Raw genomic sequence first — 57,671 nt, 5'->3', positions numbered from 1 at the left:
GGTTGCGCTCCAGGGCGGCCAGCTTGCGCAGCTGCATGTCGAGGATGGCGCGGGCCTGGACGTCGTCGATGTCCAGCAGGCCCATGAGGCCGGTGCGGGCGTCGTCGGCGGAGGCGCTGGACCGGATGAGGGCGATGACCTCGTCGATGCGGTCCATGGCCTTGAGCAGCGCGCGCAGGATGTGGGCGCGCTCCTCGGCCTTGCGGAGCAGGTACCGGGTGCGCCGGACGATGACCTCGACCTGGTGCTTGACCCAGTGCCGGATCATCTGGTCCAGGCGCAGGGTGCGCGGCACCCCGTCGACCAGCGCCAGCATGTTGGCGCCGAAGGTCTCCTGCAGCTGGGTGTGCTTGTACAGGTTGTTGAGCACGACCTTGGCGACGGCGTCGCGCTTGAGCACGATGACCAGGCGCTGGCCGGTGCGGCCGCTGCTCTCGTCGCGCACGTCGGCGATGCCGCTGATCTTGCCGTCCTTGACCAGGTCGGCGATCTTCAGCGCGAGGTTGTCCGGGTTGACCTGGTAGGGCAGCTCGGTGATGACGAGGGTCTGGCGGCCCCGCTTGTCCTCCTCGACCTCGACCACGGCGCGCATGGTGATGGAGCCGCGCCCGGTCCGGTACGCCTCCTCGATGCCGCGCTTGCCGACGATGAGGCCGCGGGTCGGGAAGTCGGGGCCCTTGATGCGCGCGATGAGCGCGTCGAGCAGGTCGTCGTCGGAGGCCTCGGGGTGGTCGAGGTACCAGTAGACGCCCTCGGCGACCTCGCGCAGGTTGTGCGGCGGGATGTTGGTGGCCATGCCCACCGCGATGCCCGAGGAGCCGTTGACCAGCAGGTTCGGGAAACGGGCGGGCAGTACGACGGGCTCGGAGGAGCGGCCGTCGTAGTTGGGCCGGAAGTCGACGGTCTCCTTGTCGATGTCCCGGAGCATCTCCATGGCCAGCGGGGCGAGCTTGCACTCGGTGTACCGCATGGCGGCCGCCGGGTCGTTGCCCGGGGAGCCGAAGTTGCCGTTGGGGTCGACCAGCGGCATGCGCATGGACCACCACTGGGCCAGCCGGACCAGGGTGTCGTAGATGGCGCTGTCGCCGTGGGGGTGGTAGTTGCCCATCACGTCGCCGACGACGCGGGCGCACTTGAAGAACCCGCGGTCGGGGCGGTAGCCGCCATCGTACATCGCGTACAGCACGCGCTGGTGGACGGGCTTGAGGCCGTCGCGGACGTCGGGCAGGGCACGGCCGACGATGACCGACATCGCGTAGTCGAGGTAGCTGCGCTGCATCTCGACCTGGATGTCGACCGGCTCGATGCGGTCGGTGACGCGTTCGGGCGTCTCCAGAGCGGAGTCCGCTCCCTCAGGGGCGTCCGGGTTGTTCGCATCCGTCACGGATGTCGATCCCTTCTACGAAGCTTCGTTGAGCTCGGTTCGCTGCCCGGGGCACGGCCCCGGGCCTGGTCCCTAGATGTCCAGGAAGCGGACGTCCTTGGCGTTGCGCTGGATGAAGGCGCGTCGGGACTCGACGTCCTCGCCCATGAGCACGCTGAACATCTCGTCGGCCTGGGCGGCGTCCTCCAGGCTGACCTGGAGGAGAACCCGCCGGTCGGGGTCCATGGTGGTGTCCCACAGCTCGTTGGCGTTCATCTCGCCCAGGCCCTTGAAGCGCTGGACCATGTCGCGCGGGCGCGGGTCCTTCTTGCCCGCGGCGACGCCCGCCTCGATGACGCGGTCGCGCTCGGCGTCCGAGAAGGCGTAGCTCGCGTCGGTGCCGCGCTGGTCCCACTTGATCTTGTACAGCGGCGGCTGGGCCAGGTAGACGTGGCCGAGCTCCACCAGCGGCTTCATGAAGCGGAACAGCAGGGTGAGCAGCAGGGTGCGGATGTGCTGGCCGTCGACGTCGGCGTCGGCCATCAGGATGATCTTGTGGTACCGCAGCTTCTCGACATCGAACTCCTCGTGGATGCCGGTGCCCAGGGCGGTGATGATCGCCTGGACCTCGTTGTTCTTGAGGATGCGGTCGATGCGGGACTTCTCGACGTTCAGGATCTTGCCGCGGATGGGCAGGATGGCCTGGTTGTTCGGGTTGCGGCCGCCCTTGGCGGAACCGCCCGCGGAGTCGCCCTCCACGATGTAGACCTCGCACTCCTCCGGGTTCGTCGACTGGCAGTCGGACAGCTTGCCGGGGAGGGAGGTGGACTCCAGGAGGGTCTTGCGGCGGGTGAGGTCGCGGGCCTGGCGGGCGGCGATGCGGGCGCGGGCCGCCTGGCTGGCCTTGGACACGATGTCCTTGGCCTCGCCGGGGTTGCGCTCGAACCAGTCGCGCAGGTGCTCGTTGGTGACCTTCTGGACGAAGGACTTGGCCTCGGTGTTGCCGAGCTTGGTCTTGGTCTGGCCCTCGAACTGCGGTTCGGCGAGCTTGACCGAGATGATGGCGGTGAGGCCCTCGCGGATGTCGTCGCCGGTGAGGTTGTCGTCCTTCTCCCGCAGCAGCTTCTGGTCGCGGGCGTACCGGTTGACGATGGTGGTGAGCGCCGAGCGGAAGCCCTCCTCGTGGGTGCCGCCCTCCGTCGTGTTGATGACGTTGGCGAAGGTGTGCACCGAGGAGGTGTACGAGTGGTTCCACTGCATGGCGATCTCCGCCGACATCCCCTCGCCCTCTTCCTCGAAGGAGATGATCGACGCGTGCGCCGGCTCCTTCTTGGCGTTGATGTAGCTGACGAAGTCGGAGAGACCGTTCTCGTAGTGGAACGTGTTGACCGTCGGGCCGCCGTCGGTGTGGTCGGGGCGCTCGTCGCGGATGGTGATGGCGAGCCCCTTGTTGAGGAACGCCGTCTCCTGGAGGCGACGGGACAGGGTCTCGTAGGAGAACGTGGTGGTCTCGAAGATCGAGCCGTCGGCCCAGAAGGTGATCTGGGTGCCGGTCTCCTCGGTGGCCTCGCCCTTGACGAGCTCGCCCGTGGGGGCGGTCATCTCGTAGTGCTGCCGCCAGACGTGCCCGTCCCGGCGGATCTCGACGTCCAGTGCGGTGGACAGGGCGTTGACGACGGAGACGCCGACGCCGTGCAGACCGCCGGAGACGGCGTAGGACTTGCCGTCGAACTTGCCGCCCGCGTGCAGCGTGGTGAGGACGACCTCGACCGCCGGACGCTTCTCCACCGGGTGGAGGTCGACGGGGATGCCGCGGCCGTTGTCGGCCACCCGCACGCCGCCGTCGGCCAGCAGGGTCACCTCGATGGCGTCGGCGTGGCCCGCCATCGCCTCGTCGACGGAGTTGTCGACCACCTCGTAGACGAGGTGGTGAAGGCCGCGCTCCCCGGTGGAACCGATGTACATTCCGGGGCGCTTGCGGACCGCCTCAAGCCCCTCCAGAACCGTGATTGATCGAGCGTCGTAGGCCAAGTGGGTACACCCTCCTGCTGGGGACGCCTGCCGACCGCGGCCGAGCGGACGGCGGAGGACCGGCGGCATGGCGATCGCAGGGTCGGAATGCCGCGACACCTGGGGGATCACCGTTCGCCGCACGGCCCGTCCGCCCACCCTCTCTTGGGGGCGTGATACCGGCTACAGGCGTCTGAAGAACCGCTTCCATGATACCCCGCGCGGTACGACAAAGTGGCATTGGCGGCCCTGTGCCGCATCACAACGACCGTTCGGGGAGGGAGACGACTCCCCACACACGGGATGGGCTTCTCGGAGTTCCGCGGGCGCTTCAGATGCCTTGGGGGGTGGTGCGGTCCGGGAACCCGTCCGTCCACCCCGTCCCACCGGGGGACACCTACCCCGCCCGCCCCGCGGGAACCGCTCCCACCTGGGGATATCCACAGCCTGTGGACGGCCGGTCCCGCTGCGCCGCGCTCCGCAGGACTCAGCGTCGGCGGGAACCGGGGCCCTTGATCCTGATGGAGACGACGGTGCCCTCGCCCAGTTCCTCGTTGACCCGCCTCATCAGGTCCCGCACCATCGAGCGCGCGTGGGCCGCCATCGTCGGCGAATCGGCCACCAGGACCAGCTCGCCCTCCGAATAGCTCTCCGGGCGCAGACGGCGGGCATTGAACTCGCCCACGATCTCCGACCAGCGCCCGAAAACGCCGCCGATGGCCACCTGCTCCTGCCATCCGTGCTCGATCAGCCAGGTCCTCACGGCCTCCCCGAACATCTGCGGCTCGTTGCGTGACCGCAACCGGCCACGGCGGCGCGGGCCGGTGCCGCGCGGGACGGCCCCGCGCTCGCGGGCCTCGGCGCGGGCGCGCGCCAGCGCCTGGCGGGCGAGGTCCGCCCCGGAGGCGGCGGGCGGAGCGGCGGGGGCCGCGGACGCGGAGTCCGCGCGGCCGTCCACAGGCTGTGGACGGCGGGCGGCCGAGCCCGGACCGGAGGGGGCCGGACCGCGGCGGGGATCCACAGGCTGTGGATACTGCTCACTCACCGCGGACCTCCCCCCCGCCCACGCCGAACCGGGCACCGTCCAGCTCCACCGGGATGTCGTCCTCGACCGCCGCCGTCACCAGCACCTGCTCGGCGTCGCGGACCCGCTCGGCCAGCCTGCGCCGCCGCTCGGAGTCCAGCTCCGCGAAGACGTCGTCGAGGATGAGGACCGGGTCGTCGCCGTCCTCCCGCAGCAGGTCGAACGCCGCCAGCTTCAGCGAGAGCGCGTACGACCACGACTCGCCCTGGCTGGCGTATCCCCTGGCGGGCATCCCGCCCAGCTCCAGGAAGAGGTCGTCGCGGTGCGGGCCCACCAGGCTCACCCCGCGCTGGAGCTCGCGGTCGCGCTGGGCGGCCATCGCCCCGACCAGGGCCTGCGCCAGGGCCGCGCGCTCGCGCGGAGGCTCTCCGCCCTCCTCCGCCAGGGAGGTCCGGTAGGCGGGCACGGCCGGGCCCCCGGAGTCGGTGAGCCCCGCGTAGGAGGCCCCCACCAGCGGGCGCAGCGCCTCCACCAGGTCCAGCCGGGCGGCCAGCAGCTCCGCCCCGGCCTCCGCCAGGTGGGCGTCCCAGACCTCCAGCGTGCTCAGGTCGGGGGCCGAGCGCTGCCGGAACATCCGCCCCGACGCGGTCTTGAGCAGGGCGTTGCGCTGCTTGAGGACCCGGTCGTAGTCCGCTCGGACCCCCGCCATGCGCGGGGAGCGGGCCACCAGCAGGTCGTCGAGGAAGCGGCGCCGCTCACCGGGGTCGCCCTTGACCAGGGACAGGTCCTCGGGGGCGAAGAGCACCGTGCGCAGGATCCCCAGAACGTCGCGCGGGCGACCGGCGGCGGCCCGGTTGATCCGGGCGCGGTTGGCGCGGCCCGGATTGATCTCCAGGTCGACCAGCATGTCCCGCTCGTCGCGCACCACCCGGGCGCGCACGATGGCGCGGGCCGCGCCCTGGCGGACCAGGGGGTTGTCCGAGGAGACGCGGTGGCTGCCGAGGGTGGCGACGTAGCCGATCGCCTCGACCAGGTTGGTCTTGCCCTGGCCGTTGGATCCGACGAACACGCTCACGCCCGGGCCCAGTTCGACGAGGGCCTCGGCGTAGGAACGGAAGTCGGCCAGTTGCAGGTGGGAAACGTACATCCGGCCTTCCTCCTGGTCAGGGGAGCGGACGGGCTGCGGGAAGGGAAAGGGAAGGGCGAAGGCGGAGGAAAGGGGCGCCCGGCGCCCGGAGCGGCGCCGCGGGGCGCGTCCCGGACCCCGACGGGTCCGGGACGGGTCGGCCGGTGTCAGTCCCTGGCCGCGGTGGCTCCGTCGGCCCTGGTGACCGCGTGGCCGCCGAACTGGTTGCGCAGCGCCGCGACGACCTTCATCGCCGGGCTGTCGTCCTGGCGGGAGGCGAAGCGGGCGAAGAGCGAGGCGGTGATGGCCGGGGCCGGGACCGCCAGGTCCACGGCGGCCTGGACCGTCCAGCGGCCCTCGCCGGAGTCCTGGGCGTAACCGCGCAGGCCGGAGAGGTCGGGGTCCTCCTCCAGCGCCCGGGACAGCAGGTCGAGCAGCCAGGAGCGCACCACGGTGCCCTCGCGCCAGCTCTCGAAGGTGCCCGGGACGTCGTCGACGATGCCGGAGGCGGCCATGAGCTCGAAGCCCTCGCCGAAGGCCTGCATCATGCCGTACTCGATGCCGTTGTGGACCATCTTGACGAAGTGGCCCGCGCCGACGCGGCCGGCGTGCACGAAACCGCCGCCCTCGTCGGGGGTGAGGGAGTCGAAGACCGGCCGGGCCAGCTCGATGTCGGCGGCCTCGCCGCCGACCATGATCCCGTAGCCGTTCCGGCGGCCCCAGACGCCGCCGCTGACCCCGGCGTCGATGTAGCGCACACCCCTGGCGGCCAGGCGGTCGGCGCGGGGGCGGTCGTCCACGTAGTGGGTGTTGCCGCCCTCGATGATCAGGTCGCCCTCCTCCAGGAGGTCGCCCAGCGCCGTGATGGTCGACTCGGTGGGCTCCCCGGCGGGGACCATCACCCAGACGACGCGGGGGGCGTCCAGGCGGGCCACCAGGGTCTCGAGGTCGTCGACGTCGCGGTCGGGGGAGGCGACGTCGAACCCGACCACCTCGTGCCCCTTCTCGCGGAGCCGGGCGGCCATGTTGCCGCCCATCTTCCCCAGGCCGACCATTCCGAGCTGCATGCTCTCGCTCCCCCTTGTACGCCGTCTGCGGGCGGGTTCTTCTGACAGTGGATCGTGACCGCGGGACGGCCCGACCGGGCGCCGCGGGGGCGCCGTGGGCCGGGCCTCGGCGCCCGGGTCAGTTCGGCTGTCGTACCGGCATGATCAGGTAGCGGTACTCGGGCTCGGCGCCCTCGGCCGCGGGCTTGCCGGTGAGGATCGACGGCCGGGTCGAGGTGGTGAAGTTCAGACGGGCCACGTCGGTGCCGATGGCGCCGAGGCCGTCGAGCAGGTAGCCGGAGTTGAAGGCGATCTGGATGTCCTCGCCCTCGAGCTCGGCCTCCAGGACCTCGACCGCCTGGGCCTCCTCGCCGGTCCCGGCCTCCAGGACCAGCTGCCCGGGGGTGAACGACAGGCGCAGCGGCGTGTTGCGCTCGGCGACCAGGGAGACGCGCTTGACGGCCTCGACGAACTCGGAGCGGGACACCTCGGCCACGGAGTTGAACGTGTCCGGCAGCAGTGCGCGGTACTTGGGGAACTCGCCGTCGAGCAGGCGGGTCGTGGTGCGGCGGCCGCCGCCCTCGAAGCCGATCATGCCCTCTCCGGTGTCGCTCCCGGAGAGCGCGATGGAGACCTCGGCACCGGAGGTGAGCGACTTGGCGGTGTCGTGCAGCGTCTTGGCCGGGACCAGCGCGACCGCGGACAGGCCCGGGTCCTCGGGCTTCCAGGTGAGCTCGCGGACCGCGAGGCGGTAGCGGTCGGTGGAGGCCAGCGTGATGGTCTCGCCCTCGATCTCGACGCGCACACCGGTGAGCATCGGCAGGGTGTCGTCGCGGCCGGCGGCCACCGCCACCTGGCCGACCGCGGCGGCGAAGGCGTCGCTGCCGACGGTCCCGCTCACACCGGGCATCTCCGGGAGCGTGGGGTAGTCCTCCACCGGCATGGTGGTGAGCGTGAACTTGGCGCTGCCTCCGGTCACCACGACCTTCGCACCGTCGGTGGAGATCTCCACAGGCTGTGCGGGGAGGTTGCGGGTGATCTCGGCCAGGAGCTTGCCGGTGACCAGGACCGTGCCCGGCTCCTCGACGTCCACGTCGACGACGGCCTGCGTGGAGACCTCGTAGTCGAAGCCGGACAGTCGCAGCTGCTGACGGCCGTCGAACTCGCCGGCCTCCAGCAGGACTCCGACGAGGACGGGGACCGAGGGGCGCGTCGGGAGTGTGCGCGCGGTCCAGGCGACCGCTTCGGCCAGTACGTCGCGTTCGACCCGGAACTTCACTTTCCGACTCACTTTCCGCCCTGGCCGGGTGGCACCCGGCCGAAGGCCTCAACGTTGCAGCTGACGGATGTCTGTGGGGATCGGGGCCGGATCCGGTCGTCGACAGGCTGTGGACGAACGCTGGCCGTGCACCGTGCGGGCGCGTGACCTGGTGCGTCGTCGGATCCGTCGAGGCCGGTCGGGCCGCGGTCTCCTGCTAGGGGGCACCGCTCGGAGCCGGGCGGCGGAGGACAGGGGCGAGACCACACGTTACCCGGATTCACCCGCTGCCGCTGACGGCTCGTGGGTCTCGGCGGTCTCGGCGAGTTGTCCACAGATTTTCCGCGTTGCCGTTTCGAAGCCACACTTGGGTTGATCTAGGTGCGCAGTAGTAGTAGGGCCTGTGGATACTGTGGATAACCCTCGTTTTACCAGGTCAGTACGGGAATTTTTATCCACAGGTCCTGTGGAGAACCCTGTGCACAACTTCGGGGGGCTGTGGATGAATCGGGTTGTCCCCAAGTTTTCCACAGCTCGTCCACAGGCTCGTCCACAGGTTTTCCCCAGGTTCTCCACAGCAGCCTGTGGTCTGGTGATCCCATGACCCCCCGCACCGTCCACAGGGAGACCCCGGGTTACCCACAGCCCGAGCGCAGTTGTCCACAGGTTATCCACATGGTTGTCCACAGATTTGGGCCCCCTCCTGTGGATAACTCGGCCGAACTCTCCGGAAAAAATTTTTCGACCCCCTGCGCATTACCGGCGAACCTGCGCAAAAAGGCGGGGGGTCGAGTTGTCCACAGGGAAGAAGACAATGTCCGTTGGCGCGATCCGCTCCGGCGGCCGGTGTGGGCAGGGCAACAGCCTCTCCGACGCCCGGAAACCAGGACGGAGCAGCGGTTCCGGGCAGTGGCGGTGACGTTCGGCGACACACCTCGCCGAGCTCCCGAACCGGGGTGAGGTTGGGCATAAACCTGTGGATAACCGCCTGTGGACAGCCCCAGCCTGTGGATAACCCCCTGTGGACAACGCCTCCGGGTCCGTTCCGCGTGGTTGTGCACAGGCGGGGGAGGAGATGCGGGGAAGCGCCGGATCCGCGCCCGGGGACACGTGGCCGGGCGGGGGAGGGCGTGTCGCGTCCCGACGGCCCCCGGCGCGGTCCTCCGGCCCCGCTCTCCCGTGTGCGCGCCGACGGCGCCCGCCGCCGCGCCGTCTCCGGTAGAGCCGCCCCGACCGCACCGGCCGACGTGAGCGGGCCCGGGGGCCGACCGGCGGCCGCCGTCGGACGACCGGTGAGGACGCGGCCGCGCGGGGGGCGGCACCGCACCGGAGGAGGCGGCCCCCCACCCTCGGCGCGGCTTCCGCACAGGCCTGTGGACGCGGGAGAGCAGAACGGGGGCGATATGTCGCCAGGTGTCCTTGCGGACGTGTCGACACATCGCCCCCGGGGGCCGTGCGGCCGGGGTCAGGTCAGGGACGGCTGGTCCTTGATCCGGCTCGTGAGCTCGTGGACCTGGTTGTAGATGGAGCGGCGCTCGGCCATCAGCGCCCGCACCTTGCGGTCGGCGTGCATGACCGTGGTGTGGTCGCGGCCGAACTGCTGCCCGATCTTGGGCAGGGACAGGTCCGTCAGCTCCCGGCACAGGTACATCGCGATCTGCCGGGCGGTCACCAGGACCCGGGAGCGGGAGGTCCCGCACAGGTCCTCCACCGTCAGCCCGAAGTACGCCGCCGTCTGGGACATGATCGCGCCCGCCGTCACCTCGGGGATGTCGGCGCCGGGCACCAGGTCGCGCAGCACCTGGCTGGTGAGGTCCAGGTCCACCGACTGCCGGTTCAGGCTGGCGAACGCGGTCACCCGGATCAGCGCGCCCTCCAGCTCCCGGATGTTGGTGGAGATCTTGCTGGCGATGAACTCCAGCACCTCCGGCGGGGCGGCCAGGCCCTCCTGCACCGCCTTCTTGCGCAGGATCGCGATGCGCGTCTCCAGCTCCGGCGGCTGCACGTCGGTGAGCAGGCCCCACTCGAACCGGCTGCGCATCCGGTCCTCCAGCGTGGTCAGCTGCTTGGGCGGCCGGTCGCTGGAGATGACGATCTGCTTGTCGGAGTTGTGGAGCGTGTTGAAGGTGTGGAAGAACTCCTCCTGCGTCTGCTCCTTGTTCTCCAGGAACTGGATGTCGTCCACCAGGAGCACGTCGATGTCCCGGTACCGGCGCCGGAAGCCGTCGGCCTTGCCGTCGCGGATCGAGTTGATGAACTCGTTGGTGAACTCCTCGGAGCTGACGTACCGCACCCGGGAGCCCTCGTAGAGCCGGTGCGTGTAGTGCCCGATGGCGTGCAGCAGGTGGGTCTTGCCCAGACCGGAGCCGCCGTGGATGAACAGCGGGTTGTACGCCTTGGCGGGGGCCTCGGCCGCGGCCACCGACGCCGCGTGGGCGAAGCGGTTGCTGGAGCCGATGACGAAGGTGTCGAAGGTGTACTTGGGGTTGAGGCGCGCGTGCTCGCCCGGGGGCACCTCGGGCGAGCGGCCGGGAGGGGAGGCCGGTGCGGGCTTGGCCGCCACCGGGGCCGGGGCCTGATCGCGTACCGGGGGGTCCGGCGGCTCGGGGGCCGCGGCACCGCCGTCGGCGTCGCCCGCCGTGTCGGCCGCGGGGTCCGGCGCCTCGGCCGGCTCCGGCTCCTGCGCCGCGGGGGCCTCCGGAGGCGCCTGGTGCCCGGCGGGGGCCGACCGCTCGGGGGTCTCCCAGCGGTTGGGGCGCTCCCAGCCCGACTCCTCGGTGTCCCAGGCCGGGCGTCCCCACGCGGGGTCCTCGGGGGAGGAGTGGACGGGCTGCTCCCACAGCGGGGGAGTGGTGGACTGCCGCGGCTGCGGCCGGGCGGGCGCGGCCGCCCAGGACGAGGGCTCGCCGTACTGGAGCTCCTCCTGGGTGAAGGAGTCGTCCCGCCGGCGCCCGGAGCCGCCGGGGTGCGTGTAGGCGTCGGGGCCCGAACCGAGCAGGTCGGCCTCGGGCGGCAGCGCCGCGTGCCGCCCGTAGGTGCGCTCGGGGGCGGCGGAGGGGCGCGCGTGGTGGCCGCGCGGCTCCCGCGGGGCGGAGGGGGACCCGGGAGGGGCGCCCTGGTCGAACGGTCCGGGGCCGCCGCCGTGCGGTGCGGGCGGCGGCGCGTCGGACGGCCCGTCCGCATCGCGCGGGGAGTAGGAGGACGCCGAGACGGGCGGGGGCGGCGGAGTGGGCACCGCGGTGGGGTCGACCGTCACCGCGACCCGGATCTCCCGTCCCAGGTGGGCGGAGAGCGCCTTGCTGATGGTCGGGTAGAGGCGGCTCTCCAGGACCTTCTTGGTGAACTCGTTGGGCGCCGCGATCAGCGCGGTGTCCTCGATCAGCCCCAGGGGCCGGGTCTGGGGCAGCCAGGCGCGCTGGTGCGCCGGCAGGGTGTCGTTGTCGATCCCGTCCAGCACGCTGGACCAGACCGCTGCGAGGTTGACCTGCGCGTCAGCCAAGGCGACCTGCCATGTTGCTGTCCCTTCGGTGCGGATCTGTTCGTGCGGGTGGAAGAGGGGACGGGGGCGTGCGTGGGCGCCCGCGCCGGAACGGGGCGCCGGAGGGCGGCTCTCCATTGTCCTCCCCCGGTGGTACTGCCGGGGCAGGGTGGGCGGAATGTCCGGTGTGAAGGTCGGCACGGGCCTGTGGACGACTCCCGGGGAAGGCGGGCGGACAGGGGTTCGAACGCCCTGCGGTATCCACAGCCGGCGCCGGTTGTCCACAGGTTGTCCACAGGGTTATCCACAGGATGTCAGATCTGTGGGCTCCGCGCAGAGTTATCCACAATATGCAGGTCAGGCTGTGTGTAAGGCGGCTCAGTTCCGAGTTTCGGGGTGCCGGGGCGGGTCGGGGAGAGAGTTATCCACAGGCTGAGGTTATCCACAGGGGTAGGGGGTTGTGGAAGTCTCACACGCCTGTGGACGACGATCTGTCCACAGGTCTCCGAGTCGACTCGTCGACCCGCCGCCGGGCCCGCCCGGGAGCCGCCGCGCAGCCCGGCGATCCCGCCTGATTTGACCGCGCCCGGACCAGGTCGTATCTTCTTTATGCTTATGCCGACGATTCTGCCCGCGCCCGTCCCATGACGGCGCGTACGCGGCCATGGCACTCTGCGACCCCGCATATCCTGGGGGTCCTGTCGTAGTACTTTCCTGACACGCCCCTGGAGCCAGTAGTGAGCAAGCGTACGTACCAGCCGAACAACCGGCGTCGCGCGAAGGTCCACGGCTTCCGGCTGCGCATGCGTACGCGCGCCGGTCGCGCCATCATCGCCTCGCGCCGCCGCAAGGGACGCGCCGCGCTGACCGTGAGCCACTAGGCCACGCACAGCCCCACGTTCTTCGGGACCGGTCCGGCCTTCCGCCGGCCGGTCCCTTTGTCATGGGAGGCACCGATGCTGTCGCCGAAGAACCGGATGCGCCACAGCACCGAGTTCGGCTCCGCCATGCGCTCCGGACGCCGCGCGTCCCGCGACGACCTCGCCGTGGTCTACCTCCCACCACCCGCGGCCCGGGGAACCACCACCGGACCGGAAGCGTTCCCGGTAGGGGAGCCCCCACGCGTCGGATTCATCGTGAGCAAGGCGGTCGGCGGGGCCGTGGTGCGCAAGCGCGTCCAGCGACGGCTGCGGCACCTGATGCGGCCACGTCTGTCCGAACTTCCAAACGGTAGCCTGCTGGTAGTGCGTGCCAAACCCTCCTCCGCCGCCGCGCGGTACGAGGACCTGGGCGCGCAACTGGACGGCGCCATCGCCTCGGCGATGCGGCCCCGACCCAAGGGGTCGACGCGCCGTCGTCGAGGACGCGGTGGCCCCTCGGCGCCGGAACCGGCGAAGAGCGAGACGACAGGCGGCCGCCCCGCCACGGAGGGCGGAGAACGGTGGACGGACCGATGACCCGGCACGAACCGACGGTGTTCGCGCGCGCGCTGATCCTCCCCATCCGGGGATACCAGCGCTTCATCAGTCCGCTCCTACCCCCCGCCTGCCGTTTCTACCCTTCGTGCAGCGCATACGCTGTGGAGGCCCTGCGCGTGCACGGTGCCTTGTACGGGCTTTGGCTGGGCATCCGGCGCATCGCCCGCTGCCACCCCTTCACCAGGGGTGGCTACGACCCTGTCCCCCCACCGCGGGGACGGGTCCAGGAGTCCGAGGAGTCTGCGGGCGGCGCCGGGTCCACCGGCCACGCTTCCGGGGACCAGTAGCTGAACCGAAGCACATAGGAGTTGGCCGGTGCTGGACTGGCTTTACAACATCGTCGGCTGGATTCTGGTCCAGATCCATGCGGGTCTGGGCTTTATCGGCCTGAACCCCGACAGCGGGTGGGCGTGGGGCCTGTCCATCGTGCTGCTCACCATGCTGATGCGCCTGCTCATGGTGCCGCTGTTCGTCAAGCAGATGAACACGCAGCGCAAGATGCAGGAGATCCAGCCCAAGCTGCGCAAGCTCCAGGAGCGCTACAAGCACGACAAGGAGCGGCTCCAGCGGGAGTCCATGGAGCTGTACCGGGAGAGCGGCACCAACCCGCTCATGGGCTGCCTGCCGCTGCTGCTGCAGATGCCGGTCTTCTTCGCCCTGTTCAGCGTGCTCCGCAGCGTCGCCGAGGGCAACGTCCAGTACAACTTCACCGAGGAACTGGTCGAGAGCGCCCGCCAGGCGCTGATCTTCGGGACGCCCATCGCGGCCCACTTCAACAGCTCCTCGGAGGAGCTGCTGGCCCTGGGCGCGACCAACGCCATCATGGCGAAGGTCTTCATCGCCCTGTCCTGTGTCGTCATGGGCACCACGACGTTCCTCACCATGCGCCAGAGCATGAAGCGCAGCGTCGCGCAGATGCCCGACAACCCGATGATGCAGACCCAGAAGATCATGATGTACATGGCGCCCCTCTTCGGGCTCTTCGGACTCATGATGCCCGTGGGCGTGCTGATCTACTGGGTCACCTCCAACGTGTGGACGATGGTGCAGCAGCACTTCCTGTACCGGAACCAGCCCGCTCCGGGCGAGGTGGTCGAGAGCAAGGGCGCCGGCGTCAACGGTTCGGCCAAGGGGATGCTGGGGCGCAAGAAGAAGCAGGCCGAATCCGCGCCGACGCCCGTGGAACAGCCTAAGATCGAACGCAAGCAGCCGAAGAAGCAGTCTCGCTCCAAGCGCAGCGGTGGCGGGTCCCGCTAGCGGGCTGCGTACCGAACACGGGAACAGGAGACGGGAACGCCGTGACAGCGAGCCAGGAAGGAAGCGGTGGAGTAGCGGTGGCTGAGGCGCCTATCGACATCGAGGCCCTGGAGAACGAGGGCGACATCGCCGCGGACTACATCGAGGGGCTTCTCGACATCGCGGACTTCGACGGCGACATCGACATGGACGTCGAGGGCGACCGTGCGATGGTGTCCGTTGTCGGGGCCACCCTCGACGAGCTGATCGGTGAGGACGGCGAGGTCCTGGAGGCCCTCCAGGAGCTGACCCGGCTGGCGGTGCACCGCGCCACCGGTGAGCGCAGCCGACTGATGCTGGACATCGGCGGGTACCGGGAGGGGCGCCGCAAGGAGCTCTTCCGGGTCGGCGCCGAGGCGGCGCAGAAGGTCAAGGAGACGAGCGAGGCGTACGAGCTGGAGCCGATGACCCCGTTCGAGCGCAAGGTCGTGCACGACGCGGTCGCCGCCGCGGGCCTGCGCAGCGAGTCGGAGGGCGAGGAGCCCAACCGGTACGTGGTGGTGCACCCGGTGCCGTAGGGCGGGAGAACCGGGGGAGGGGCGATGTTTCACGTGAAACATCGCCCCTTTCGCGTGCGGGGGCGCCGGATGTTTCACGTGAAACATCGGGGCGCGGGGGCGGGGGGCGTGGGGGTGGGGGAGAGCGGAGGGGCTTTGTCGACACCTCGACGAGCTCTCTCCCGGGATCCGGGCTCGGGGCGGGGTCGGCTCGGGGTCGGGGGCGCTGTTCCCCTGGTTTCTCTCAACGCTGTTGTGGGTGGAGGTCTCCTGCCCGGGGTCCAGCGTCGTCGGGAGGGAGGACCACTTCATACGGCCCCGAGGGGTGGGGGTGGGCGTTTCCCAGGTCCCGGACACAGGAGGGGTGAGGGCCGCGGTCATCCTTCCCGCCCTGGCCCAGGGGGGTGAGGGCCGCGGGTGGGTTTCCCGGCTGGGCGCAGGGGGGGTGGGGGAGGGGAACCGGAACCTGTGCCGCAGGGGGTGAAGGCCGCAGGAGGGCTCCCCGCCCCAGGCACAGGGGGGTTGAGGAAGGGAGACCCGGGAGCTCCGCTCCAGGGGGTGAGGGGGAGGGAGAACCTCGGCCCCAGCGCCAGGGGGGTAGGCGGACTTGGAGGTTTCCAAGAGGGTCACCCGTTGGAAAGGGCGGTCTGTGGTCGCTCCCGGCAGCAAGCGTTGGTTTCCAAAAGCTCAGCCGCTTGGGAAGGTACAGACTGCGGGGGACTGTAAAGATAAGGGTGTAACTCCAAGGGGGTAGGAGTTCACCATGAGTGACAAGGCGCAGGTCAAGAAGGATACTGGCAGGTCGGACGAAGAGCTGGTCGCGGAACTGGTCGCCAAGGCCAAGGCCGAGGGCATCGACCTGGTCGGCGAGAACGGGCTGCTGTCCCGCCTGACCAAGACCACCCTGGAGAACGTCCTGCAAGCGGAGATGGACGCCCACCTGGGCTACGCCAAACACGAACGCTCCGCGCCCGGCAACGGCATCGTGCTCTCACTCTCGGCCCGCGGCCTGACCCACGGCGAGATCTGCGCCCACCTGGCCGAGGTCTACGGGGCGAACGTGTCCAAGCAGACCATCTCCACGATCACCGACGGTGCGATGGACCGGATGGCCGAGTGGCAGAACCGGCCCCTGGACCCCGTCTACCCGGTGCTGTTCGTGGACGCCATCAACGTCAAGATCCGCGACGGCCAGGTCACCAACCGGCCCGTCTACGTCGTGCTCGGGGTGACGGCCGAGGGCGAGCGCGACATCCTGGGTCTGTGGGCGGGCGAGGGCGGTGAGGGTGCCAAGTACTGGGCGCACGTGTTCACCGAGCTGCGCAACCGCGGGGTGGCCGATGTGCTCATGCTGGTGGCCGACGGGGTCAAGGGCATGGGCGAGGCGGTCGAGGCCGTGTGGCCGCGCACGGTGCTGCAGACCTGCATCGTGCACCTGCTGCGCAACAGCTTCCGCTACGCCTCGGTCGCCGATCGGCAGAAGGTCGCCGGCGCGCTGCGGCCGGTCTACTCCGCGGCGACCGAGGAGGCCGCCCGGGAGCGGTTCGCCGAGTTCTGTTCGGTGTGGGGTGAGCGGTATCCGGCGATCGTGCGGTTGTGGGAGCAGGCGTGGGCGGAGATGGTGCCGTTCCTGGCCTTCGATGTGGAGATCCGGCGGGTCATCTGCACCACGAACGCGGTCGAGTCGATCAACGCCCGGATCCGGCGTGCGGTCAAGGCCCGGGGACACTTCCCCAACGAGCAGGCCGCGCTCAAGTGCGTGTATCTGGCGTTGATGGCGTTGGATCCGACCGGGGCGGGTGCGGTGAAGTGGGCCGGCCGGTGGAAGCGAGCGCTGAACGCGTTCGATCTGGCCTTCGACGGGCGGTTGACCGCGACACGCCAGTGACCAAGAAAAACAGTTACACCCTTAACTTGACACACCCGACTGCGGAGCGTGGGCCCGTTCCGTCGCAGTCGGCGTGCGGCAGACCACCAGACCTGGGCGTTCGACGGGCGTGCGGGGTGGTGGGGGTTTACGGGGCGGGTGCGCGCGAGGCCTGCCCCGTCCGGCCACACAGGTCCACGGAGGAAGGGTCCGCCTGCAAACCCGCGGTCGCACCCGACCTCGCCTGTAACACCAACCACCGCTGGGGTAACCCCAGCCATGAGCGCCCTCCCGCACCACGGGGGGGTAAAGGAAGGAAGAGCCACTGGCCCTCGCCACCGGCCCGGGAGTGCCCAGCCAGGCCCGGTGCGGGTGTTCGGTGCCGGCCGTGCCCAAGCGGGAGAGGTCCTCTGCGGCCTTCACCCCGGGGTCCAGGGGTGGGAGGTTCTCCGCGGCTTTCACCCCCTGGGGCCGGGGCGGGAAGGTACCTGCAGCTTTCACTCCCTGTGGTGCCCGGGGCGGTTCGGGTGCGGGTCGCCCCGCCTATGGCTGGTGTTACAAGCGAGGTCGGACAGGCCCGTCCCTTTCCAGGCGGACCCTTCCTCCGTGGACCTGTGTGGCCGGGCGGGGCAGGCCTCGCGCGCACCCGCCCCGTAAGCCCCCACCACAGTCGATGTGAGCCCAACGCCCAGGCCCGGCGCTCTGCCGCACGCCGACTGCGACGGGACGGGCCCGCGCTCCGCGGTCTGTACCTTCCCAAACGGCCGGGCTTTTGGAAACCAACGCTTGCTGTCGGGAGCGACTACAGACCGCCCTTTCCAACGGGTGACCGTCCTGGAAACCTCCAAGTCCGCCTACCCCCCTGGGGCCGGGGCCGAGGTTCTCCCTCAACCCCCCTGTGTCCGGGGTGGGAGAGCCTCCTATGGTCTTCACCCCCTGGAGCGGAGGTCCGAGCGATGCCCTCCGGCTGTGGCCGGGGCTCAGGAAAAGACAACAATCCCCTGCGGCACAAGTCCCGGTCCTTCCTCCCCCGACCCCCTGTGCCCGGGGTGGGAAGGGTGGCCGCGGCCCTCATCCCTCCTGTGTCCGGGACCTGGGGAGCGCCCGCCCCCACCCCTCGGGGCCGTATGAAGTGGTTCTCCCTCCCGACGACGCTGGACCCCGGGCAGGAGGCCTCCACCCACAACAGCGTTACGAGATCTCGTCGCCGGGGACGCGCGGACAGGCTGACAGTCCTCGCCGATGGCGGTGTGAAGGGGGCCGGGGGAACGGGGCACCCGCCGGGAGGGGATTCGTCGAGCTGTCGACATGTCCCCTCCCTCTCCCACCCCTTCCTCCTCCCGACCTCGCGATGTTTCACGTGAAACATCGCCGCCGCCACGTTTCACGTGAAACATCACTGCGACCGCCCGCGTAGGATCGGTGGGGGTCATTCCCCCTCGGCGCGCATCCGTCGGGTGCGGCTACGAATCCTTGGAAGTGAAGATGGACGGTGGTGACCGATGACCGCGGGCGCTGAGGAGCCCGGTGCCGTGTTGTCCGAGCCTCCCGCCGGAGCGGCGGAGATCTTCGGCGACGCCCTGCCGAAGGCGCGGCGCTATGCCGAACTGCTGGCCGACGACGGTGTGCGGCGCGGCCTGATCGGCCCGCGCGAGGTCCCCCGCCTCTGGGAGCGGCACATCATCAACTGCGCGGTGGTCGAGGAGCTCCTCCCCGAAGGCGCGGAGGTCGTCGACATCGGTTCCGGGGCCGGCCTGCCCGGGCTGGTGCTGGGCCTGCTCCGCCCGGACATCCGGATGATCCTGCTGGAGCCGCTGCTGCGCCGGACGGTCTTCCTGGACGAGGCGGTGGAGATCCTGGACCTCCCCAACGTCGAGGTGCGGCGGGGAAGGGCCGAGGAGGCGCACGGTGAACTCCTCACCGACTTCGTCACCGCCCGGGCGGTCGCCCCTCTGCCGCGTCTGGCGGGGTGGGCACTGCCGCTGCTGCGCAAGGACGGCAGCCTGCTGGCGCTCAAGGGTGAGCAGGCGGAGGCCGAGCTGGCCGCCGCGGAGCAAGACGTTTCAAAACTGCGGCCCAACGTTAGCGATGTGATCCGGGTGGGCCGGGGTAAAGTCGATCCCGCTACCACGGTCGTTCGCGTCACGGTGACATCCGACGGTGGTTCGCCCCCGTCGAAGGCGCGGGGCGGCAAGAAGAAGCGCGGACGGAAGAGGTGAACTCATTCGTGCCCCACAATGACCCTGATGTTTCACGTGAAACATCCGTCTACGGAGACCTGCTCGATGTTTCACGTGAAACATCCGAGCCCTACGAAACCCCCCTCGCTCGTGCCGCCCAGGCCGCCATGGCCTCCCGGGGGGAGGCCGAGGTCTGGCCCCGCCCCGCGTCCTGCCGGGTGATCAGCGTTGCCAACCAGAAGGGCGGCGTCGGCAAGACCACCACCACGGTCAACATCGCCGCCGCTCTGGCGATGCACGGCCAGCGCGTCCTGGTCGTCGACCTCGACCCGCAGGGCAACGCCTCCACCGCTCTGAGCATGGAGCGCGACAACCAGACCCGCTCGATCTACCACTGCCTGGTCGAGGACGAGGAGATCCGCAAACTGGCCCAGCCGGTTCCGGACATCCCCAACCTGTGGTGCGCCCCGGCGACCATCGACCTGGCCGGCGCGGAGATCGAACTCGTCTCCCTGGTGGCCCGCGAGGCCCGCCTCAAGCGCGCGTTCGCGGCGTACGACACCTCGGACCTCGACTACATCCTCATCGACTGCCCGCCCTCGCTGGGACTGCTCACGGTCAACGCGATGGTGGCCTGCGACGAGGTCATGATCCCGATCCAGTGCGAGTACTACGCCCTGGAGGGCCTGGGCCAGCTGCTGCGGAACGTGGAGCTGGTGCAGTCCCACCTGAACCCCGGCCTGGCGGTCAGCACCATCCTGCTGACGATGTACGACGGCCGCACCCGGCTCTCCCAGCAGGTGGCCGACGAGGTGCGCTCGCACTTCAACGAGACCGTCCTGAACACCGTCATCCCGCGGAGCGTCCGCGTCTCCGAGGCCCCGAGCTACGGCCAGTCGGTGATGACGTACGACCCGTCCTCGACGGGGGCCGTCGCCTACCTGGACGCGGCCCGCGAGATCGCCCACCGGGCGAAGCGCTAGGCGCGATTGTGGTCCCGGCCCCCGCCGGGCTCGAACCGAGAAGTGTGGAGGGAAGTACCGGTGAGTCAGCGACCGCGCGGACTGGGCAAGGGATTGGGGGCGCTCATCCCGTCGGGGCCGTCGACGGCTCCCTCGGTGCCCGAGGGAGCACCCCCGGCGGTGAACGGGGTGAACGGGGTGTCCGAGCCCCCGGGACCGGTGGCCATTCCGGACGGTACGTACCTGAAGGAGATCGCGCTCACCGACATCCGCCCCAACCCCAAGCAGCCGCGCAAGCACTTCGACGACGTGGCCCTGGAGGAGCTGCGCGACTCCATCGTCGAGGTGGGCGTCCTCCAGCCGGTGGTGGTGCGCGAGCTGCCGCCGGGGGAGTCGCACCCCTATGAGCTCATCATGGGGGAGCGCCGCTTCCGGGCCAGCGGGTTGGCGGACCGGAAGGTCATCCCCGCCCTGATCCGCAGGACCAAGGACGAGGAACTGCTGCGCGAGGCGCTGCTGGAGAACCTCCAGCGGCAGCAGCTGAACCCCTTGGAGGAGGCGGCGGCCTACCAGCAGATGCTGGAGGACTTCGGCACCACCCAGGCCGAGCTGGCCCAGCGGGTGGGCAAGTCCAGGGCGCACGTCACCAACACGCTGCGCCTGCTGCAACTGCCCGCCTCGCTCCACAACCGGGTGGCGGCGGGGGTGATCAGCGCCGGGCACGCGCGCGCCCTGTTGAGCTTCAAGGAGCCGGAGGCCATGGAGCGGATGGCCGAGCGCGTCGTCCAGGAGGGGTTGTCGGTCCGTTCCCTGGAGGAGATCGCCGCGCTCCGCGAGAAGGGCCACGAGGTCGAGAAGGCGGAGAAGGCCCGGCAGGCCTCGCTGAAGGCGGTGACCCCGCCGCACGTCGAGGAGTGGGCCACCGCGCTGGCCGACCGGCTGGACACCACGGTCAAGGTGGACGTGGGCAAGCGCAAGGGCAAGATCGTGGTGGAGTTCGCCTCGGTCGAGGACCTGGAGCGCATCATCGAGCAGATGGGCACGACCCGCGCCTAGGTGTTTCACGTGAAACACCGCGGCGGCCCGGCGGATGTTCCACGTGAAACGCCCCGGGCCGCTCAGGTGCCCCTGAACGGCCCGGCGGGGAGTGGCCTCCCCCGTGGTCGCCCGAAGTGACGGAAGGCCCCCAGAGGTGATCTGGGGGCCTTCCGTGTGCGTCCCTACAGGTACTCGGCCAGGTCCTCTTCGAGCTTGCGCTTGGGGCGCGCGCCGATGATCTCCTTGACGACCTCGCCGCCCTTGAAGACCTTGAAGGTCGGCAGCGACATCACACCGTAGGCCCGCGGGGCCTCCGGGTTCTGGTCGGTGTTGAGCTTGACCACCTGGACCTTGTCGCCGTGCTCCTCGGCGAACTTGTCCAGGACCGGGGCCATCTGCTTGCAGGGCCCGCACCAGTCGGCCCAGAAGTCCACGAGGACGGGCTTGTCGCTCTTGAGGACCTCGGTGTCGAAGTCGGCGTCGGTGACGGTCTTGACCGCGGACATGGTTCTCCTTGTTCGGGTGGATACGGCGGGCCGGCCGTCTCGGGCGGACGGCCCCGGGAGCCGCTGCGGGCGGGCGGCTAGTTGCCGCGCTCGGCGAGGAAGCGCTCGGCGTCCAGGGCGGCGGAGCAGCCGGTTCCGGCGGCGGTGATGGCCTGGCGGTAGCTGTGGTCGACGACGTCGCCCGCGGCGAAAACGCCCTCGAGGTTGGTCCGGGTGGAGGGCGAGTCCACCCGCACGTAGCCCTCCTCGTCCAGCTCGACCTGGCCGCGGATCAGGTCCACCCGCGGGTCGTGGCCGATGGCGACGAACACGCCGGTGACGTCGAGGGTGCTCTCCTCGCCGGTCTTGTTGTTGCGGACCCTGAGGCCGCTCACCCGGTCGCTGCCCAGGACCTCGACCACCTCGGTGTCCCAGACGAACGAGATCTTCTCGTTGGCGAAGGCGCGCTCGGCCATGATGCGGCTGGCGCGCAGCTCGTCGCGGCGGTGGACCACGGTGACGGACTTGGCGAAGCGGGTGAGGAAGAGGGCCTCCTCCATGGCCGTGTCGCCGCCGCCGACGACCGCGATGTCCTGGTCGCGGAAGAAGAAGCCGTCGCAGGTGGCGCACCAGGAGGTGCCCCGGCCGGACAGCTCCTTCTCGCCGGGGACGCCGAGCTCCCGGTAGCCGGAGCCGGTCGCGAGGATGACCGTGTGCGCGAGGAAGGTCTCGCCGCCGGCGGTGACCTCCTTGACGGGCTTGGTCAGGTCCACGGCGGTGACGTCCTCGGGCACCAGCTCGGCGCCGAACCGCTCGGCCTGCTTGCGGAGGTTGTCCATGAGGTCCGGGCCCATGATCCCGTCGGGGAAACCGGGGAAGTTCTCGACGTCGGTCGTGTTCATGAGGGCGCCGCCCGCGGTGATGGAGCCCTCGAACACCAGGGGCTTCAGTTCGGCACGGGCCGCGTAGACGGCGGCGGTGTACCCCGCCGGTCCGGAACCGATGATGATGACATTGCGGACGTCACTCACGCTCGTAGGCCCTTCACACGATCAGATGCCCCGGCCACGGGATGGTGACCTCGGGGGAGAGTCGGTATAGCACAACCGATGGTAGGCGCCGCTGATTCCCAAGGGGACATCCGCCCTGCTTACCGGGGTGGGGTATGCCGTGGAAGGGCCGCGGAAGCCGCTCAGGGAGCGGTGACGGTCTCCTGGGCGAGGACGTTCCCGCAGTCGGCCGGGTCCACCACGTACACCTCGGCGGTGTCGTCCCCGAGGGGTGCGAACAGCACCATGGCGGGGTCGCCGTCGAACGTGGCCTCGTCGACCAGGGTGATCCGCACGCCCTGCCGCTCGGTGAACACCGTGGCGCACTCCTCGGCCGCCGGGGAGGACTCCTCCGGCGCGTGGTCGGGCGCCTCCGGGAACGCGGTGAGCACCCCGGCCGCCTGGTCGGCAAGGCCGTCGGCGGTGTACTCGGTCCCGGTGGCCACGACCTCCGGCCGGTACGGCTGGATGGCCTCCGGCTCCGCGTACCCGCCGCCCTCGTCCTGCATCATCGGGGCGGAGGCGCTGCCCGCCTCCTCCTGTCCGGGGGAGAGCACCGTGTTGAGCACGGCGCCGCCGCCGCCGAGCACGACGGCGCCCGCGGCGGCCACCATCATGAGCCGGGGCAGGTTCATGCCGTCGAACCCGCGCCGGGAACGGCGCGCACCCGTGATCGGGATCACGGCGGCGGTCCCGGGTCCGGACGCGCCGGCGGTGTGCGCGGTCCGCTCGCTCACCGCCTCGGCGATACGCCGGTCGAGGAGGTCCGCGACGTCCTGCGGCATGGGTGGGACCGGCGGGGCGTCGGCGAGCACACCGCTGACGGCGGTGAGTTCGTCCAGGGTCGCCGCGCAGGTCGCGCAGGTCTCTATGTGGTGGGCTACGGTGCGCTCCTCCTCGGGCTCCAAGAGCTCCTCGGCGAAGCACGCGAGTGCCTCCACGTCAGGGTGGGACGTCACGATGGGTCGGCACCTCCTCTCCCACTTGTGACGTCTCGGGGGGGACGAGGGTTCCTCAGGTGGACCAGAGACGGAAGAAGTTTGGCGCGACCTCGCGCACACCGGCTCTTGACGGTGCCGGTGGCGACGTCGAGGATCTGCGCGGCCTCCTCCACCCGGTAGCCGAGCATGTCGACGAGGGTGAGGGCCATGCGCTGGTCGAGGGGGAGGGTGTCCAGGGCGGCGTGGACGTCCAGCCGCGCCTCGGTCTGGGAAGCGTGGTCGGGGGCGCCCCCGCTGCGGCCCAGGCGCTCGTTGGAGAGCACGTCGAGGGTGTCGTCCTCGGTGGGGGTGGCCGGGCGGACCTTGCGGCGGCGCAGGCGGTCGTGGCAGGCGTTGACGACGATCCGGTGCAGCCAGGTGGTCACCTGGGACTCGCCGCGGAAGCGGTCGGCGGAGCGGAACGCGGACAGGAAGGCGTCCTGGAGCGCGTCGGAGGCCTCCTCGGGGTCGCCCATCATGCGCACGGCGACGGCCCAGAGCCGATCGCGGTGGCGGCGCACGAGCACCGCGAACGCCTGATCGTCCCCCTGGGTGTGCCTGGTGAGCAGTTCCCGGTCAGGAAGCTCTTGGACCGCGTCCATCAGTGCCGATCACATATCCCCGTCTACTCGACGCCCAGTACCTGTACCTCGTTGATGCTCCCACGGTACTTGCCGCCGTCGGTGGGCAGGTCGGTGAACCAGATGACGACGTAGCGGCCCTCGACGGCCTCGTCCAGACGGATCTCCGTCTCGCCGCTGACGGTCTCGGACTTCACCGCCGGGAGGACGCCGTCCACCTGGGAGAGGTCGTCCGCCGAGATGGGCGCCTCGTCGCCGATCCGGATGTCGATCCCGTACGAGAGCCCCGGGGTGACCAGGTCGACCCCGTGGATCTCCCGGCTGGATCCGAGGTCGATGACCAGACCCACGCCGGGCTTGTACGGAGGGTCGCCCAGCGGGTCGTTGTACCCCTCGGTGTTCCAGGGTTCGCCTGCGGGATCGCCGTCGGTGACCCGGTCGGCCTTGTCGTCGTGCTCCTGGCCGTCGCCCAGCGGGTCGTAGCCGGAGACGGAGTCGATGGGCAGGGGGACCGGTTCGACGGTCTCGCTGTCGCCGCCGGTCCCGCCGCCCCCGCCCGCGCCGGGGTCGGGCTCCTGGCCGTCGCGCATCTCCGCGCCGAAGAACCAGGCGCCGGTGACCACCGCGGCGAAGAGCAGCACCGCGAGCACGCCCACGAGGATGCGCTGGGGGGAGGTCCGGCGCTCGGCCTCGCGGCGGTCCATCCGCGAGGGCGGCCGCTCGCCGCGGGCGGAGGCGCGCGGCCCGGTGCCCGTGCCGCCGGCGCCGCCGTTCCCGTTGCGGGAGGAGCGGCGCGGTCCGGTGGACCCGAACTCGCCGGTGCGCCGGGAGGTCCCGGGCTCGGGCGGCGGGGTGGCCTCGGCGGGGGCGACGGGCAGCGGGATGAGCCGCGGCACGTCGGCCATGGCCGCGCAGAACTCGCCCGGCGAGGTGATCGCCGGCCCCGGCACGACCTGGCCCACCAGGTGGGGCAGGGCCGCGCGGGTGGTGATGGACGCCAGCGGCTCCCCGATGCCCTGGCGGACCTGGTTGGCCGGGTAGGGGCCGGAGTGGCCCTGGGGGGCCGGGGGCAGGCTGCTCTGCGGGCCGCCCGGCCAGGTGCCGGTGAGGGCCGCGTACAGCAGGTTGCCCAGGCCCTGGGCGTCGGTGGCACCGGGGTCGGCGACGTTGACGCCCATCAGGGCGGCGTCCACGCCGATGCCCGTGACCTTGACCGCTCCGCCGCTGCTCCACATGAGCTTGCTCGGCGTGAGGCACAGGTGGTAGAGGCCGCCGGCGTGCGCGGCGGCGATGGCCTCGCCCGCCTCGGCGACCAGGCCCGCGGCGCGCTCGGGCTCCAGCGGGCCCTGGGCCAGCAGGTCGGCCAGCGAGGAGCCGACCACCCACTCCTCGACCACGTAGGGGATGGGGGCGGTGTCGTCCGCGTCGAAGACCTGGGTGACGCGCGCGTCGGGGATACGGCTGGTGGCGCGGGCCGCTCGGACCACATCGGATGTGCGGGGGAAGCCCTCGGCGAAGGTCCACACGGCGACGGGCCGCGCGAGTGTCTCGTCGGTGGCCTTCCAGCGGGTCGCCCCGCCGGTCTCGCTCACCACCTGGTCAAGGCGGTACCGGTTGGCCAGCTTCGCCCCGGGCTCGATCAGGAAGGTGCTCATGATGGGAGTGACGGGTGCCAGGGCCCTCGTCCCGCACGGGCCGCCGCGGCACGGTCCTGGGCGGACCGGTGCGTCGCGTGGTGCGTGTGCGGGGGGTTCGGGCTCTGTGTGCTGTCCCCAGCCTCCCTTCGGGCAGCTCGGATGAACAATGCGGTGGCGGTCAAGCGATGCCTGTCCATGCTAGGACGCCTGAACAGCATCTTCGGAGGACAACGGGTGTCCGTTCACCTTCCGGTACGTAGCGGTCCGGGACCGCCCAACCCGTCCATTCACGGTGATCAGCGACGTCGCAGTCGGGTCTTCAACAATTCGAGGAAGGATGTGACTTCAGTCACATTGAGGAACTTGGCGCTGACCACGAACAGTACGCCACCCACGACACCTCCGAGGACCATCGACGCGAATCCGGGCCAGAACCCGCCGGGCAGCCCCTGGAACGCGTAGATCATCGCGATGCCGAACGCGGCCGAGGGCACCGTGGCCAGGTGCAGCTTGAACAGGGTGGCCGCGGTGCGCCGCCCGTCCAGGCCGTTCAGCCGCCCGTGCAGCATGTACCACATGATGATCGAGCCCACGATGTAGTACAGCCCGTAGGGGATCGGGAGCAGCACCACCACGTGCTGCGGCGGCACCACGAACAGCAGGGCGATCGCCGTGGTGGCGTGCGCGATCTCCGACGGGATCGACACCAGCGCCGGGGTGCGGGTGTCGCCGAGCGCGTAGAACACGCGCATCTGGAGCTGGAACAGCGTGAACGGGATCAGCATCACGCAGAACACCATCAGGATGCGGCCGATGGCGGCCGCGTCCTCGGCGCTCGTGCTGCCCTGCGCGTAGATCATCACGCAGAACGGGATCGCGAAGACGATCATCGCCACCGAGATCGGCACGATCAGCACCGACGAGAGCCGCAGGCCCCGCGAGAAGTCGCTGCGCACCTGGTCCCGGCGCCCGGCCGCCACGTGCTCGCTCATCCGCGGCAGCAGGGCGGTGATCACCGAGACCGCGATGATCGCGTACGGGAGCTGGAAGAGCATCGACGCGAACTTGTAGGCCGCGATGCCCGAACCCGACTCGAAGCCCAGCTCCGCCGCGCGCGTGCCGGCGCGGGACGCCACGTTGGTGGAGACGAGGGCGCCCAGCTGCGCCACCACGATGTAGAGCATCATCCACGAGGCCGCCTGGGCCGCCTCGCCGAGCCCCGCGCCCCGCAGGTCCAGCCGGGGCCGCCAGCGGAAGCCCGCCGCCGCCAGCGCCCACAGCAGCACCAGCGCCTGGACCACCTGCCCGGCCGCGGTGCCCAGGCCCAGCAGCATCAGCTCGCCGGAGGGCACCGTCTCCGGGGTGCGCCCGGGCCCGGCGATGTTCAGGAACCACAGGCCGACCCCGATGATCACCAGGTTGTTCAGCACCGGCGCCCACATCGGCGCCCCGAACCTCCCGCGCGCGTTGAGCATCGCGCTGGCCAGGCCGCTGGCGCCGATGAAGAAGATCTGGGTGACCAGGTAGCGCGCCATGACCACCGACACCTCGAACTGCGCGCCGGTGAACTCGCCCGCGTAGATGCGGATGAACCACTCCGACAGCAGCATCGAGACGAGGGTGATCACCAGCAGCGCCGACAGCATCAGCGTGACGAGCCGCTGCTCGGTCCTGTCGCCGCCGTCGGAGTCCAGCTTGCGGCGCTTGACCAGGAACGGCACGAACACGCTGGCCAGCAGACCGCCGATGAGCAGGTCGTAGACCATGTACGGGACCATGCCCGCCACCTGGTAGGCGTCGCCCAGCATCTGCGTGCCGATCGCCGCCGCCAGGATGATGGTGCGGACGAACCCGGTGACGCGGGAGAACACGGTGCCCAGCGCCATGATCGCGCTGGACCTGGCGAGGTTGCCGGGGGCGGTGTGGGTGCTGCCGCCGATCTCGTCGCCGTCCTCCATGCCGGCGCGGTCGGCGGTGCCCAGGTCACCGATGTCGCTCGGGTCGCGGCGCGTGGTCAGCCCGGTCTCGGGCTCGGTCGCCGGCTCCTCCCGCTCGTAGGCGTCCAGGACGTCGTCGGGCATCACCATGTGGCGGCGGGGCCGCTCCCGGGCGGCGGACCCGTGGGGCCCGCCGCCGGAGTCCTGCTCGCGGGGGTCTTCGCTGGACACCGTGTCCTCAGTCCTCGTCTCGTCGGGCGTGGTCGTTCTCCCGGTGGAGATCAGGGCCGGCAGCGTCGGTGCGGCGTCAACGACGCAGGCGGCCGCGGATGAGTTCCACCGCGGCACTCAACTCGGGGACCCGCAGCAGGCGTGCGGCCGCGAGGAAGAACAACGCGCCGAGAAGGCACCCGGCCGCGGGGGCGCCGAGGTAGGTGAGCAGACCGGGGCCGACGTAGGTGTCGAAGGCCCAGAGCACGCCGAAGCCCACCGCGACGCTCGGGACGACCGCCAGGTGCAGGCGCAACAATGTGCCAATGATGTGCTTTCCGTCAAGCCCCCCGATGCGGCGGCTGAGCACCAGGCCTGCGATGACCAGCCCGCTCAGGAACGAGAACATGAAGCCCGCGGCCACGCCCACGACGACCCGCTCCGGCGGCAGGAGCAGGTAGGACGTCAGCGCCAGTGCGCTGTGCACGGCCAGGTTGGCGATGGCGATGAGCGCCGGGGTGCGGGTGTCGCCCATGGCGAAGAACACGCGCAGCATCAGCTGGAACACGGTGAACGGCACCAGCCCGAGCGACATCACGGCGAGGATCTGGCCGATGTTGGCCGCGTCGGCCGCGGAGATCGACCCGCGGGCGAACGCCAGGATCGACAGCGGTTCGGCGAACAGGGCGATCGCGAACGCCATCGGCACGAGCACGAAGGCGGAGATCCTCAGGGTCCGGGAGAAGTCCGACCGGACCGCGTCCCAGTCGCGGTCGTCGGCGTGCGCGCTCATCCGGGGCAGCAGCACCGTGATGAGGGAGACCGCGATGATCGCGTACGGCAGCTGGAACAACTGGTAGGCGAGGTTGTAGGCGGTGATGCCCGCACCGACCGAGCGGCCCTCCTCGATGGCCGTGACGTTGGCGGCGTTGGCGATGTTGGTGGTGATCCACAGGCCCGCCTGGGTGAGCAGGGTGTACAGCATCATCCAGCCGGCCGTCTTGACGGCCTCGCCCAGCCCGGAGCCGCGCAGGTCCATGCGCGGGCGCCAGCGGTAGCCGGTGCGGAAGAGCGAGATGAACAGCACCAGGGCCTGGAGGGCCATGCCGGCGGCGGTTCCGGCGCCCAGCAGGGTCAGCTGCCCGTCGGTGATGGTGTCCGGGGTGCGCCCGGGCCCGGCGACCCACAGGAACAGGCCGGCCACGGTCATGATCACCAGGTTGTTGAGCACCGGCGCCCACACCCCGGCGCCGAAGTACCCGCGGGTGTTGAGCATGGCGGTGAGCAGACCGCTCAGCCCGACGAAGAAGATCTGGGACAGCAGGTAGCGGGCCAGGAACACCGAGGCCTCGAACTGCGCGTCGGTGAACCGGGAGCCGTACAGCCAGATCAGGAACTCGGCTGCCGCGATCGCCGCGGCGGTGAGCAGGAACAGCGCCACGAACGTCGTGGTGAACAGCCGGTCCTCGGTGGCCTTGCCGCCGTCGGCGTCGCGCTTGCGCCGCTTGACCAGGAACGGCACGACGACGCTGGCCATCAGGCCGCCGATGAGCAGGTCGTTGAGGATGAACGGGATCGTGTGCGCCGTGTGGTAGGCGTCGCCGAGCAGGTGGGTGCCGATGGCGGCGCCCAGGACGATGGTCCGGACGAAGCCGGTGATCCGGGAGGCCATGGTGCCGACCGCCATGATCGCGCTGGAGCGCATCATGCCGCCGCCCCGCGCGGGGGCGTCGTCGGCCCCGCCGGTTCCGGCGGGGCCGCCCGCCTCGGGGGAGGCGGGTGAGCCGGGGACGGCGGGCTCGGGCAGTTCGCCCTCCTCGAAGGAGGGGACGGGGCCGCCGGAGGGGCGGATCGGGCTCTCACCCGGGAGGGGGCCTTCGGGCCCGGGGGAGCGACGGCGGTGTTTTCCGCCTTCGTTCGGGGAGTCGGTGACCACCGTGGATCAGGCTTCCTTTCGTCCGACTGGGGAGGGCCCGGGCGGGCGTGCGCCCGCGCCGGGCCTGGCCGTGTCAGAACGCGCGGGGCGCGTCGGCACGGCGACGTGCGGATGTGTCGACAAGGCGCCCTGTCGGTGTGGCGCCCTGTCGACGGGGGAGCGGGTTCACGCCCCTTCGCCGCGCGGGGACGGGGCGTCCCCCGCGGCCGTCGTGGTGTCGGGTCCGGACCCCCCGCCGTTGTGGGAGGGCGCGTCGGGGCCTCCGGTTCCGGCGGCACCGGTGTCCGCGCCCCCGGGACCGCCGGGCCCCCCGGCCTCCGGGGAGGCGGCGTCCCGCTCGGCCTCCGAGACCTCCGCGGTCTCCGAGACCTCGGCGGTCTCCGGGGAGGACCCGGCCCGCTCGGCGTCCTCCCGCTCCGCCGCGGCCCTGGTGCGGCGTACCACCCACTTGCGCAGGGCGCGCGGGGCCAGGGCGGCGATGAGGATCAGCGCGCCCACGCCGCTGATCAGCAGTGCCTGGGTGCCCAGGCCGGTGGCGTTCACCGGCAGCTGCACGTCCTGGCTGTTGATCGGCTCCCCGGCCGAGTTGTGCAGGCTCGCGTGCACCACGGTGCGCCCGTTGATCCGGGCGGACAGCGGCACGTACACCGTGGTCTTGGCGCCGGGGTCGATCTCGAAGTGGGTGTTGTACTCGCCGATGCTCAGCCGCTCGGCGTTCTCCGAGTACACCGACAGGTGCACGTAGACGGCCTGGTCCTCCAGGTCGTTGGCGACGAGGATCCCCGTGATGCCGGTCCGGCTCGCCAGGGTGACGTCCTCGCCGGGGATGATGCGCACGTCGGCCAGGCCCTGGTCGACCTTCTCCATGACGAGGGCGCGGGTGGTGCCCGCCAGGGCCTCCTCCCCGCGCCAGTGCACGGACTCCAGGCGCACCAGCGCCGGGCGGAACGGGTCGGAGTCCTCCACCAGGATGCTGTTGAACATCCGCACGTCCCGGCTGACGTCCTCGACCAGGCCCAGGTAGGTGGATCCGAGCTCGTCCTCGGCGGCGCCGTCGGAGTAGGACAGCGGGGAGCGGACGTCCTCCCGCTCCCCGGCGGCGGGCAGCTCGATGTCCTCCAGGCGCTCCGGGGACAGCCAGGGCAGGTCCTCGCTGGCGGCCAGCACACCCTCGGCGAACTCCGCGGACGGATCCCAGCCGGCTTCGGGGGAGGCCACCACGACCCGGTCGCCCCCGGCGTTCTCGCCCGCGATCATCGCGGTCTCGGCGGCGAACCGCTGCAGCGCGAGCTCGGTCCCGCCCGGGGTGTCGGTCGGCATGGACAGCGCGTCGGTGAGGCCCCCGTCGGCCGCCAGCGCGACGGGCTCCTCGTCGGCGCCCTCCACCGCGGGCAGCGGCGCCTGGGCGGTGGGGGTGGTCTGCAGCCAGTTCACGGGGGGCAGCGCCTCCTCCGCGAGCAGGAAGCGGGTGGCGCCCTGGTCGGCGAGCATCCCGTACACGGAGTCGTCCATCAGGCCGTGCGCGGGCAGGGCGAAGCGCTCGTCGGCGGACATCCCCAGCGCCCGCTCCACCGCCTCCCGGCCGATACGGACCGACGCCTCGGCGTCGCCGTCCATCTCGTTGCGGAGCAGCGCGGCCAGGTCGGGGGAGGCGTAGGGGGTGGCCACGACGGTGTCCAGGGGCAGCACCCGGCGGGCCTCGCGCAGCCACACCTGCGCGGCCGTGTTCGCCTGTGCGGTCTCCCGGACCGGGTCGGACCCGGCGGGCACCGCCAGCGGGTCGGTGAGGACCTCGTGCTCCTCGGCGGCCAGGCGCAGGATGTCGTCGAGGGTGCCGGGGTCGACGGCCCAGGTGACGGGCACGCCGTCGGTGCGGGTAGGTTCCGGCTCCTCGTCCTCCCCCTGGCCCTCCGGTTCGTCCTCCCCGTCCCCGGCCCCGTCCTCCTCCTGCTCCGAGGGGGTGGCCTCGGGCAGGGTGTCGGCGGTCTCGGTGTCGGTGGCCTCGGCCGGGGACTCCGAGGGCTCGGCGTCCAGGCCGAGCAGCTCCACGAGGTCCTCGTCGCCGGCGTCGAAGGACACGGGGGCCTGCGCCCCCGCGGCCAGCAACCGGCCCAGGCGGCCGTGCTCGGTGACGGCCGAGGCCAGGCCGTCGCCCAGGAAGGTGTCGTCGTCCGCGCGCTGGGGCGGTGCCATCAGCGGCCACACCCAGGCGATGTCGACGGACGGGGTGTCCTCCCCGTCACCGACGTAGGGCAGGAAGGTGTACTGCGCGCCGATCACCGAGCCGTCGCCGTCGACCGCCTCGACCACCAGCGGATAGACGCCGTAGGAGCCCAGGTCCAGGTCCTCGGCGGGCACGCTCAGCGTGTACGGCTGGCTGGTGCCGGGCGGCAGCTCCGCGGTGATCTCGTCGTCCGGGCCGGGCGCGTCGGGCTGCCAGCCGTCGCCGGAGGCGAACTCGTCCATCGAGTCGCGGTCGGCGAAGGGGTGCCGCGAGTAGCGTATGCGGACGGTGACGTCGCGCAGGCTGTCCGACGTGGTGTTGACCACCTCGCCCGAGACGCGGAGGGTGGCGTCCTCGTCGAGGGCGTCCGGTGTGATGCGCTCGACGACGAGCGGCTCGGCGTCCTCGGCGGGCTCGGCGGGAGCCGAGGCCTGCGCGGACGTGGCCGGGAACGGGAGCAGTGCGGCGGCCAGGGCCATGACCGTCGGCACGGAGGTGAATCGACGCAACGCTTGACCGGTTTCCTGATTCGGGTCCAGGTGGCCGTCCCGCCGGGGATCAGCAAGGGGCGGGGACGGTCGGGGTGCCCGCACGGCGCACACGGCGTTCGCGGGTCGGGTGGACGCGGAGAAGACCGTGGCGTCCCACCACTGCACCCGAAGATACCGTCTTCCCCACACCCCGGTTCTGGCGAGGACCTCCGCGCGACGTGTCGCGGCGGGGCGGACGCCCGTCGAACGGACGCGGTCACCGCCTCCGGCGCCCGTCCCGCCCTCCCGACGGCACCCCGGGCGGCGCCCGCGAACGATTCGCCGTTTGCCCGCGGAGCCGCCTAACCTGCGTTGTGTGCCGAACACAGAGTCTTCGAGTGAGAACGACACCATGCCGACCGCGGCGGGCGCGCCGACCCCTGCGCAGCTGTCCGCGATAGACGAGCTGGTCGAATCGGCCCGCCCCGTCTCCGACGAGCTCGGCGGGCGGTTCGCCGAGAACGGCCGGGAGCTGGCCCTCGTCGGCGGCCCGGTCCGGGACGCGCTCCTCGGCAGGCCCTCCCACGACATCGACCTCACCACCGACGCGGTGCCCCAGCGGGTGCTGGAGCTGGTCGACGGGTGGGCCGACTCGGTGTGGACCGTCGGCATCGACTTCGGCACCGTCGGCGTGCGCAAGAAGAACCTCCAGCTGGAGATCACCACCTACCGCAGCGAGTCGTACTCCCCCAAGTCCCGCAAGCCCGAGGTGGCCTACGGCACGGACATCGAGGGCGACCTGCTGCGCCGCGACTTCACCGTCAACGCCATGGCGGTGCGCCTGCCCGCCGGGGAGTTCGTCGACCCCTTCGGGGGCCTCGCCGACCTGCGCGCCGGGGTGCTGCGCACCCCGGGCAAGCCGGAGGACTCCTTCAGCGACGACCCGCTGCGCATCATGCGCGCGGTGCGGTTCGCCGCCCAGCTCGGCTTCCGGCTCGCCCCTGAGGTCGCCGAGGCGGCCCGGGACATGGCCGAGCGGCTGGCCATCGTCTCCGCCGAGCGCGTCCGCGACGAGCTGACCAAGCTGATGCTCAGCCCGGACCCGCGGCGCGGACTCGAGCTGATGGTCGACCTGGGCATCGCCCCCCACGTGCTGCCGGAGCTGCCCAAGCTGCGGCTGGAGATCGACGAGCACCACCGGCACAAGGACGTCTACGAGCACTCGCTGACGGTCCTGGACCAGGCCGTCGAGCTGGAGCGCGCCCGCGGCCACGAGCCCGACCTGGTGCTGCGACTGGCGGCCCTGCTGCACGACATCGGCAAGCCCAAGACCCGCGCCTTCGAGGGCGGCGGCCGGGTGACCTTCCACCACCACGAGGTCGTGGGCGCGTCGATGACCCGCAAGCGCCTCACCGCGCTGCGCTTCCCCAAGGACGTGGTCTCCGACGTTTCGTCCCTGGTCGCGCTGCACCTGCGCTTCCACGGGTACGGGAAGGGGGAGTGGACCGACTCGGCGGTGCGGCGCTACGCCCGCGACGCCGGTCCGCTGCTGGAGCGGCTGCACATCCTCACCCGCGCCGACTGCACCACCCGCAACCGGCGCAAGGCCGCGGCACTGGCCCGCTCCTACGACGACATCGAGCGGCGCATCGCCGCCCTGGCCGAGCAGGAGGAGCTGGACCGCATCCGTCCCGACCTGGACGGCAACGAGATCCAGGAGATCCTCGGCCTCAAGCCCGGCCCGGAGGTCGGCAAGGCCTACCGCTACCTCCTGGAGCTGCGGCTGGAGAACGGCCCGATGGAGAAGGAGGCCGCGGCCGAGGCGCTGCGCGCCTGGGCCGCCGAGCACCTGTCCTCCTGAACCCCCGCTCCGCTCCCGTTCAGCGGCCGGGTTTGACGGCGGTGACCGCCACGGTCGCCCCGAACACGCGCAGCGGCGTTCCCTCCAGTCCGTCCGACAGGGACCGGAGGGGACGCGGACCGCGGTCGAGGGGCGGCATGAGGTAGTCGATCGCCCGTACCCGAAGGCCGGCGCTCCGCAGCAGCCGGCCCATCTCCTGGGTGGTGAACGCCCGCGCGTCCGACATCCGCTCGTGCAGGGGGCGCATCCACGGCAGGAACGGCGCGGTCAGCGGCGACCGGCGGCGCCCGCCCCACAGCACCCCGCGGGTCTCGAAGGGGGACCACCGGTTGGGGACGGTGAGCGAGAACGCCCCGCCGGGCTTGAGGACGCGGTGGACCTCCGCCAGCGCCACCTCCAGGTCCCCCATGTGCTCGACCGCGTCGAACGCGGTGACCCGGTCGAAGGTGTTGGGGTCGAAGGCCAGCGAGTCCGCCGACATCTTGTGCACCCCGATCCGGTCCTCCAGCGGGGTCCCGGAGATGCGTGCGGCGAACGCGTCCAGCCGCTGCGGTTCCAGGTCGATGGCGTCGACCCGCACGTACCCCCCGGCCAGTTCGACGGCGCAGGCCCCGTCGCCGCAGCCGATGTCGAGCAGCCGGTCCCCGCGGGCGGGCAGGTGCCCGGCGACGGCCGCGATCCGCTTGGCCACCGCGCGCCGACCGAACGCGCCGGAGGGGTCGACGTCCCCCGGACCACCGTTCATACCGCACCATCTCTCCGTGTCGACGAAATCCCTGGCCCGGACACTACAGCAAGTGATGGGTCGACCACGGAAGGAAGGATCGCTGTGCGGACATGTCGACACCCTTCCGAGGTCATGGCGGCATGGGGCGAAGTGGCCGCCCCGCCATGAGGAGAAGCGGCCGCATGGCAGGCGGGCGTCGCGCAGGTCGGCGTCAGCGGACTCCGCGCCGGTCCGAGCCGCCGCCCCCCGAGGCGCGGGAGGGCCGCGCCACCACCGCCACCGGCCACGGCGGACCGGTCGCCCGCCCCATCCCGGTGGACACGCCCGCCACCCCCGACCGGCTCGTCCTCCAGGGCCGGGTACGGCCCGCGCGCCGGGCCGGGAGGGCCGTGCCGGCACCGGTCCCGGCACGGGGCCGGGAGCGGACAGCTCTTGCGGTAGCGGCCGGGGCGGTCTCAGCAGGCGCAGGAGGGGGTGTGGACCGGGGCGGTCAGCGGGTCGGCGGGGGAGCGCTCGCGGCCGGAGGCGGTCTCCACCTCGAACCCCTCCCGGATCCAGTACTCGATGCCGCCTACCATCTCCTTGACCCGGTAGCCCAGGCGGGCGAACTCCAGCGCGCCCCTGGCGGCGCCGTCGCAGCCCGGCCCCCAGCAGTACACGACCACCGGCCGGGACGGGTCGAGCTCCGCGGCCGCGCGGTCGGCGATCTCTGTCCGGGGCAGGTGGACCGCCCCCGGGACGTGCGCCTGGTCCCAGGCGGCGCTGGCGCGGGTGTCCACCAGGGTGAAGCCGGGGTCGCCGGAGGCCAGTGCGGCCCGCACGTCGGACACGTCGGTGTACAGGCCCAGCCGGGCGGAGAAGTGGGCCGCGGCCTGGGCGGGGTCGGCGAAGCGCGAAGTCGTCATGACGACAAGGCTAGGTTCGCGGCCCCGCCCCGGACAGGCACGATCAACGGTCCGGCCTTGTCCCCGCCGTGGATCACGCGGTATATCCCTGCCATGACCGACGTATCCCTGGACGAGACCGATCTGCGCCTGCTCTCCGCCCTCCAGGCCGACGGCCGGGCCGGGTACGCCGGGCTGGCCCGGGCGGTGTCCATGTCCGCCAGCGCCGTCGCCGAGCGGGTGCGCCGCCTGGAGGCCGCCGGGGTGATCTCCGGCTACTCCGCCCTCGTCGACCCCGCACGGCTGGGGTTCACGGTGACCGCCTTCATCCGCCTGGCCTACCCCAACGGCAACTACCGGCCCTTCCACGACCTGCTGGCCACGACCCCCGAGATCCTGGAGGCCCACCACATCACCGGTGAGGACTGCTTCCTGCTCAAGACCGTGGCCCGGTCGATGCGCCACCTGGAGGACGTGGTGGCCCGCGTCGCGGTCATGGGATCGGTCACCACCAACGTCGTCTACTCCAGCCCGCTCCCGGGCCGGGCCGCCACCGAGGCCCTGGGGGTGACGCCCGTCATTGCGGGGGAGCGGGGCGGGGACTGACACTGGCGCGATGAGCCTGACCACCTGGTACCTGGAGACGACCGACCCCGGCGGCCTGCGCCCCGCGCGGGAGCCCGGGGGCGACGTGCGGTTCGTCCGGGTCGGGGTCCCCAGCCCCGCGTTCAGCCGCTTCCTCTACGAGCGGGTCGGCGGCGACTGGCAGTGGACCGACCGCCTGGCCTGGACCGAGCAGGACTGGCGGAGGTGGGTGGACCGCCCCGGCCTGGAGACCTGGGTGCTCCACCAGGACGGCGCCCCGGCCGGGTACACCGAACTGGAGGCCCAGCCCGACGGCGCCGTCGAGGTCGTCCACTTCGGCCTGATGCCCGGGTTCCTCGGCCGCGGACTGGGCGGCCACATGCTCACTCTCGCCCTGCGCCGCGCCTGGGACCTGGCCGACCGGCTGCCGGACCGGGAGCCCACCCGCAGGGTGTGGCTGCACACCTGCTCCCTGGACGGCGAGCACGCGCTCTCCAACTACCGGGCCCGCGGCCTGTCCGTCTACAGGACGACACAGGAACAGGTCGACACGTCGACGAAGGGACGGGCCCCCTCGCCCCCCGCCTAGGGCGCGGGCTCCGGAGCAGGCCCGGGGAGGGCGCCGGCGCGTCGGCGCTCCCGCAGCGTCCAGGCCGCTCCGGCGGCCAGGTAGACGGCGGCCATCCCGACCACCACCGCGGTGCCCAGCCCCGAGGGCGGCACCAGGGCGGCGGCCAGCGCCGCGCCCAGCACGAACGTCGCGTTGAACAGCACGTCGTACACCGAGAACACGCGCCCGCGGAAGGCGTCGTCGACATGTCGCTGTACCTGCGTGTCGACGGTGACCTTCACCCCCTGGGACACGAACCCGAGCACGAACGCCGCCACCGGGAACAGCCCGGGCGAGAACGGCAGCGCGAACACCGCCAGCGCCACCGCCGCCGCGAGCAGCTGCACCCCGATCCACGCCCCCGGCGCCATCCGCGCGGTCGCCGACGGAGTGGCCACCGCACCGAGGAAGAACCCGGCCGCCAGCACCCCGGCGGCGACGGAGAACCCGGCCAGGCCCGCCACCCCGCCACCGGTGAACGTGTTGTTGTAGAGCAGCAGGGTCATCAGCGAGGAGATCCCGAACAGCACCCGGTGCAGCCCGATGGTGCCCAGCGCGTCCCGGGCGGGCGGCCGCGACCAGATGTGCCGCACCCCGGCGAGCATGCCGAGCAGCGCGCTGCCGACCGCGGCGCGCACCTCCTCGGGCTCGCGCTCCAGGTGCGGTCCCAGCTCCCGGCGGCCCAGGGAGAGGGAGACCAGCCCGGCGGCGGCGAACCCCAGCCCGGCGGCCGCCAGGATCACGCCGGTCCCCCAGGAGCCGGTGCCGCCCAGCACGCCCAGGCCCAGCCCGACCCCGGTGCCCAGCGAACTGGCCACGGTCCCGCAGGTGGGGGTGACGGCGTTGGCCATCATCAGCTGTTCGCGCGGGACCACGTACGGCAGGCCCGCGGACAGGCCCGACAGGAAGAAGCGGTTGACGCTCAGCACCAGGAGCGCCAGCAGGAGGAACGCCGGGCTCTCGCCCCCGGCCACGACCACCGCGCTGAGCACCGCCAGCGCGGCCTTGGCCAGGGCGGACAGCAGCAGGACCTGGCGGCGCGGCCAGCGGTCGATGAACACCCCGGCGAACGGCGCCACCACCGAGAAGGGCAGGAGCAGCACCGCGAAGGCCGCCGCCACGGCGGCCGCGCCCGTGTGCTGCTCGGGGTTGAAGAAGACGAAGCCGGCCAGGCCGGCCTGGTAGACCCCGTCGGAGAACTGCGAGACCAGCCGCGTGCCGAAGAGCCGCCGGAAACGGGAGCCCCGCAGGACGGTGCGCAGATCGCCGAAGAAGGACACGCCACCAGGGTAGGACGTGCCCGGGGCCGTACCGGCCCCGGGCACCGGGCAGGCTACTCGCCGGCGATGAAGCGCTCGACCGCCTCGTGCGCCTCGGAGTCGCTGTACTGCTCCGGCGGCGACTTCATGAAGTAGGAGGAGGGCGCGAGGATCGGCCCGCCGATGCCGCGGTCCTTGGCGATCTTCGCGGCGCGCACCGCGTCGATGATGATCCCGGCGGAGTTGGGGGAGTCCCAGACCTCCAGCTTGTACTCCAGGTTGAGCGGGACGTCGCCGAAGGCGCGGCCCTCCAGGCGCACGTACGCCCACTTGCGGTCGTCCAGCCACGGCACGTGGTCCGAGGGGCCGATGTGCACGGCGCCGGCGTTGAGCTCGTGGGGGATCTGGGAGGTGACCGACTGGGTCTTGGAGATCTTCTTGGACTCCAGGCGCTCGCGCTCGAGCATGTTCTTGAAGTCCATGTTGCCGCCGAAGTTCAGCTGGTAGGTCCGGTCGACGACCACGCCGCGGTCCTCGAACAGCTTCGACAGCACCCGGTGGGTGATGGTGGCGCCCACCTGCGACTTGATGTCGTCGCCGATGATCGGCACCCCGGCCTCGGTGAACTTGGCGGCCCACTCGGGGTCGGAGGCGATGAACACGGGGAGGGCGTTGACGTAGGCCACCCCGGCGTCGATCGCGCACTGGGCGTAGAACTTGCCGGCCTCCTCCGAGCCCACGGGCAGGTAGGAGACGAGGACGTCGGCTCTGCTGTGCTTGAGCGCGGCGACGACGTCCACGGCGTCCTCGGGGGACTCCTGGATCATCTCGCGGTAGTACTTGCCCAGGCCGTCGTAGGTCGGGCCGCGCATGACGGTGACGCCGGTGGGCGGCACGTCGCAGATCTTGATCGTGTTGTTCTCGCTGGCGACGATGGCGTCGGCCAGGTCGTGGCCGACCTTCTTGGCGTCCACGTCGAAGGCGGCGACGAACTCGATGTCGCGCACGTGGTACGGGCCGAACTGGACGTGCATCAGGCCCGGGACCCGAGAGCCGGGGTCGGCGTCCTTGTAGTAGTGCACGCCTTGGACGAGCGACGCCGCGCAATTGCCGACGCCCACGACGGCTACACGTACCGAACCCATTGGTCCTTGCTCCTTCTCGTTCGCGAACAGGGATGCCACGGCGCACGACGGCACCCCCGGTACCCGTGGCCGGCGGGGGTGGCGGCGTTCCGCGTTCGTTCTCCGTATGTGCTCAGCGGCTCGCACGGCGTTTCTGTTCCCGCCCGGACGCCGGGCGGGTGGCGGAATGTGTGGCTCCGACTGTTTTGTTCGTGTCTGACTCTATCTTCGGTCATCCGGAGAACCGCATGTCACCCAGGGTGACACCATCGTTCCGGAGCCACCCGCGACCCTCCGTGCCATCGTCCTCCCCGGTGCGGCGCGCGTGAAATGTCACAGACCCGCTCCACCTGCGACCCCGGCGGCCCCGGTCCGGGCCGGACACCGGCCCGCTGTTCGGTTCGGGCCGTGCGACCAGTCCGAACGGGGCCCTCCGCGGCCTCGGTGACGGAGTGTTCTGTCGCGCGGGGTACTCTCGCGCGTGGGTTGTGCTATACCGTCCCATCGCTTTAACGTGACCTGTGGTTTGCGCGTGAAAGCCGGTAGAGCCCCCCGACCGACCCCCGGCGGACGTCCGCATCGGTCGCCGCCGAAGGGACGGGGGCTCCCGCGGGCCAACGACCAGGAGGATGAAGCGGCCAACGTCTTCGCGACCTGTTGAAAACCTTCGCCCCGCGTGGGGCGTCCTTTTATCAAGCCTTGAAGCACAGGCTGACCCGACGGGCCCGGACCGGAGTGCCGGGCCCCGTGCCGGTCATCGCGGGAAACCAGGTCGCGGATCACCGATCCCCCAGGGGGACCGTCCCCCCGTTCCACCAAGGAATCGTCAGGCCGACCGGCCGTGAAAGGCAATCGAGGACCACGTGAGTACCGAACGACGACGGGATGCCGATGGCGGCCGTCGCCGGGCCGAGGGCCCGGCGAGCGGCGCCGGCGGCAACGGCGGAAGGCGCCGGGCCGATGGCCCGCCGCCCAGGGAACAACGTGCCGGAGGGCGCCGATCCCCGGAAGCTGAAGGCGGTTTCTGGGGGGAGGAGGAGCGCCCCCGGCGCCGCCCCCCGGCCGATGACGGACGGGGCGGCCGACGCCGCGCGGAGGAGGGCCGCTCGCGTAGCCCCGAGGGGCAGCGACGCCGTCCCCCCGAGGACGACCCGCGCCGCCGTGAGGGCGGCGCACGGCGCCGTGCGCCGGAGGGCGAACCGCGCCGCCCGGAGGGCGGCCAGCGGCGCCGCCCGCCCGCGGACGGCGAACGCCCCCGGCGCCGCCCCGAGGACGTCGAGCACGGTGCCCGCTCCGAGGGCCAGCGGCGCCGCCGCCCGCCCGAGGACGCCCGTCCCGGCGGTCGGCGACGCCCCGACGGCCCCCGCGACCCGCGCGAGCGCGAGCACGGTGCCCGCTCCGAGGGCGGCCGCCGCCGTGCGGCCGCCGGCGGCGGCGGGCGCGGCGGCTCCGGCGGCGGACGCCGCCGCCGGGGCGGGGAGGACGAGCCGGACGACCGCCCCTGGTGGAAGCGCTTCCTCGCCAAGGCCTGGAAGCCCGCGCTGGCCGCGTTCGGCCTGATGGTCATCGGCGGTGTGGCGGTCTTCGCGCTGCTGTACGCGCAGGCACCCGACAAGGACGACCTTCAGGAGAAGAGCGACGCCGAGATGTCGGCCACCCAGATCTTCTGGGAGACCGGTGATGTCGCGGTCACCACCGGTGAGGTCCGCCGTATCCAGGTCAACTACGAGGACATCCCGCCGCACGTCATCGACGGCATCCTCGCCGCCGAGCAGCACACGTTCTTCGAGGACCCGGGCATCAGCATCTCGGGTATCGGCCGCGCCCTGCTCTCCCGCGGCGAAGCCGGCGGCGGTTCCACCATCACCCAGCAGATGGCCCGCAACTACTACAGCAACCTCGAGGACTACGGCACCCTCGAGCGCAAGATCCGCGAGATCTTCATCGCCATCAAGCTCGGCCAGCAGATGAAGAAGGAGGAGATCCTCGAGCGCTACGTCAACACGATCTACTTCGGCCGCCAGGCCATGGGGATCGAGATGGCGGCCCGCCAGTACTTCGACAAGAGCGTGACGGAGCTCGACCCGGCCGAGGGCGCCTACCTGGGGATCATCATCCAGATGCCCGCCAACTTCGAGAACTCCAACCTGGGCCCCTGGACCGACACGTACCTCCACGAGGAGCGCTGGCCCTACGTCCAGCGCCAGCTGGCGGCCATGCACGAGGAGAACCCCGACCGCGGCCTTCCCAAGAGCGAGGCCGACGCCCTGGAGATCCCCCCGACGACCCAGTGGGGCCCCAGCGAGGAGGGCGAGGAGTCGGAGGAGGGCGAGGAGGAGGCCGAGGAGGAGTTCGACCCCAAGCCCGGTTACGTGCGTGACGCCGTCGTCTCCGAGCTGGTCGAGCGCTACGGCATCAAACCGGAGAGCATCGCCACCGACGGCTACAAGGTCGAGACCTCCCTCAACCCCGAGCTCATGGACGCGGCCTACACGGCGTTCGACGTCCTGCCCGGACATCCGGGCGACACCCGCAAGGGCCTCACCGCGATCAACCCGGCCACCGGCGAGATCGTGGCCTTCCGCGGTGGAGAGGACGTGGGAGTCGAGCTGAACCAGTCCCTGGTGGAGCGCACCCAGGCGGGTTCGTCGTACAAGCCGTACGTGCTCGCCACCGCGCTCAGCCAGAACATCAGCCTCAGGACCCTGATGAACGGCGACTCTCCGCAGCGCTTCGAGGGACTGGAGAGCGAGGTCAAGAACGCGGACGGGCGGAGCCACGGCGCCGTCGACCTCATCGAGTCGACCGCGCACTCCTACAACACCCCGTACGTGCAACTGGCCCAGGAGGTGACGCCGGCCGCCGTGGACCAGATGGCGATCGCCGCGGGTGTGGACGAGGAGCAGACCACGACCTCCACCCAGGGGCCGCTGATCGCGCTGGGCACACACCAGGTCAGCGCGCTGGACCAGGCCGCCGGCTACGCCACCTTCGCGGCGGACGGCCGACACTACCCCGCCCACATGGTCACCAAGGTGACCACCAGCGACGGTCGCGAGATCGAGCCCAACGACAAGGCCGAGCTCGAGAACGGGACCCAGGCCATGAGCGCCGACGTCGCCCATGACGTCACCTACGCCCTGACCGAGGTCGTGTCGAACGGCGGTGGATCCGCGGCCGCGCTGCCCGACGGCCGTCCGGTCGCCGGCAAGACCGGTACCTCCTCCGGGGCCATCTCGGCCTGGTTCGTGGGCTACGTGCCCCAGCTGTCCGTGGCCGTCGGCCTCAGCCGGGCGGACGCCAACGTCGGCCTGGAGTTCGACGGCATCGCCAACAGCGAGGTCTTCGGTGGCAGGACCTCGGCCGAGGTGTGGCGCGAGTTCATGATCCAGGCCGTCGAGATCATGGAGCTGGAGCCGAAGAACTTCCCGCCGGCGGCGAACGTGGGCACGGACCAGAACTTCGGGCCCTCGCCCAGCCCCAGCCCCAGCGACGAGCCCAGCGACGAGCCCAGTGACGAGCCGAGCGACGAGCCCAGCGAGCACCCGGCCTGCGACCCCGAGCGCCCGGACACGAACAACCCGAACTGCGCCGAGCTCCCGACCGAGCCCGAGTGCGAGCTCTGGGACTGGGAGTGCCAGAACGGCGGCGACGACGACGGCGAGCAGAGCCCGCCTCCCGGGGACTGCTGGGGGCTGCCGCCCACCGACCCCTGCTGGACCGGTGGCGGCAACGGTGACGACGGCTCCGGCGGCGGCAACGGCCAGGGCGGCCGAGGCGACAACAACGCCCGGCTGACCATTCTCGGGCCCCGGGACGACTGACCCCGTCCCCGGCCCGGAGCCGGACACGAAGGGGCCGGTGCGCACGCGCACCGGCCCCTTCGCTGTCCCGGGGCCGTCGGCCCCGGAAGGCGGACCGCCGATTCCGGTCCCCGGCTGCTGGTAGCCTTGGTCCCCGTATGGCTCTGAGCCCGCACCCCCCTCACCGAGCGGGGGATCCCGCAGGCTCCTGCCCTCCTGCCATGGAGATTCCATGGCCGCGACAGTCCAGAGGAGGAACGTACGCCTATGCGTCGTTACGAAATCATGGTCATCCTCGACCCGAACCTCGACGAGCGCACCGTCGCCCCGTCGCTGGAGAACTTCCTGTCCGTCGTGCGCAACGACGGCGGCTCGGTCGAGAAGGTCGACATCTGGGGCAAGCGTCGGCTCGCCTACGACATCGACAAGAACCCCGAGGGCATCTACGCGGTGATCGACCTGACGGCCACGCCCGCCACGGTCAAGGAGCTCGACCGCCAGCTCGGCATCGCCGAGGCCGTGCTCCGCACCAAGGTCATCCGGCCCGAGGTCCACTAACGGCCTCCCGCCCGCGCCCCCTACCCCGGATCATCCGATTCCGCTGATTCTGTCGGTGGAAGGGCGGATGATCAGGGGAGCAGGCGAAACCGCCTGACCCGATCTACCCCGAACCGGAGCCCTCATGGCAGGCGAAACCCAGATCACGCTCGTCGGCAACCTGGTCGACGATCCTGAGATGCGCTTCACGGCGAGTGGAGCCGCTGTCGCCAACTTCCGCGTGGCCTCGACGCCGCGCACCTTCGACCGCGCGTCGGGGGAGTGGAAGGACGGCGAGTCCATGTTCCTCACCTGCACCGTGTGGCGGCAGTACGCGGAGAACGTCGCGGAGAGCCTCCAGCGCGGTATGCGGGTGATCGTCCAGGGGCGCCTCAAGCAGCGCTCCTTCGACACCCAGCAGGGTGAGAAGCGCACCGTCTTCGAGGTCGACGTCGACGAGGTCGGCCCGGCCCTGCGCAGCGCCACCGCCAAGGTGACCAAGACGCAGCGCCAGGGCGGCGGGGGCGGCGGCTTCGGCGGAGGCGGCGGCGGTTTCGGTGGCGGCCAGCAGGGCGGAGGCCCTCAGGGCGGCGGCTACGGGAACCAGGGCGGCGGCTTCGGCGGCGGCCAGCAGGGCGGCCGCGGCGGTGCCCCCGCCAACGACGACCCGTGGGCCAACAACGGCGGCGGTGGCGGAGGCGGCGGCTTCGGCGGCGGTTTCTCCGACGACCCGCCGTTCTAGCCGAGCGGTCGCGCCGCGGCCCCGTGCCGTAGGCGCAACACCCCGACCCGGCGCCCCAGGGCGCCGAGTCAACATCCACATGTCCTCAGACCATCCCCGGGAGGAACCCGGGGCTCTTGCGAAGGAGCACCACGATGGCGAAGCCGGCAGCGCGCAAGCCCAAGAAGAAGGTTTGCTTTTTCTGCCAGGAGAAGCAGTCCTACATCGACTACAAGGACACCACGCTTCTCCGCAAGTTCATCTCCGAGCGCGGCAAGATCCGCGCCCGCCGCGTGACGGGTAACTGCACCCAGCACCAGCGCGACGTCGCCACCGCGATCAAGAACGCGCGCGAGGTCGCCCTGCTGCCCTACACCAGCACCGCTCGCTAGCGGGGATTCTCCGAGGGAGGTTTTTGTCGTGAAGCTGATCCTGACCCACGAGGTCAACGGTCTCGGAGCCCCCGGCGATGTCGTCGAGGTGAAGAACGGCTACGGCCGCAACTACCTGCTTCCCCGCGGGTTCGCCATCCGGTGGACGCGCGGCGGCCAGAAGCAGATCGACCTGATCCAGCGCGCCCGTGCCGCGCGCGACATCCGGACCCTGGACGAGGCCAAGCAGGTCTCCGGCCAGGTCAACGCTCTCACCGTGCGCCTCAAGCAGCGCGCCGGCGAGGGTGGCCGCCTCTTCGGCTCGGTCACCCCGGCGGACATCGCCGACGCCGTCAAGGCGTCCGGTGGTCCGGCTCTGGACAAGCGCCGCATCGAGGTCAAGAACCCGATCAAGTCGGTCGGCGCCCACAAGGTCCAGGTCCGCCTGCACCCCGAGGTCGTCGCGACGATCAAGCTGGACGTCGTCGGCGTCTGAGCCGAGGCGTTCGCGTTCTCGTGGACGGGCCCCGCACCTCCTTGTGAGGTGCGGGGCCCGTCCCGTTCGCGGGCAACACGCCGGGGGTCACCGAAAGCCACCCTTTGACTACTCTTGGTAACTTATCGTTTTCTCTGTGCGGTGTCGCGAGACGCCCGGAACAGAGAGGACGGGGTACCGATGAACGGACGACCGGAGCATCTGCCGGACCGCAGGACGGTCCTCAAGGGCACGGCGCTGGCCGCGGGCGGCGTACTGCTCGGCGGACTGGCCGGGCTCGCCCCGGCCACGGGCGCACTGGCCTCCGCCAGGCCCAAGGTGTACACCCGCGCGGACTGGAAGGCCCGTGCCCCCAGGAACCGCATCGAGGTCCTGGGCCAGGGACCGACCCACATCGTGGTGCACCACACGGCCACCGGGAACGTCTCCGACACCTCCACCGGGCACGCGGCCGCGCTGTCCCGCTCCATCCAGCGCTACCACATGGACCACAACGGGTGGAGCGACACGGGCCAGCAGATCACCATCAGCCGCGGCGGGCACATCATGGAGGGGCGCGACCGCACCCTCCAGGCCATCGCCGACGGCGGCCACGTGATCGGCGCGCACACCGCCAACCACAACTCGCACACCATCGGCATCGAGAACGAGGGCACCTACACCTCGGCGACCCCGCCGGCCGCGCTCATGAGCTCCCTGGTGGACACCTGCGCCTGGCTGTGCCTGGTCTACCGGCTGGACCCGGAGAAGGCCATCGTCGGGCACCGCGACTACAACTCCACCAGCTGCCCGGGGGACAAGCTCTACTCGATGCTCCCGCAGCTGCGCAGGGACGTCGCGTCCCGGCTCCGCGAGCAGCTCTCCCACCTGGGCCGGGTGACCGGGGCCGACCTCAGCCTGGAGAAGCTGCCGACCTACCCGGCCACACCCTCCTCCGAGCGGGTGGCGACGTTCTACCACGGTCCGGCGATCGGCGACCTCGACGCCTCCCTCTGACCCGGGGCACCCGGGACCTCCGCCCCGCCGGACGGTCCTCCCGAGACGGGCCGGGTCAGGGCCGGGCCGCGCCGGTGACCAGCCAGGCCGTCCCCCGGGCCCGGCCGCCCAGGGCGACCGCCCGGGCCAGGATCCAGATCCCGTAGGCGGTCCACAGGGCCACCATCCCCCACGGGGAGGACAGCCCCAGCGGCGGCACGAGCAGGGCGAACGGCAGGAAGACCAGCATCGTCCACAGGGAGGCCCAGGCCAGGTAGCGCTGGTCCCCGGCGCCCATGAGCACCCCGTCCAGCACCATGGTCACCCCGCTCAGCGGCTGGAGCAGGGCCACCACGACCAGGGACGCCGTGATGAGCACGCGCACCTGCGGGTCGGAGGTGAAGGGGACCCACGCCCACGGCAGGACCAGCAGCACCGCCACCGTGAAGACCGCGCCCAGCATCACACCCCACTCGACCATGCGGCGTGTGGCGTCGCGGGTCCCGCGGACGTCGCCCGCGCCCAGGTAGCGGCCGATGATCGCCTGCCCGGCGATCGCGATCGCGTCCATGGCGAACACCAGCAGCGCCCAGATGTTGTGGGAGACCTGGTGGGCGGCCACCGACTCGTCGCCGAGCCGGGCCGCGACCGCCACGGTCACCAGGGCCACCACGCGCATCGAGACGCTGCGCAGGAACAGTGCGAACCCGGCCGAGGCCGAGGCGCGCAGCCCGGCCGCCGACGGTGACAGTGACACCCCCTCACGCCGGGCGCGGCGGACCATCACCGCCAAGTACCACAACGCCCCGCCGCCCTGGGCGATCACCGTCGCCCACGCCGAACCGGCGATGCCCCAGCCCATGACCAGAACGAACACCGCGCACAGCAGCGCGTTGCCAAGGAAGGACGCGACCGCCACGGCCAGCGGGGTGCGGGCGTCCTGCAGCCCGCGCAGCACGCCGGTGCCCGCCATCACGATGAGCAGGAACGGCGTGCCCAGCAGGCTGATGCGCAGATAGGCCAGGGCGTGCGGGGCCACCTCGGGGGAGGCTCCCAGCAGGTCCACCATGGCCGGCCCCAGAGGCCAGCCGATCGCGATCGCGGCGGCGCCGAGCAGGGCGGCGAGCCAGAGGCCGTCGATCCCGTCGCGGATCCCGCCGCGGACGTCCCCCGCACCGAACTTGCGGGCGACGGCGGCCGTGGTGCCGTAGGCGAGGAAGATGCACACGGCGACCAGGGTCAGCAGCACCTGTCCGGCGATGCCGAGCCCGGCCAGGGCCGCGGTGCCCAGGGTGCCGACGATCGCGGAGTCGGCCAGCAGGAACAGGGGTTCGCTGACGAGGGCGAAGAAGGTGGGGATCGCCAGGGCGAAGATCTCGCGGTCGTGGCGGTGCCGGAACGGGGCGGCGGAGAGCAGTCTGGGCATGGCCAGCCCACGCTATCGGACAGGCGTTCCCCCGGGAGGGTGAAGTTATCCACAGACCCCGGGATCCCTGTGGATAACTTGTGGAAATCGACCCTGTGAGACATCTTGCACGCCTCGGTGCCGAAGCATATTTCCGCAGGTCAAAGCCGATAAGAGGGGTGGTCTGCAAAGTTATCCACAGGTTATGTGCACAACGGGTCGGTGAAACCCCTGCGGAGCGGGGCGAACGGATGCTACGAGACCTGTGGACGGTCTCTGCCGCGGCACCTCCGGCGTCGGCCATGAGGCATCCTGGAGGGGTCGGTCCCGACCCGGGGCCGGTGGAGCACGGCCCAGGGGAGATTGTTCGTGAGCGTCGCTGAGCAGCCACCCGAAGAAGGCGGATACGAGCGCACGCCCCCGCACGACATCCAGGCCGAACAGAGCGTCCTGGGCGGCATGCTCATCTCCAAGGACGCCATCACCCAGGTCGTCGAGATCATCCGCTCCGCCGACTTCTACCGGCCGGCGCACCAGATCATCTACGACGCCATCGTGGACCTGTTCTCCCGCGGCGAGCCCGTCGACATCGTCTCGGTCAACGCCGAGCTGACCAAGCGCGGCGAGGCCGCGCGCGTCGGCGGCGCGCTCTACCTGACCACCCTCACCAACGCCATCCCGACCGCCGCCAACGCGGGCTACTACGCCAAGATCGTCTCCGACCGCGCGGTGCTGCGCCGCCTGGTCGAGGTCGGCACGCGCATCGCCCAGATCGGCTACGCGGGCGACGGCGAGGTCGAGGACCTCGTCGACCACGCCCAGGCGGAGATCTACAAGGTCGCCGAGAAGCGCACCGGCGAGGACTACGTCGCCCTCGCCGACATCATGCCCGGCGCCCTGGACGAGATCGAGGCGATCTCCTCCCACGACGGCACCCTCACCGGCGTCCCCACCGGCTTCGCCGACTTCGACGCCCTCACCAACGGCCTCCACCCGGGCCAGATGATCATCATCGCCGCCCGCCCGGCCGTCGGCAAGGCCCTGGCTCTGGACACCCCCCTGCCGACCCCGCACGGATGGACGACCATGGGCGCGGTCCGGGTGGGCGACGAGCTGCTGGCCGCGGACGGGACGCCCACCCGTGTGGTGGCGGCGACCGAGGTGATGACCGGTCGTCCCTGCTACGAGGTGGTGTTCGACGACGGGACCACCGTCGTCGCCGACGCCGAGCACCAGTGGCTGACCCATACCCGGGCCTCGCACCGCGCCGCGCAGGAGGCCGCCCGCTCGGGTGGGACCCCACGTACCCGACCCGAGGTGCGGACCACCCGGGAGATCGCCCGCACCCTGCGGACGTCCGGCGCCGATGCCCGGCTCGACCACTCGGTCGTCAACGCCGAACCGCTGGAACTGCCCGTGCGGGAACTGCCGCTGCCGCCCTACTTCCTCGGCGTCTGGCTGGGCGACGGCGCCACCGACGCCGCCCGGATCACGACCGCCGACCCGGAGATCCTCGTCAACATCGAGGCGGACGGACTGGTGACCAAACCGGCGGGTCGTCTCACCTACAGCGTCCGGCTCCCGCAGGAGGATCCCGGAACGGGGTCGTGCGTCGTGTGCGGCGAGGAGCCCACTCCGTCCCCGCCCCACGTACGCGGCTGCGGACAGTCCTGCGGCGGGAAGGCGGGGTTCGTCTCCGACCCGGTACCGGAGGCGCCCTGCCCGGACTGCGCAGGGCCCACGACCGGACACCTCCGCCGCCGTGAGTGCACCCGCCACCACGGGAGCGTCCAGGCGCTGCTGAGGACTCTGGGGGTGCTCGGGAACAAGCACATCCCCATGGAGTACCTGCGGGCCTCGGTCGGACAGCGGCGTGCGCTCATGGCCGGGCTGCTGGACTCGGACGGTACGGTCAACGCCGACGGTTCGGTCCGATTCGCGGTGACCGACGAACGGCTGGCGAACGATTTCCGAGAGCTGGCGCACGGGCTCGGGTACCGAACGGGCATGTCGACGCGACGCGTCAAGGGGCGCACCGGGGCCGCCTCGACGTGTTACACCATCACCTTCGGGTCGGAGCGCGAGGTCTTCCGTCTCTCGCGCAAGCAGGAGGCGCACCGTACACGCGGCGCGGGCCGCGGCTACGCGCGGATCGGCTCCAGGTCCGTCACCGAGGTGCGACCCGTCGACAGCGTCCCGGTCCGCTGCGTCCAGGTGGACCACCCCGACCACCTGTTCCTGGCCACGAAAGCCATGGTGCCCACCCACAACTCCACGCTGGCTTTGGATTTCGCGCGGGCGGCGTCGATCAAGCACGACATGACCGCGGTCTTCTTCAGCCTGGAGATGGGGCGCAACGAGATCGTCATGCGCCTGCTGTCCGCGGAGGCGCGGGTGCCGCTGCACACCATGCGCTCGGGCCTGATGACCGACGACGACTGGGCGCGCCTGGCCCGGCGGATGGGCGAGGTCGCCAACGCGCCGCTGTTCATCGACGACTCGCCCAACATGTCGATGATGGAGATCCGGGCCAAGTGCCGCCGGCTCAAGCAGCAGCACGACCTCAAGCTGGTCATCGTCGACTACCTCCAGCTGATGAGCTCACCCGGCCGGGTGGAGAGCCGCCAGCAGGAGGTCTCGGAGATGTCCCGGTCCCTCAAGCTGCTGGCCAAGGAGCTGGAGGTGCCCGTGGTGGCGCTCTCCCAGCTCAACCGAGGCCCCGAGCAGCGCACCGACAAACGCCCACAGGTGTCGGATCTTCGCGAATCGGGCAGTATCGAGCAGGACGCGGACATGGTGATCCTGCTGTACCGCGAGGACGTGCACGACAAGGAGTCCCCGCGGGCGGGCGAGGCCGACATCATCGTCGCCAAGCACCGCAACGGCCCCACCGCGGACGTCACCGTGGCCTTCCAGGGCCACTACAGCCGGTTCGTCGACATGGCGCCCGGATAGGCCGGTGCGTCCACGGCGTCCCCCGCCCCGTCGAGGCGGGGGAGCCGGGGTGTCGTGGACCAGCGGCCGCGAGGCGTCGGGGATCCCGCGGAACCCCGGGACGCCCACCCGCAGCCGCAGGTCCAGGGCCCGGTCCGGCCCCGCGCCGGCGTAGGGCCGGGCCGCCGGCCGGCCCCGCCCACGGCGTCCGCCGGCCGGACGGTGTGGAGGGCTCGTAGGCGGACCCCGGTTCCACATCCGGTCCACCCGCCCCTCGGCCACGGCCGGGAGGGCGGACCACCGCACCGGGAACACCACCGCGCTCAGGACGGCGGCGGCGATCCGCGCCATGGGCGGGCACCTCGGCGGAGTACTCCTCGGCGGAACCGCCCCGGTCGGGTTCGCCGGAGGGGGACATGCGGGGGCCGAACCCCTCCGCGTGCAGGTCGAGGATGCCGACGGCGGCACCCGTCGCGGTGGGACGGCCGCCGGGGAGGCGGAGCGGGCCGGCGGGGGCCCGGCGGACCCCCGCCGGGGTGCTCGGGGGTCAGAGGCGGACGAGCATCTTGCCGGTGTTGGCGCCCGAGAGGACGCCGCGCAGGGCCCCGGGGGCCTCCTCCAGGCCGTCGACGACGGTCTCGCGGGTGCGCAGGGTGCCGTCCAGCAGCCACGGCACCGCCCTGGCGTGGAACTCGGGGAACCTGTCCAGGTGGTTGCCCACGAGCATGCCGCGGAGGGAGACCTCCTTGGTGGCGGCCCGGTAGAGGTTCGGCCCGGGGGCGGGTTCGGCGTCGTTGTACTCGCCGACCGCGCCGATCAGCGCCACCCGGCCGCCCGGGTTCATCACCTCCAGCGCGGCCGCCAGGTGGTCGCCGCCGACCGAGTCCAGGTAGACGTCCACGCCGTCGGGGGCGGCCTCGGCCAGACGGGCGGCGAGGCCGCCGCGGCGCCGGTCGACGGCGGCGTCGTAGCCGAACTCCTCGAGCAGCAGCCGGGTCTTCTCCGGACCGCCCGCGGAGCCGATGATCCGGCCCGCGCCCAGGTCGCGGGCGACGCGCGCGGCCACGCTCCCCACGGCCCCGGCGGCCGCCGAGATGTACACGGTGTCGCCCGGCCGGACCGGGGCGGTGTCGGTGAGAGCGAGGTACGCGGTCAGGCCGGTGGTGCCCAGGGGGCCCAGGTAGGCGGAGGCCGGGATGCGTGCGACGTCCAGGACGACGGCGCCCGCGGCGTCGACCAGGGAGTGCTCCCGCCAGCCCAGGAAGTGGGAGACGGTCGCGCCGACCGGGATCCCCTCGACCCGCGAGGCGACGACCTCGCCCACCGCGCTCCCCTCCAGGGGGCGGCCGATCTCGAAGGGCGGGATATAGGAGGGTGCGTCGTCCATCCGGCCGCGCATGTAGGGGTCGACGGACATCCACGTGTTGCGGACCAGGACCTGCCCCTCGGCCGGGGCGGGCAGTTCGGTCTCCACCAGGGCGAAGTGCTCCGGGCCGGGCTCGGCGGCGGGGCGGGCGGCCAGGTGGATCTCGCGGGTGCGGACGGTCATGGTGGGCCTCGTTCCGGTGGGCCGGGTCGTTCCCGGCGGCATCTCCGAAACTACGGACGGCCGGGGCCCGCCCCCAGGTCCGCACGCGCCGCGGACCGGTCCCCGCGTGCCAGGGCGCGGCGCTCCTGGGCCGGGGTGTGCCCCGACCAGCGGCGGAACGCCTTGCGCAGGGCGCGGTCGTCGGAGAAGCCCAGGCGGGCGGCGACGCTCTCGGCGGTCAGGCCCGAGGACAGCAGCCGCCGGGCCCGCCCGTGGCGGGCCCTGTCCACCTCCGCACGCCATGTGGTGCCATGTTCGCCGAGGCGCCTCTGGAGGGTGCGCGGGCCGACCGCCAGCCGGCCGGCGACGGCGTCCAGGGCGGGTGCCCCGCGGTCGAGCTCGGCGTCCAGGGCGGCGCGGAAGAGGTCCATCCAGCCGGGGAGGGGGTGGGCGGCGGACAGCAGCATCCCGGCGTGGTCGCGCAGGAGCGCGGCCAGGCGCGGGTCCCCCGAGGGGAGCGGGGCCCGGGCGTCCTCGGCCCGGAGCACGAGCTCGTTCACCCCGGCGTCGAACTCCAGGTCGGCGGTGCCGAAGGCGCGGACGAGGGCGGAGTGGTCGGCCGGGGCCGGATGGGCGAAGGAGACCCGCAGGGGGACGAGGTCGGCGCGGGTGGCCTCGCGCGCCCGGCGCAGGTAGTAGGCGAGGACGTACTCGTGGACGGCCGCGGCGGTGCGGGGTTCCCCGCCGCTGGTGTTGTAGCGCAGTCCGAGGCCGCCGTCCCGCACGTCCACGGCGTACTCCTCCTCTGTGGCGGTGACGACCCGGTGGTAGGGGGCGCTGCCGGTGAGGGCGTCGGCGAGCGTGGCGCCGTTGACGAGCATGTAGTCCCAGGCGGGGAGGGCGCCCAGGGCGGCGGTCTGCGCGACGTGGGTCCCGGCCCGGCCGGGCGGGAGGGTGTGGGCGAGGTGCTCCCACAGGCGGACGAGGGAGGGGAGCGGGACACGGGCGGCCTCGTCGGCCGCGGCGGCGGGTCCGGTCTCGGCCAGGACGAGGTGTTCGGGGACGCCCGCGGTGCGGGCGGCTTCGCCGAGGAGGAGGAGCAGGCGGGCGGAAACGGTCCCGTCGAGCATGGGGCCAGCTTATAGTTCAAGGGTCGGGCTTTTCGGACACAGAGTCGGGGGTGTGCCGGTGTCCGACACACCCCCTGGTTTCGGTCGGTGGATTTAGCTGTTTATGGCCAAGCCGATTTGTCGACAAAACGACATCCGAGGATCACGCGGTGTCCGAGGCGATCAGCCCCTCCCGCATCTCCAACCGCCTTCCCGAGAACCGCGCGCGCACGGTGCGGTCGTGTGTGACGATCACCAGCGCGCCCGTGTACCGGTCCAGCGCCTCCTCCAGCTCCTCCACGAGACCGGGGGAGAGGTGGTTGGTCGGCTCGTCCAGGAGCAGCAGGTCATAGACGCCCGAGGTCAATGCGGCCACCTCGATACGACGGCGCTGGCCGACCGAAAGTGACTCCACGGGCTGGTCCATCTCCTCGGCTCCGAACAGCCCCAGCGAGGCCAGCTCGTCCCGGTACTCCTCGGCGGGCCCCGGCCGTCCGGCCGCGTAGGCCTGGAGCGCGCTCCGGCCGGGGACGACCGCCCCGTCCTCCTGGCGCAGGTGGCCGACCCGGCCGCGCCGCAGGACTCCGCCGGCGTCGGGTGCCAGCTCCCCGGCGATGACCCGCAGGAGCGTGCTCTTGCCCGCTCCGTTGGGGCCGGTGACCAGGATCCGATCGCCGGGGCCGACGGTGAGCGCCGGAACGTCGAGCCGGTGGCCCACGCGCACCCCCTCCAGTACCACCGGCGGGACGTGCCCGCCGTCGGCGGCGGTGAAGGACGCGGTCATCTCCAGCGGGACCGGGGGCGGCGCGACCGGGTTCTCGACCAGCCGTCCGGCCCGCTCCTTGGCCTGCCGGATCCGGCTCATGGCGCCGTGCGCCCGCCCGCGCATCTTGAACGCGCCGTGCCCGAAGGCCGCCTTGTCCATCCTGCGCGGGATGGCCTGGAGCGCCGCGACGCTGTTCTCCGCCAGGCGCCGCTGCCGGGCCAGTTCCTCCTTCCATTCCCCGTACTCGCGGATCCACCGGGACCGGGCCGCGGCGCGGGCCCGCAGGTAGCCGTCGTACCCGTTGCCGTGGCGGTGGACCCGGTGCAGGTCGTGGTCGACCTCCAGGACGGTGTCGGTGACGCGGGCCAGGAAGGTCCGGTCGTGGGTGACGGCCACGACGGTGCCCCTGTGGGTGCGCAGCCGCTGCTCCAGCCAGGCGACCGCGCCGTCGTCGAGGTCGTTGGTGGGTTCGTCGAGCAGCAGCAGCTCGGGGTCGGCCGCCAGGGCCGCGGCCAGGGCCAGTCGCGAGCGCTCCCCGCCGGAGAGCGTGCGCAGGGGGCGGTCGCGGTCCAGGCCGGGCAGGCCCAGGCCGTGCAGCCCGGCGTCGACCCGGGCGTCGGCCTCGTACCCGCCGCGCGCCTCGAAGTCGGACAGTAGGTCGCCGTACGCGGCCAACCCGGCGGGGCCGGCGGTGCCGAGCGACGCCTCGAGGCCGCGCAGGCGGGCCTCCATCTCCCGCAGGTCGGCCAGGGCGTCGTCGACGGCGTCTCCGACGGTGCCGGTCAGGACGCCGACACGCTCCAGGGTCTGGGGAAGGTATCCGGTGCCGCCGGGCGCCGAGACGAGCACGTCCCCGTTGTCGGGCGCCTCCTCCCCGGCCAGGAGGCGGAGCAGGGTGCTCTTTCCGGAGCCGTTGTCCCCGATGACACCGACCCGTTCCCCGGGGGCGATGGTCAGGTCCACCCGGTCCAGGACGGTGCGGTCCCCGTAGCGTTTGGCGACCCCGGTGAGGGTGATCTGGGAGCGGGCGCGTGTCGCGGCGCGCATGGGCGTTCCTCCTCGGGTGGTCTCGGCGGCCGGTGTCGCGGATCGGATCGGAGCGGTGCGGATGGGGGTGCCCTCCTGTTCGGTTCGGGTGGCGGGTGTCGCCGGTCGGACTCAGGTGGTGCGCACGGGTGCGCCTCCTCTGCTGCGGTGGGGCCGGGACGGGCCGCGGGCCGCCGGAGGGCGCTTCGGAGCCGGGCACCCGGTGGAGCGGACGCGCGGGGCGCGGAGCTCGGGGTGCGGGAACGACGAAGAGGCCGTACCGGATCGACCGCGGTTCGGAGACGCCTGCGGAGCCGCGCGGCCGCCGTCGGCGGCGGGTGCGCGGTGTGCTCGGACACGGGCGTCGGACGCGGGATCTACAGCGAGTGGTACAGCCTCATGCGCAAGACGATACGTCTCGTTTCGCTAAGGGTCAAGTGCGATCTCCGTGAGACGTGGATCACTCCGAGTGGTTCTTTTTCGGGTGACTGAAACGCCGATATTGCTTCAAGCCGATATGTCGACACAGCGACACGGAGACACGGCGCCGGGGGTCGGGAAAAGGCGAAGGGCCGCCCCCCGTGGGGGCGGCCCTTCGCAACTCGCTCTCTCACGCCCGGTGTGGAACCGTTTGCCTCCCGCTGTCGCGGGAAGGGGTGCGTGGTCGGTGCGGCGCTACAGCCAGCGGGCCTCGGGGCGGGTGCGCCCGGTCTCGTCGGTGACCGACACCCAGTGCATGATCGGGTGTCCGGAGGTGATGGTGTCGGCGTTCTCGCGCGGCAGGGGAACGCTCACCGCGTCCGGCGCAAGGCCGGCCAGGCGGAGGGTCTCCTCGGGGGAACGCATGTGTCGACGGGCGTCGGCGGAGCGAGTGGGGTGGGGTGCACGGTCTGTCCTGCGCGCCATATGGCCCTCCTCGTTTCCGTATCAGATAGCCATAGTTAACCCTATGTTCACCTTTGAGTCAATTCGTTTTTTCGGGCTCCCTGTCACAGGGGATCCTTCCGCACCCGATGGAGCCCTGAACTCCCTGCTCGCCGGTGCCTCCCGCGGGAGGGGTTCCGTCGGGGCGGGAGGGGCTGGCGAGGCAAGGTGAACACAAGGTGAACGAGGGGGGAATCGAGTGGCGGCGAGGGGGCCCGGGCCGGCGGCCTGGGCGGCCCCTTCTCCGCAACGGCGCGGTGTCCTCCGGAGCCGGTGCGGCGCCCTCCGGAAAGACGAAAGCACCCGTCCTGCGGACGGGTGCCCTGTCGGATGCGCGTGCCGGGGCTACTCCTTGAAGATGAGCCCCACGACCTCCAGGTAGAGCTGCTCCGGGTACGGGATGAAGTCGATCCTGCTCAGGGCCTGGTCCTGACCGGCGGACTCCATCACGAAGGTCCCGTATCCGAGGAACCTGCCGAGCAGGCTGCGCTCGAACCTCATGTCGGTGACCTTGCCCAGCGGCATCATGTTCACCTGCCGGGTGATCAGCCCCTGCGTCAGCAGCAGGCGGGCGGAGGTGATCACGAAGTAGTCGACCGACCACTCCGCGACCTGCCACACGAACCACACCAGCACCAGCAGCCACAGCCACCAGATGATGGCCAGGGCCGCCGGGGTGTCCGCGACCTGCGTGTTGCTGAGGATTCCGGCGACGATCAGGGCGCCCAGGACCGCGCCCACCGGTCCGATCAGGACCGCGGGATGCCTCCGGATGGTGACCACGTCCTGCTCGTGTGGGAGCAGGTAGCGGTTGACCGAAGCCGGGGCGCTGTTACTCGACGCTACGAGGCGCATGGCACCCGACCATTCCCCTACGGCAGCAGTGCGTTGACGAAGCGGGACATGGACTCTGCTCCGCCCATGAGACCCCCGAGCGCGCTCTGGATCACGCCCGCCGCGCTTTCAGGCTGCGTCAGCAGATAGAAAGCCACGAACCCGATGAGCGCGTAGCCGCCCCATTTTTTCAACTTCGCCACGACCGACTCCCTTTGGAATCCACCTGACCCACCGACCCAGCAGCGATTGTCGCATCGGGTGTCCTGCCCGTAAAGCCTGGGGCGCACCCTCGGCGTGGCGGTATGTCGGACCTTCCTCGCTTGCGGGCTGTGTCCGGTTCCGGTGCGGTTGTGCCCCGGGTGGCGGGGGAGCCGAAATTCGGCTGCCTACCGGTACAGGTCAGGAGTTTTGGGTCGACTTTTGTGGAGAAGTGGGATGGGGTGGTCGGGTCCGAAACTCTCCCCGGATGTCGGACGGCCCGAAAAACGGGCTCTGGGCGGAGCGGATTTCCCGGAGGTACGGGGAGGGGGTCAGCGCTGTTCCGCGAAGGCCAGGGCGAGCACCTGGAGGTGCTGCCGGGCGATCCGCTCGACGAGTTCCGGCGCGGCGCTCCCGGTGACCTCTTCGGCCCCGTGCCGGGCCGCGTCCACACACCGGGTCACGGTGGACCCGTGGTGCACACCGGAGAACTCCGAGGTGAGCCGGTCCACCACGGGGGCGAAGAGTTCGTCGGTGGTCGCGGGGGCGGAGGTGGTCTCGGGCATCTCTCTCCTTGAGGGCTCGGGAGGTGGATGGCTCAGCGTGCGCACCCGGGGGCGTTCGGTAGTCGCCGTGGGGTCGCCTGAGGCCCGCGCCCCAAAGGGGCGGGGTGTGCGGGTTCGGGCGGACTGCGTCCTGGAGGTGGTTTCGGGCTGTTGGGGTTCCCCGTTACGGGCAGCCAAGAACCATGATCACTCCTGTCGGTTACGTTCCCGTCTCGAAATGAATTCGGATAATGCGGTTCGGCGTGTCGCCCTTCGGTCCCGGTCGGCTGTCCGCCATCCCGGCTTCGACCTGG

The 57,671-nt window shown here is 71.5% G+C and carries 46 protein-coding genes (1 of these 46 running past the window's edge); 19 read left to right on the top strand and 27 right to left on the bottom strand.

The genetic code is table 11. From position 1 onward, the window contains the following. The 7 genes from gyrA to dnaA all read right to left on the bottom strand — a co-directional run. On the bottom strand, positions 1 to 1,384 hold the 5' portion of the coding sequence (gene gyrA / locus ACSUPR_RS15940; RefSeq protein ID WP_436885404.1) for a DNA gyrase subunit A. 1,211 nt of this gene lie to the left of the window's left edge; only the first 1,384 of its 2,595 coding nucleotides appear in the window; it begins with the start codon at positions 1,382 to 1,384; its stop codon lies beyond the left edge, outside the window. A gap of 72 nt (positions 1,385 to 1,456) precedes the next feature. Beyond that, positions 1,457 to 3,364 carry a DNA topoisomerase (ATP-hydrolyzing) subunit B gene (gene gyrB, locus ACSUPR_RS15935; protein WP_436892029.1) on the bottom strand — a complete coding sequence of 636 codons (1,908 nt, stop codon included), beginning with the start codon at positions 3,362 to 3,364 and terminating at the stop codon, positions 1,457 to 1,459. Between the two features lie 496 nt (positions 3,365 to 3,860). Beyond that, positions 3,861 to 4,331, bottom strand: coding sequence for a DUF721 domain-containing protein (locus ACSUPR_RS15930; protein ID WP_436885403.1), 471 nt, complete (start codon positions 4,329 to 4,331; stop codon positions 3,861 to 3,863). Between the two features lie 79 nt (positions 4,332 to 4,410). Next, the gene (recF, locus tag ACSUPR_RS15925) at positions 4,411 to 5,544 is read right to left on the bottom strand and encodes a DNA replication/repair protein RecF (protein WP_436885402.1); all 1,134 of its coding nucleotides are present in this window, start codon (positions 5,542 to 5,544) and stop codon (positions 4,411 to 4,413) included. 146 nt (positions 5,545 to 5,690) lie between these two features. Beyond that, positions 5,691 to 6,590: a phosphogluconate dehydrogenase (NAD(+)-dependent, decarboxylating) gene (gnd, locus tag ACSUPR_RS15920; RefSeq protein WP_436885401.1), complete on the bottom strand. Its 900-nt coding sequence runs from the start codon at positions 6,588 to 6,590 to the stop codon at positions 5,691 to 5,693. A gap of 118 nt (positions 6,591 to 6,708) precedes the next feature. Further along, complete coding sequence (dnaN, locus tag ACSUPR_RS15915; RefSeq protein WP_436885400.1) at positions 6,709 to 7,848, bottom strand: DNA polymerase III subunit beta; 1,140 nt, start codon at positions 7,846 to 7,848, stop codon at positions 6,709 to 6,711. 1,444 nt (positions 7,849 to 9,292) lie between these two features. Then, complete coding sequence (gene dnaA, locus ACSUPR_RS15910; protein ID WP_436885399.1) at positions 9,293 to 11,443, bottom strand: chromosomal replication initiator protein DnaA; 2,151 nt, start codon at positions 11,441 to 11,443, stop codon at positions 9,293 to 9,295. Between the two features lie 599 nt (positions 11,444 to 12,042). Between dnaA and rpmH the strand changes: the two genes are divergently transcribed. From rpmH to ACSUPR_RS15865, 9 genes are all read left to right on the top strand, one after another. Next, positions 12,043 to 12,186: a 50S ribosomal protein L34 gene (rpmH, locus tag ACSUPR_RS15905; protein WP_013155858.1), complete on the top strand. Its 144-nt coding sequence runs from the start codon at positions 12,043 to 12,045 to the stop codon at positions 12,184 to 12,186. A gap of 75 nt (positions 12,187 to 12,261) precedes the next feature. Further along, entirely contained in the window at positions 12,262 to 12,762 is a 501-nt protein-coding gene (gene rnpA, locus ACSUPR_RS15900) for a ribonuclease P protein component (RefSeq protein WP_436885398.1), read from the top strand. Next, positions 12,759 to 13,070 (top strand): membrane protein insertion efficiency factor YidD, encoded by a 312-nt coding sequence (gene yidD / locus ACSUPR_RS15895; protein WP_436885397.1) that lies wholly within the window; start codon positions 12,759 to 12,761, stop codon positions 13,068 to 13,070. Before rnpA ends, yidD begins: the two co-directional genes overlap by 4 nt. Before the next feature lie 28 nt (positions 13,071 to 13,098). After that, a complete protein-coding gene (gene yidC, locus ACSUPR_RS15890) occupies positions 13,099 to 14,040 on the top strand; it encodes a membrane protein insertase YidC (RefSeq protein WP_436885396.1) in 942 nt (313 codons plus the stop codon). Positions 14,041 to 14,117: 77 nt separating this feature from the next. Further along, on the top strand, positions 14,118 to 14,597 hold the full coding sequence (locus ACSUPR_RS15885; protein ID WP_436885395.1) for a protein jag: 480 nt from the start codon (positions 14,118 to 14,120) through the stop codon (positions 14,595 to 14,597). 742 nt (positions 14,598 to 15,339) lie between these two features. After that, entirely contained in the window at positions 15,340 to 16,464 is a 1,125-nt protein-coding gene (locus ACSUPR_RS15880; RefSeq protein WP_436885394.1) for an IS256 family transposase, read from the top strand. Between the two features lie 1,481 nt (positions 16,465 to 17,945). Then, positions 17,946 to 18,662, top strand: coding sequence for a 16S rRNA (guanine(527)-N(7))-methyltransferase RsmG (gene rsmG / locus ACSUPR_RS15875; RefSeq protein WP_436885393.1), 717 nt, complete (start codon positions 17,946 to 17,948; stop codon positions 18,660 to 18,662). 128 nt (positions 18,663 to 18,790) lie between these two features. Then, the gene (locus tag ACSUPR_RS15870; RefSeq protein ID WP_436885392.1) at positions 18,791 to 19,606 is read left to right on the top strand and encodes a ParA family protein; all 816 of its coding nucleotides are present in this window, start codon (positions 18,791 to 18,793) and stop codon (positions 19,604 to 19,606) included. Positions 19,607 to 19,666: 60 nt separating this feature from the next. Next, the gene (locus tag ACSUPR_RS15865) at positions 19,667 to 20,641 is read left to right on the top strand and encodes a ParB/RepB/Spo0J family partition protein (RefSeq protein WP_436885391.1); all 975 of its coding nucleotides are present in this window, start codon (positions 19,667 to 19,669) and stop codon (positions 20,639 to 20,641) included. A 164-nt stretch (positions 20,642 to 20,805) separates the two neighbouring features. Here ACSUPR_RS15865 and trxA read toward each other — a convergent pair whose 3' ends face one another. The 8 genes from trxA to ACSUPR_RS15825 form a co-directional block, all read right to left on the bottom strand. Continuing rightward, on the bottom strand, positions 20,806 to 21,129 hold the full coding sequence (gene trxA / locus ACSUPR_RS15860; RefSeq protein WP_436885390.1) for a thioredoxin: 324 nt from the start codon (positions 21,127 to 21,129) through the stop codon (positions 20,806 to 20,808). A 77-nt stretch (positions 21,130 to 21,206) separates the two neighbouring features. Then, positions 21,207 to 22,139 carry a thioredoxin-disulfide reductase gene (trxB, locus tag ACSUPR_RS15855; RefSeq protein WP_436885389.1) on the bottom strand — a complete coding sequence of 311 codons (933 nt, stop codon included), beginning with the start codon at positions 22,137 to 22,139 and terminating at the stop codon, positions 21,207 to 21,209. Between the two features lie 161 nt (positions 22,140 to 22,300). After that, positions 22,301 to 23,116: a hypothetical protein gene (locus ACSUPR_RS15850; RefSeq protein WP_436885388.1), complete on the bottom strand. Its 816-nt coding sequence runs from the start codon at positions 23,114 to 23,116 to the stop codon at positions 22,301 to 22,303. Next, positions 23,113 to 23,739, bottom strand: coding sequence for an RNA polymerase sigma factor SigM (gene sigM, locus ACSUPR_RS15845; RefSeq protein WP_436885387.1), 627 nt, complete (start codon positions 23,737 to 23,739; stop codon positions 23,113 to 23,115). Before sigM ends, ACSUPR_RS15850 begins: the two co-directional genes overlap by 4 nt. Before the next feature lie 23 nt (positions 23,740 to 23,762). Continuing rightward, positions 23,763 to 25,373: a protein kinase family protein gene (locus ACSUPR_RS15840; RefSeq protein WP_436885386.1), complete on the bottom strand. Its 1,611-nt coding sequence runs from the start codon at positions 25,371 to 25,373 to the stop codon at positions 23,763 to 23,765. Positions 25,374 to 25,651: 278 nt separating this feature from the next. Beyond that, positions 25,652 to 27,442 (bottom strand): murein biosynthesis integral membrane protein MurJ, encoded by a 1,791-nt coding sequence (gene murJ / locus ACSUPR_RS15835; RefSeq protein ID WP_436892028.1) that lies wholly within the window; start codon positions 27,440 to 27,442, stop codon positions 25,652 to 25,654. A gap of 157 nt (positions 27,443 to 27,599) precedes the next feature. Further along, positions 27,600 to 29,438 (bottom strand): murein biosynthesis integral membrane protein MurJ, encoded by a 1,839-nt coding sequence (gene murJ / locus ACSUPR_RS15830; protein WP_436885385.1) that lies wholly within the window; start codon positions 29,436 to 29,438, stop codon positions 27,600 to 27,602. A 165-nt stretch (positions 29,439 to 29,603) separates the two neighbouring features. Further along, positions 29,604 to 32,153, bottom strand: a complete 2,550-nt coding sequence (locus ACSUPR_RS15825; protein ID WP_436885384.1) for a DUF6049 family protein — start codon at positions 32,151 to 32,153, stop codon at positions 29,604 to 29,606. A 355-nt stretch (positions 32,154 to 32,508) separates the two neighbouring features. On the opposite strand from ACSUPR_RS15825, the gene ACSUPR_RS15820 reads away from it, so the two are divergent. Beyond that, entirely contained in the window at positions 32,509 to 33,993 is a 1,485-nt protein-coding gene (locus ACSUPR_RS15820) for a CCA tRNA nucleotidyltransferase (protein WP_436885383.1), read from the top strand. A gap of 19 nt (positions 33,994 to 34,012) precedes the next feature. On the opposite strand, the gene ACSUPR_RS15815 is transcribed toward ACSUPR_RS15820, so the two are convergent. Together ACSUPR_RS15815 and ACSUPR_RS15810 are read right to left on the bottom strand one after the other, a co-directional pair. After that, entirely contained in the window at positions 34,013 to 34,738 is a 726-nt protein-coding gene (locus tag ACSUPR_RS15815) for a class I SAM-dependent methyltransferase (RefSeq protein WP_436885382.1), read from the bottom strand. Between the two features lie 437 nt (positions 34,739 to 35,175). Then, a complete protein-coding gene (locus ACSUPR_RS15810) occupies positions 35,176 to 35,625 on the bottom strand; it encodes a rhodanese-like domain-containing protein (protein ID WP_436885381.1) in 450 nt (149 codons plus the stop codon). 93 nt (positions 35,626 to 35,718) lie between these two features. Between ACSUPR_RS15810 and ACSUPR_RS15805 the strand changes: the two genes are divergently transcribed. Together ACSUPR_RS15805 and ACSUPR_RS15800 are read left to right on the top strand one after the other, a co-directional pair. Beyond that, entirely contained in the window at positions 35,719 to 36,210 is a 492-nt protein-coding gene (locus tag ACSUPR_RS15805) for an Lrp/AsnC family transcriptional regulator (RefSeq protein ID WP_436885380.1), read from the top strand. A 10-nt stretch (positions 36,211 to 36,220) separates the two neighbouring features. After that, entirely contained in the window at positions 36,221 to 36,778 is a 558-nt protein-coding gene (locus ACSUPR_RS15800; RefSeq protein WP_436885379.1) for a GNAT family N-acetyltransferase, read from the top strand. Here the strand turns inward: ACSUPR_RS15800 and ACSUPR_RS15795 are convergent. Together ACSUPR_RS15795 and ACSUPR_RS15790 are read right to left on the bottom strand one after the other, a co-directional pair. Continuing rightward, entirely contained in the window at positions 36,775 to 38,079 is a 1,305-nt protein-coding gene (locus ACSUPR_RS15795; RefSeq protein WP_436885378.1) for an MFS transporter, read from the bottom strand. The genes ACSUPR_RS15800 and ACSUPR_RS15795 overlap by 4 nt on opposite strands. A gap of 53 nt (positions 38,080 to 38,132) precedes the next feature. Further along, positions 38,133 to 39,203 (bottom strand): inositol-3-phosphate synthase, encoded by a 1,071-nt coding sequence (locus ACSUPR_RS15790; RefSeq protein ID WP_436885377.1) that lies wholly within the window; start codon positions 39,201 to 39,203, stop codon positions 38,133 to 38,135. Between the two features lie 842 nt (positions 39,204 to 40,045). Here ACSUPR_RS15790 and ACSUPR_RS15785 point away from each other — a divergent pair. From ACSUPR_RS15785 to ACSUPR_RS15760, 6 genes are all read left to right on the top strand, one after another. Next, the gene (locus tag ACSUPR_RS15785) at positions 40,046 to 43,006 is read left to right on the top strand and encodes a transglycosylase domain-containing protein (protein ID WP_436885376.1); all 2,961 of its coding nucleotides are present in this window, start codon (positions 40,046 to 40,048) and stop codon (positions 43,004 to 43,006) included. Between the two features lie 246 nt (positions 43,007 to 43,252). Then, positions 43,253 to 43,543, top strand: a complete 291-nt coding sequence (rpsF, locus tag ACSUPR_RS15780) for a 30S ribosomal protein S6 (RefSeq protein ID WP_406967506.1) — start codon at positions 43,253 to 43,255, stop codon at positions 43,541 to 43,543. Positions 43,544 to 43,667: 124 nt separating this feature from the next. Continuing rightward, positions 43,668 to 44,264 (top strand): single-stranded DNA-binding protein, encoded by a 597-nt coding sequence (locus tag ACSUPR_RS15775; protein ID WP_436885375.1) that lies wholly within the window; start codon positions 43,668 to 43,670, stop codon positions 44,262 to 44,264. Between the two features lie 134 nt (positions 44,265 to 44,398). After that, entirely contained in the window at positions 44,399 to 44,635 is a 237-nt protein-coding gene (gene rpsR, locus ACSUPR_RS15770; RefSeq protein WP_073381321.1) for a 30S ribosomal protein S18, read from the top strand. Between the two features lie 28 nt (positions 44,636 to 44,663). Continuing rightward, entirely contained in the window at positions 44,664 to 45,110 is a 447-nt protein-coding gene (rplI, locus tag ACSUPR_RS15765) for a 50S ribosomal protein L9 (RefSeq protein WP_436885374.1), read from the top strand. A gap of 180 nt (positions 45,111 to 45,290) precedes the next feature. Then, on the top strand, positions 45,291 to 46,106 hold the full coding sequence (locus ACSUPR_RS15760; RefSeq protein WP_436885373.1) for a peptidoglycan recognition protein family protein: 816 nt from the start codon (positions 45,291 to 45,293) through the stop codon (positions 46,104 to 46,106). Between the two features lie 55 nt (positions 46,107 to 46,161). Here ACSUPR_RS15760 and ACSUPR_RS15755 read toward each other — a convergent pair whose 3' ends face one another. Continuing rightward, entirely contained in the window at positions 46,162 to 47,511 is a 1,350-nt protein-coding gene (locus ACSUPR_RS15755; protein ID WP_436885372.1) for an MATE family efflux transporter, read from the bottom strand. A gap of 348 nt (positions 47,512 to 47,859) precedes the next feature. Here ACSUPR_RS15755 and dnaB point away from each other — a divergent pair, with 348 nt between their 5' ends. Next, positions 47,860 to 50,445, top strand: coding sequence for a replicative DNA helicase (dnaB, locus tag ACSUPR_RS15750; RefSeq protein WP_436885371.1), 2,586 nt, complete (start codon positions 47,860 to 47,862; stop codon positions 50,443 to 50,445). A 526-nt stretch (positions 50,446 to 50,971) separates the two neighbouring features. Here dnaB and ACSUPR_RS15745 read toward each other — a convergent pair. From ACSUPR_RS15745 to ACSUPR_RS15715, 7 genes are all read right to left on the bottom strand, one after another. Then, entirely contained in the window at positions 50,972 to 51,973 is a 1,002-nt protein-coding gene (locus ACSUPR_RS15745) for an NADP-dependent oxidoreductase (protein WP_436885370.1), read from the bottom strand. A 50-nt stretch (positions 51,974 to 52,023) separates the two neighbouring features. Then, complete coding sequence (locus tag ACSUPR_RS15740; protein WP_436885369.1) at positions 52,024 to 53,082, bottom strand: AraC family transcriptional regulator ligand-binding domain-containing protein; 1,059 nt, start codon at positions 53,080 to 53,082, stop codon at positions 52,024 to 52,026. Positions 53,083 to 53,224: 142 nt separating this feature from the next. After that, positions 53,225 to 54,874: a ribosomal protection-like ABC-F family protein gene (abc-f, locus tag ACSUPR_RS15735; protein ID WP_436885368.1), complete on the bottom strand. Its 1,650-nt coding sequence runs from the start codon at positions 54,872 to 54,874 to the stop codon at positions 53,225 to 53,227. Positions 54,875 to 55,528: 654 nt separating this feature from the next. Further along, positions 55,529 to 55,759: a hypothetical protein gene (locus ACSUPR_RS15730; protein WP_436885367.1), complete on the bottom strand. Its 231-nt coding sequence runs from the start codon at positions 55,757 to 55,759 to the stop codon at positions 55,529 to 55,531. A gap of 363 nt (positions 55,760 to 56,122) precedes the next feature. After that, positions 56,123 to 56,632, bottom strand: coding sequence for a PH domain-containing protein (locus ACSUPR_RS15725; protein WP_436885366.1), 510 nt, complete (start codon positions 56,630 to 56,632; stop codon positions 56,123 to 56,125). Between the two features lie 17 nt (positions 56,633 to 56,649). Next, complete coding sequence (locus tag ACSUPR_RS15720) at positions 56,650 to 56,814, bottom strand: hypothetical protein (protein ID WP_170293704.1); 165 nt, start codon at positions 56,812 to 56,814, stop codon at positions 56,650 to 56,652. Positions 56,815 to 57,144: 330 nt separating this feature from the next. Next, positions 57,145 to 57,378: a hypothetical protein gene (locus tag ACSUPR_RS15715; RefSeq protein ID WP_436885365.1), complete on the bottom strand. Its 234-nt coding sequence runs from the start codon at positions 57,376 to 57,378 to the stop codon at positions 57,145 to 57,147. Positions 57,379 to 57,671 lie beyond the last annotated feature (293 nt).

Origin of the sequence: Nocardiopsis dassonvillei (genome assembly GCF_964273065.1) — a bacterium.
Classification (GTDB): Bacteria; Actinomycetota; Actinomycetes; order Streptosporangiales; family Streptosporangiaceae; genus Nocardiopsis; species Nocardiopsis dassonvillei_B.
The sequence above is the reverse complement of the archived record's forward strand: the minus strand, read 5'-3'. Positions and strand labels throughout refer to the sequence as shown.

Bases quoted from the DNA above. Each gene is read 5' to 3' on its own strand.
- gnd (WP_436885401.1), bottom strand. From the start codon at position 6,590: ATGCAGCTCGGAATGGTCGGCCTGGGGAAGATGGGCGGCAACATGGCC.
- recF (WP_436885402.1), bottom strand. From the start codon at position 5,544: ATGTACGTTTCCCACCTGCAACTGGCCGACTTCCGTTCCTACGCCGAG.
- murJ (WP_436892028.1), bottom strand. From the start codon at position 27,442: ATGGTGATGCCCGACGACGTCCTGGACGCCTACGAGCGGGAGGAGCCG.
- ACSUPR_RS15880 (WP_436885394.1), top strand. From the start codon at position 15,340: ATGAGTGACAAGGCGCAGGTCAAGAAGGATACTGGCAGGTCGGACGAA.
- ACSUPR_RS15760 (WP_436885373.1), top strand. From the start codon at position 45,291: ATGAACGGACGACCGGAGCATCTGCCGGACCGCAGGACGGTCCTCAAG.
- ACSUPR_RS15870 (WP_436885392.1), top strand. From the start codon at position 18,791: ATGGCCTCCCGGGGGGAGGCCGAGGTCTGGCCCCGCCCCGCGTCCTGC.
- trxA (WP_436885390.1), bottom strand. From the start codon at position 21,129: ATGTCCGCGGTCAAGACCGTCACCGACGCCGACTTCGACACCGAGGTC.
- ACSUPR_RS15730 (WP_436885367.1), bottom strand. From the start codon at position 55,759: ATGGCGCGCAGGACAGACCGTGCACCCCACCCCACTCGCTCCGCCGAC.
- ACSUPR_RS15725 (WP_436885366.1), bottom strand. From the start codon at position 56,632: ATGCGCCTCGTAGCGTCGAGTAACAGCGCCCCGGCTTCGGTCAACCGC.
- rsmG (WP_436885393.1), top strand. From the start codon at position 17,946: ATGACCGCGGGCGCTGAGGAGCCCGGTGCCGTGTTGTCCGAGCCTCCC.
- ACSUPR_RS15715 (WP_436885365.1), bottom strand. From the start codon at position 57,378: ATGCCCGAGACCACCTCCGCCCCCGCGACCACCGACGAACTCTTCGCC.
- sigM (WP_436885387.1), bottom strand. From the start codon at position 23,739: ATGGACGCGGTCCAAGAGCTTCCTGACCGGGAACTGCTCACCAGGCAC.
- ACSUPR_RS15755 (WP_436885372.1), bottom strand. From the start codon at position 47,511: ATGCCCAGACTGCTCTCCGCCGCCCCGTTCCGGCACCGCCACGACCGC.
- dnaA (WP_436885399.1), bottom strand. From the start codon at position 11,443: ATGGAGAGCCGCCCTCCGGCGCCCCGTTCCGGCGCGGGCGCCCACGCA.
- ACSUPR_RS15810 (WP_436885381.1), bottom strand. From the start codon at position 35,625: ATGACGACTTCGCGCTTCGCCGACCCCGCCCAGGCCGCGGCCCACTTC.
- ACSUPR_RS15840 (WP_436885386.1), bottom strand. From the start codon at position 25,373: ATGAGCACCTTCCTGATCGAGCCCGGGGCGAAGCTGGCCAACCGGTAC.
- rpsF (WP_406967506.1), top strand. From the start codon at position 43,253: ATGCGTCGTTACGAAATCATGGTCATCCTCGACCCGAACCTCGACGAG.
- ACSUPR_RS15805 (WP_436885380.1), top strand. From the start codon at position 35,719: ATGACCGACGTATCCCTGGACGAGACCGATCTGCGCCTGCTCTCCGCC.
- ACSUPR_RS15740 (WP_436885369.1), bottom strand. From the start codon at position 53,082: ATGCTCGACGGGACCGTTTCCGCCCGCCTGCTCCTCCTCCTCGGCGAA.
- ACSUPR_RS15815 (WP_436885382.1), bottom strand. From the start codon at position 34,738: ATGAACGGTGGTCCGGGGGACGTCGACCCCTCCGGCGCGTTCGGTCGG.
- ACSUPR_RS15800 (WP_436885379.1), top strand. From the start codon at position 36,221: ATGAGCCTGACCACCTGGTACCTGGAGACGACCGACCCCGGCGGCCTG.
- rpsR (WP_073381321.1), top strand. From the start codon at position 44,399: ATGGCGAAGCCGGCAGCGCGCAAGCCCAAGAAGAAGGTTTGCTTTTTC.
- ACSUPR_RS15775 (WP_436885375.1), top strand. From the start codon at position 43,668: ATGGCAGGCGAAACCCAGATCACGCTCGTCGGCAACCTGGTCGACGAT.
- ACSUPR_RS15790 (WP_436885377.1), bottom strand. From the start codon at position 39,203: ATGGGTTCGGTACGTGTAGCCGTCGTGGGCGTCGGCAATTGCGCGGCG.
- rnpA (WP_436885398.1), top strand. From the start codon at position 12,262: ATGCTGTCGCCGAAGAACCGGATGCGCCACAGCACCGAGTTCGGCTCC.
- yidD (WP_436885397.1), top strand. From the start codon at position 12,759: ATGACCCGGCACGAACCGACGGTGTTCGCGCGCGCGCTGATCCTCCCC.
- abc-f (WP_436885368.1), bottom strand. From the start codon at position 54,874: ATGCGCGCCGCGACACGCGCCCGCTCCCAGATCACCCTCACCGGGGTC.
- ACSUPR_RS15745 (WP_436885370.1), bottom strand. From the start codon at position 51,973: ATGACCGTCCGCACCCGCGAGATCCACCTGGCCGCCCGCCCCGCCGCC.